At 44.2% G+C, this 57,671-nt stretch carries 56 protein-coding genes and 1 pseudogene (1 of these 57 running past the window's edge); 22 read left to right on the top strand and 35 right to left on the bottom strand.

Annotated features, from left to right (window positions below; all coding sequences use genetic code 11):
• The 5 genes and pseudogenes from ACWQAU_RS12395 to ACWQAU_RS12375 form a co-directional block, all read right to left on the bottom strand.
• Positions 1-717, bottom strand: the 5' portion of a protein-coding gene (locus tag ACWQAU_RS12395) for an SDR family oxidoreductase (RefSeq protein ID WP_027821674.1). 147 nt of this gene lie to the left of the window's left edge; 717 of the gene's 864 nt are visible here — the first part of the coding sequence; its start codon is at positions 715-717; its stop codon lies off the left edge, out of view.
• A 216-nt stretch (positions 718-933) separates the two neighbouring features.
• Positions 934-2,935 (bottom strand): annotated as a pseudogene (locus ACWQAU_RS12390) (glucose PTS transporter subunit IIA).
• Positions 2,936-3,189: 254 nt separating this feature from the next.
• Positions 3,190-3,858 carry an endonuclease III domain-containing protein gene (locus ACWQAU_RS12385; RefSeq protein ID WP_003642467.1) on the bottom strand — a complete coding sequence of 223 codons (669 nt, stop codon included), beginning with the start codon at positions 3,856-3,858 and terminating at the stop codon, positions 3,190-3,192.
• A gap of 115 nt (positions 3,859-3,973) precedes the next feature.
• The gene (locus ACWQAU_RS12380; RefSeq protein WP_003642468.1) at positions 3,974-4,231 is read right to left on the bottom strand and encodes a hypothetical protein; all 258 of its coding nucleotides are present in this window, start codon (positions 4,229-4,231) and stop codon (positions 3,974-3,976) included.
• A 34-nt stretch (positions 4,232-4,265) separates the two neighbouring features.
• Complete coding sequence (locus ACWQAU_RS12375; protein WP_003642469.1) at positions 4,266-4,817, bottom strand: NADPH-dependent FMN reductase; 552 nt, start codon at positions 4,815-4,817, stop codon at positions 4,266-4,268.
• 383 nt (positions 4,818-5,200) lie between these two features.
• Here ACWQAU_RS12375 and ACWQAU_RS12370 point away from each other — a divergent pair, with 383 nt between their 5' ends.
• Entirely contained in the window at positions 5,201-6,475 is a 1,275-nt protein-coding gene (locus ACWQAU_RS12370; protein WP_003642470.1) for a hypothetical protein, read from the top strand.
• A 135-nt stretch (positions 6,476-6,610) separates the two neighbouring features.
• On the opposite strand, the gene ACWQAU_RS12365 is transcribed toward ACWQAU_RS12370, so the two are convergent.
• On the bottom strand, positions 6,611-7,210 hold the full coding sequence (locus ACWQAU_RS12365) for a hypothetical protein (RefSeq protein WP_027821673.1): 600 nt from the start codon (positions 7,208-7,210) through the stop codon (positions 6,611-6,613).
• 189 nt (positions 7,211-7,399) lie between these two features.
• On the opposite strand from ACWQAU_RS12365, the gene ACWQAU_RS12360 reads away from it, so the two are divergent.
• A complete protein-coding gene (locus ACWQAU_RS12360) occupies positions 7,400-7,882 on the top strand; it encodes a Fur family transcriptional regulator (protein ID WP_003643467.1) in 483 nt (160 codons plus the stop codon).
• Between the two features lie 243 nt (positions 7,883-8,125).
• On the opposite strand, the gene ACWQAU_RS12355 is transcribed toward ACWQAU_RS12360, so the two are convergent.
• The 3 genes from ACWQAU_RS12355 to ACWQAU_RS12345 all read right to left on the bottom strand — a co-directional run bounded on the left by ACWQAU_RS12355 (position 8,126) and on the right by ACWQAU_RS12345 (position 9,831).
• A complete protein-coding gene (locus tag ACWQAU_RS12355; protein ID WP_015826036.1) occupies positions 8,126-8,482 on the bottom strand; it encodes a bacteriocin immunity protein in 357 nt (118 codons plus the stop codon).
• Between the two features lie 194 nt (positions 8,483-8,676).
• The gene (locus ACWQAU_RS12350) at positions 8,677-8,904 is read right to left on the bottom strand and encodes a PLDc N-terminal domain-containing protein (protein ID WP_027821672.1); all 228 of its coding nucleotides are present in this window, start codon (positions 8,902-8,904) and stop codon (positions 8,677-8,679) included.
• A gap of 54 nt (positions 8,905-8,958) precedes the next feature.
• Complete coding sequence (locus ACWQAU_RS12345) at positions 8,959-9,831, bottom strand: metallophosphoesterase family protein (RefSeq protein WP_162551029.1); 873 nt, start codon at positions 9,829-9,831, stop codon at positions 8,959-8,961.
• Positions 9,832-10,263: 432 nt separating this feature from the next.
• Here ACWQAU_RS12345 and ACWQAU_RS12340 point away from each other — a divergent pair, with 432 nt between their 5' ends.
• Complete coding sequence (locus ACWQAU_RS12340; protein WP_003642476.1) at positions 10,264-10,806, top strand: GNAT family N-acetyltransferase; 543 nt, start codon at positions 10,264-10,266, stop codon at positions 10,804-10,806.
• Positions 10,807-11,217: 411 nt separating this feature from the next.
• Here ACWQAU_RS12340 and ACWQAU_RS12335 read toward each other — a convergent pair whose 3' ends face one another.
• From ACWQAU_RS12335 to ACWQAU_RS12320, 4 genes are all read right to left on the bottom strand, one after another.
• Positions 11,218-11,637, bottom strand: a complete 420-nt coding sequence (locus ACWQAU_RS12335) for a CidA/LrgA family protein (protein ID WP_003642477.1) — start codon at positions 11,635-11,637, stop codon at positions 11,218-11,220.
• Positions 11,638-11,656: 19 nt separating this feature from the next.
• Entirely contained in the window at positions 11,657-12,385 is a 729-nt protein-coding gene (locus ACWQAU_RS12330) for an LrgB family protein (RefSeq protein WP_003642478.1), read from the bottom strand.
• Positions 12,386-12,559: 174 nt separating this feature from the next.
• A complete protein-coding gene (locus tag ACWQAU_RS12325; protein WP_011102096.1) occupies positions 12,560-13,399 on the bottom strand; it encodes a DegV family protein in 840 nt (279 codons plus the stop codon).
• Positions 13,400-13,923: 524 nt separating this feature from the next.
• Entirely contained in the window at positions 13,924-14,091 is a 168-nt protein-coding gene (locus ACWQAU_RS12320) for a hypothetical protein (protein WP_003642481.1), read from the bottom strand.
• A 167-nt stretch (positions 14,092-14,258) separates the two neighbouring features.
• On the opposite strand from ACWQAU_RS12320, the gene ACWQAU_RS12315 reads away from it, so the two are divergent.
• The 4 genes from ACWQAU_RS12315 to ACWQAU_RS12300 all read left to right on the top strand — a co-directional run bounded on the left by ACWQAU_RS12315 (position 14,259) and on the right by ACWQAU_RS12300 (position 19,225).
• On the top strand, positions 14,259-14,957 hold the full coding sequence (locus ACWQAU_RS12315) for a zinc metallopeptidase (protein ID WP_003642482.1): 699 nt from the start codon (positions 14,259-14,261) through the stop codon (positions 14,955-14,957).
• Positions 14,958-15,563: 606 nt separating this feature from the next.
• Positions 15,564-17,060 carry a phytoene desaturase family protein gene (locus tag ACWQAU_RS12310; RefSeq protein WP_027821671.1) on the top strand — a complete coding sequence of 499 codons (1,497 nt, stop codon included), beginning with the start codon at positions 15,564-15,566 and terminating at the stop codon, positions 17,058-17,060.
• Entirely contained in the window at positions 17,041-17,922 is an 882-nt protein-coding gene (locus ACWQAU_RS12305) for a phytoene/squalene synthase family protein (protein WP_027821670.1), read from the top strand. The genes ACWQAU_RS12310 and ACWQAU_RS12305 overlap by 20 nt, the downstream gene beginning before the upstream one ends.
• Before the next feature lie 361 nt (positions 17,923-18,283).
• Entirely contained in the window at positions 18,284-19,225 is a 942-nt protein-coding gene (locus ACWQAU_RS12300; RefSeq protein ID WP_079111859.1) for an alpha/beta hydrolase, read from the top strand.
• A gap of 66 nt (positions 19,226-19,291) precedes the next feature.
• On the opposite strand, the gene ACWQAU_RS12295 is transcribed toward ACWQAU_RS12300, so the two are convergent.
• Positions 19,292-20,404 (bottom strand): glycerate kinase, encoded by a 1,113-nt coding sequence (locus ACWQAU_RS12295; RefSeq protein WP_027821669.1) that lies wholly within the window; start codon positions 20,402-20,404, stop codon positions 19,292-19,294.
• Positions 20,405-20,539: 135 nt separating this feature from the next.
• Here ACWQAU_RS12295 and ACWQAU_RS12290 point away from each other — a divergent pair, with 135 nt between their 5' ends.
• Positions 20,540-21,874, top strand: coding sequence for a dihydrolipoyl dehydrogenase family protein (locus ACWQAU_RS12290; RefSeq protein WP_027821668.1), 1,335 nt, complete (start codon positions 20,540-20,542; stop codon positions 21,872-21,874).
• Positions 21,875-22,068: 194 nt separating this feature from the next.
• Positions 22,069-22,398 (top strand): bacteriocin immunity protein, encoded by a 330-nt coding sequence (locus ACWQAU_RS12285; RefSeq protein ID WP_027821667.1) that lies wholly within the window; start codon positions 22,069-22,071, stop codon positions 22,396-22,398.
• Positions 22,399-22,619: 221 nt separating this feature from the next.
• Here ACWQAU_RS12285 and purB read toward each other — a convergent pair whose 3' ends face one another.
• On the bottom strand, positions 22,620-23,918 hold the full coding sequence (gene purB, locus ACWQAU_RS12280; protein ID WP_003642490.1) for an adenylosuccinate lyase: 1,299 nt from the start codon (positions 23,916-23,918) through the stop codon (positions 22,620-22,622).
• 316 nt (positions 23,919-24,234) lie between these two features.
• On the opposite strand from purB, the gene ACWQAU_RS12275 reads away from it, so the two are divergent.
• The 3 genes from ACWQAU_RS12275 to ACWQAU_RS12265 all read left to right on the top strand — a co-directional run bounded on the left by ACWQAU_RS12275 (position 24,235) and on the right by ACWQAU_RS12265 (position 27,484).
• Positions 24,235-25,524 carry an adenylosuccinate synthase gene (locus ACWQAU_RS12275; RefSeq protein ID WP_003643473.1) on the top strand — a complete coding sequence of 430 codons (1,290 nt, stop codon included), beginning with the start codon at positions 24,235-24,237 and terminating at the stop codon, positions 25,522-25,524.
• Positions 25,525-25,572: 48 nt separating this feature from the next.
• On the top strand, positions 25,573-26,544 hold the full coding sequence (locus ACWQAU_RS12270; protein ID WP_003645478.1) for a GMP reductase: 972 nt from the start codon (positions 25,573-25,575) through the stop codon (positions 26,542-26,544).
• Positions 26,545-26,698: 154 nt separating this feature from the next.
• Positions 26,699-27,484 carry a tyrosine-protein phosphatase gene (locus ACWQAU_RS12265; protein ID WP_011102101.1) on the top strand — a complete coding sequence of 262 codons (786 nt, stop codon included), beginning with the start codon at positions 26,699-26,701 and terminating at the stop codon, positions 27,482-27,484.
• An 80-nt stretch (positions 27,485-27,564) separates the two neighbouring features.
• Here the strand turns inward: ACWQAU_RS12265 and cls are convergent, their stop codons facing one another.
• Positions 27,565-29,013 carry a cardiolipin synthase gene (gene cls / locus ACWQAU_RS12260; protein ID WP_015381020.1) on the bottom strand — a complete coding sequence of 483 codons (1,449 nt, stop codon included), beginning with the start codon at positions 29,011-29,013 and terminating at the stop codon, positions 27,565-27,567.
• A gap of 136 nt (positions 29,014-29,149) precedes the next feature.
• Here cls and ACWQAU_RS12255 point away from each other — a divergent pair, with 136 nt between their 5' ends.
• The 4 genes from ACWQAU_RS12255 (at position 29,150) to ACWQAU_RS12240 (ending at position 33,065) form a co-directional block, all read left to right on the top strand.
• Entirely contained in the window at positions 29,150-29,299 is a 150-nt protein-coding gene (locus tag ACWQAU_RS12255) for a hypothetical protein (RefSeq protein WP_162920432.1), read from the top strand.
• A gap of 465 nt (positions 29,300-29,764) precedes the next feature.
• Positions 29,765-30,439, top strand: coding sequence for a TetR/AcrR family transcriptional regulator (locus ACWQAU_RS12250; protein ID WP_015826045.1), 675 nt, complete (start codon positions 29,765-29,767; stop codon positions 30,437-30,439).
• A 109-nt stretch (positions 30,440-30,548) separates the two neighbouring features.
• Positions 30,549-32,423 (top strand): YhgE/Pip family protein, encoded by a 1,875-nt coding sequence (locus ACWQAU_RS12245; protein WP_027821666.1) that lies wholly within the window; start codon positions 30,549-30,551, stop codon positions 32,421-32,423.
• Positions 32,424-32,480: 57 nt separating this feature from the next.
• A complete protein-coding gene (locus tag ACWQAU_RS12240) occupies positions 32,481-33,065 on the top strand; it encodes a TMEM175 family protein (protein ID WP_049821970.1) in 585 nt (194 codons plus the stop codon).
• 202 nt (positions 33,066-33,267) lie between these two features.
• On the opposite strand, the gene ACWQAU_RS12235 is transcribed toward ACWQAU_RS12240, so the two are convergent.
• Entirely contained in the window at positions 33,268-33,750 is a 483-nt protein-coding gene (locus tag ACWQAU_RS12235) for a hypothetical protein (protein WP_015826047.1), read from the bottom strand.
• A 909-nt stretch (positions 33,751-34,659) separates the two neighbouring features.
• On the opposite strand from ACWQAU_RS12235, the gene ACWQAU_RS12230 reads away from it, so the two are divergent.
• Both ACWQAU_RS12230 and ACWQAU_RS12225 read left to right on the top strand, forming a co-directional pair.
• On the top strand, positions 34,660-36,084 hold the full coding sequence (locus tag ACWQAU_RS12230; protein ID WP_016511808.1) for an amino acid permease: 1,425 nt from the start codon (positions 34,660-34,662) through the stop codon (positions 36,082-36,084).
• Positions 36,085-36,345: 261 nt separating this feature from the next.
• Positions 36,346-38,388: a KUP/HAK/KT family potassium transporter gene (locus tag ACWQAU_RS12225; RefSeq protein ID WP_027821665.1), complete on the top strand. Its 2,043-nt coding sequence runs from the start codon at positions 36,346-36,348 to the stop codon at positions 38,386-38,388.
• A gap of 72 nt (positions 38,389-38,460) precedes the next feature.
• Here the strand turns inward: ACWQAU_RS12225 and ACWQAU_RS12220 are convergent, their stop codons facing one another.
• Entirely contained in the window at positions 38,461-39,405 is a 945-nt protein-coding gene (locus tag ACWQAU_RS12220; protein ID WP_003642499.1) for a cation diffusion facilitator family transporter, read from the bottom strand.
• A 328-nt stretch (positions 39,406-39,733) separates the two neighbouring features.
• Positions 39,734-40,780 carry an AI-2E family transporter gene (locus tag ACWQAU_RS12215; RefSeq protein WP_027821664.1) on the bottom strand — a complete coding sequence of 349 codons (1,047 nt, stop codon included), beginning with the start codon at positions 40,778-40,780 and terminating at the stop codon, positions 39,734-39,736.
• Between the two features lie 461 nt (positions 40,781-41,241).
• Between ACWQAU_RS12215 and ACWQAU_RS12210 the strand changes: the two genes are divergently transcribed.
• Entirely contained in the window at positions 41,242-42,360 is a 1,119-nt protein-coding gene (locus ACWQAU_RS12210; RefSeq protein WP_027821663.1) for a vitamin B12 independent methionine synthase, read from the top strand.
• Between the two features lie 87 nt (positions 42,361-42,447).
• On the opposite strand, the gene ACWQAU_RS12205 is transcribed toward ACWQAU_RS12210, so the two are convergent.
• The 4 genes from ACWQAU_RS12205 to ACWQAU_RS12190 all read right to left on the bottom strand — a co-directional run bounded on the left by ACWQAU_RS12205 (position 42,448) and on the right by ACWQAU_RS12190 (position 44,754).
• Positions 42,448-42,831, bottom strand: a complete 384-nt coding sequence (locus ACWQAU_RS12205) for a DMT family transporter (protein WP_003643479.1) — start codon at positions 42,829-42,831, stop codon at positions 42,448-42,450.
• 14 nt (positions 42,832-42,845) lie between these two features.
• Complete coding sequence (locus ACWQAU_RS12200) at positions 42,846-43,154, bottom strand: DMT family transporter (protein WP_027821662.1); 309 nt, start codon at positions 43,152-43,154, stop codon at positions 42,846-42,848.
• A gap of 350 nt (positions 43,155-43,504) precedes the next feature.
• Positions 43,505-44,143, bottom strand: coding sequence for a PAQR family membrane homeostasis protein TrhA (trhA, locus tag ACWQAU_RS12195; protein ID WP_003642505.1), 639 nt, complete (start codon positions 44,141-44,143; stop codon positions 43,505-43,507).
• A 266-nt stretch (positions 44,144-44,409) separates the two neighbouring features.
• The gene (locus ACWQAU_RS12190) at positions 44,410-44,754 is read right to left on the bottom strand and encodes an ArsR/SmtB family transcription factor (protein ID WP_003643481.1); all 345 of its coding nucleotides are present in this window, start codon (positions 44,752-44,754) and stop codon (positions 44,410-44,412) included.
• 138 nt (positions 44,755-44,892) lie between these two features.
• Here ACWQAU_RS12190 and ACWQAU_RS12185 point away from each other — a divergent pair, with 138 nt between their 5' ends.
• The gene (locus tag ACWQAU_RS12185; RefSeq protein WP_003642507.1) at positions 44,893-45,780 is read left to right on the top strand and encodes a cation diffusion facilitator family transporter; all 888 of its coding nucleotides are present in this window, start codon (positions 44,893-44,895) and stop codon (positions 45,778-45,780) included.
• A 185-nt stretch (positions 45,781-45,965) separates the two neighbouring features.
• On the opposite strand, the gene ACWQAU_RS12180 is transcribed toward ACWQAU_RS12185, so the two are convergent.
• Complete coding sequence (locus tag ACWQAU_RS12180; RefSeq protein ID WP_015381026.1) at positions 45,966-46,559, bottom strand: helix-turn-helix domain-containing protein; 594 nt, start codon at positions 46,557-46,559, stop codon at positions 45,966-45,968.
• Between the two features lie 122 nt (positions 46,560-46,681).
• Complete coding sequence (locus ACWQAU_RS12175) at positions 46,682-46,915, bottom strand: hypothetical protein (RefSeq protein WP_027821661.1); 234 nt, start codon at positions 46,913-46,915, stop codon at positions 46,682-46,684.
• A gap of 509 nt (positions 46,916-47,424) precedes the next feature.
• On the opposite strand from ACWQAU_RS12175, the gene ACWQAU_RS12170 reads away from it, so the two are divergent.
• A complete protein-coding gene (locus ACWQAU_RS12170) occupies positions 47,425-47,595 on the top strand; it encodes a hypothetical protein (protein ID WP_003645469.1) in 171 nt (56 codons plus the stop codon).
• Positions 47,596-47,928: 333 nt separating this feature from the next.
• On the opposite strand, the gene ACWQAU_RS12165 is transcribed toward ACWQAU_RS12170, so the two are convergent.
• From ACWQAU_RS12165 to ACWQAU_RS12130, 8 genes are all read right to left on the bottom strand, one after another.
• Positions 47,929-48,477, bottom strand: coding sequence for a DNA-3-methyladenine glycosylase I (locus ACWQAU_RS12165; protein ID WP_162551028.1), 549 nt, complete (start codon positions 48,475-48,477; stop codon positions 47,929-47,931).
• On the bottom strand, positions 48,449-49,597 hold the full coding sequence (folP, locus tag ACWQAU_RS12160) for a dihydropteroate synthase (protein ID WP_015381029.1): 1,149 nt from the start codon (positions 49,595-49,597) through the stop codon (positions 48,449-48,451). Before folP ends, ACWQAU_RS12165 begins: the two co-directional genes overlap by 29 nt.
• A 24-nt stretch (positions 49,598-49,621) precedes the next feature.
• Positions 49,622-50,209, bottom strand: a complete 588-nt coding sequence (locus ACWQAU_RS12155; protein ID WP_003642513.1) for a non-canonical purine NTP pyrophosphatase — start codon at positions 50,207-50,209, stop codon at positions 49,622-49,624.
• Positions 50,206-51,570 carry a bifunctional folylpolyglutamate synthase/dihydrofolate synthase gene (locus ACWQAU_RS12150; protein ID WP_016511741.1) on the bottom strand — a complete coding sequence of 455 codons (1,365 nt, stop codon included), beginning with the start codon at positions 51,568-51,570 and terminating at the stop codon, positions 50,206-50,208. The genes ACWQAU_RS12155 and ACWQAU_RS12150 overlap by 4 nt, the downstream gene beginning before the upstream one ends.
• An 8-nt stretch (positions 51,571-51,578) precedes the next feature.
• Positions 51,579-52,148 (bottom strand): GTP cyclohydrolase I FolE, encoded by a 570-nt coding sequence (folE, locus tag ACWQAU_RS12145; protein ID WP_003642515.1) that lies wholly within the window; start codon positions 52,146-52,148, stop codon positions 51,579-51,581.
• Complete coding sequence (gene folK / locus ACWQAU_RS12140; protein ID WP_027821659.1) at positions 52,141-52,653, bottom strand: 2-amino-4-hydroxy-6-hydroxymethyldihydropteridine diphosphokinase; 513 nt, start codon at positions 52,651-52,653, stop codon at positions 52,141-52,143. The genes folE and folK overlap by 8 nt, the downstream gene beginning before the upstream one ends.
• Positions 52,643-53,011, bottom strand: a complete 369-nt coding sequence (folB, locus tag ACWQAU_RS12135) for a dihydroneopterin aldolase (RefSeq protein ID WP_003643485.1) — start codon at positions 53,009-53,011, stop codon at positions 52,643-52,645. The genes folK and folB overlap by 11 nt, the downstream gene beginning before the upstream one ends.
• 224 nt (positions 53,012-53,235) lie before the next feature.
• A complete protein-coding gene (locus ACWQAU_RS12130; RefSeq protein WP_003642519.1) occupies positions 53,236-53,769 on the bottom strand; it encodes a CvpA family protein in 534 nt (177 codons plus the stop codon).
• A 170-nt stretch (positions 53,770-53,939) separates the two neighbouring features.
• Between ACWQAU_RS12130 and ACWQAU_RS12125 the strand changes: the two genes are divergently transcribed.
• Positions 53,940-54,848, top strand: coding sequence for a metal ABC transporter solute-binding protein, Zn/Mn family (locus ACWQAU_RS12125; RefSeq protein ID WP_003643486.1), 909 nt, complete (start codon positions 53,940-53,942; stop codon positions 54,846-54,848).
• Between the two features lie 219 nt (positions 54,849-55,067).
• Here ACWQAU_RS12125 and ACWQAU_RS12120 read toward each other — a convergent pair whose 3' ends face one another.
• On the bottom strand, positions 55,068-56,483 hold the full coding sequence (locus ACWQAU_RS12120; RefSeq protein WP_003643487.1) for an MFS transporter: 1,416 nt from the start codon (positions 56,481-56,483) through the stop codon (positions 55,068-55,070).
• A gap of 358 nt (positions 56,484-56,841) precedes the next feature.
• Complete coding sequence (locus ACWQAU_RS12115; protein WP_003645462.1) at positions 56,842-57,102, bottom strand: DUF2187 domain-containing protein; 261 nt, start codon at positions 57,100-57,102, stop codon at positions 56,842-56,844.
• Between the last annotated feature and the right edge of the window lie 569 nt (positions 57,103-57,671).

Below are 57,671 nucleotides of genomic sequence, written 5' to 3'. Positions count from 1 at the left end.
CTGATTGTACATATCGCTGAAGGCTTGCAAGGACACTGGTCGATACCCGATTGGTTGCCCGCTCACCTGACTAAGCACAGTAGCGAGTTCCGGCATCGTGTAAGCTCGGGACTGTGTTAACGTATAGATTCGACCACGTTGTAATAAATCAGGCGTTGTGGCGACTTTAGCAAAAGCGGCCGCACTATCTGCCTGACTGATGAAGCTGAGAGCCTGATCAGCCATTGGATAAACGACCTTGTGCCGTTCAATTAATTCTGGCAAATATGGCACTAACGGATCCGCGTAAAGCGCATTCCGGACAATCGTATAGTTAATATCACTTCCAGCTAATCGCCGGGGCACGTAACCATAAAATGCTGATAATTCAAATGGATTATTCACCTGATCGGCAATGAAACCCATGACTAGGAAATGATGCACATTCGCCTGTTGGACTGCTGCTAAGACGTTCTCAAATTCTTGGACCCGCGAATAACTATCATGACTCTTACTAGGAATATAGATCAGGACATCACTGTCTTGGAAAAATGCGCGTAACTGCTCTGGCTGCTGGTAATCAATAGCCGCAACATGCAAACCTTGTTGTTGGTATACCTGGGCCTTACTGAGTGTATGGACCCCTAAATATAATTCAGTGGTGGCGACTAACGGTCTCATCGCGGCAACAATCTGTTGTCCTAAATGACCAGTGGCACCTGTAATCGCATATTTCAATTTAACTCGCCCTTTCATGTAACTTTATTAGTTACATTTAACTAAATATCGATATATTTGTCAAATAAAGCGGCCGCTTATGATATTAACGTCACCCATTGCCGCCATTAATTCGGAAACATTTCGTCGCTACATCGTTAAAATTAAATACACAGAAAGGGCTACCCTCATTACAAGAGCAGCCCTAAGAAATGCTTTTCTAAAAATAGTTAAGCCCTAATTTGCAACCTGTTGACCAAGGTGCTTCTTTTCAGGCGCCTTCTTAACGTTTTTGACATCATTATCGGAAAAGCCAAACATCCACGTTAACGTAAAGGCGACAATCAAGTCGATAGCAGAGGCAATCAAGAAACCGTAGAAACTAAAATCAAGCCCCTTAGGATTGATGAAGGAGGTCACACCGATCAATGATCCGGCGAAGCCCCACATGTTAACGTTAAACAGTCCGGTCAAGAAACCGCCGACAGCACCACCGATACTTGCAGTAATAAATGCCCGGCCGTATTTCAGATTGATCCCTGATCCCGTACATTGCAGGTTCAGTGACCCCACAGAAGGCTGAGATCGTTGCTGGCCAAGCGAGCTCTTTAATATTAGCAAACTTAGACTTCAGCGCAATTGCTAAGACCGCGCCACCTTGGGCAACCATCGTTGCAGAAACAATGGCATTCAAGTAACTGTGCCCAGTTGTCGTAATATCGTTGACAACAATTGGAATAATCGCCCAGTGTAACCCGAAGATAACTAATACTTGGTAGAAGCCACCGATAATTAAGCCAGAGATGGCTGGACTGAGTTTGTAAATCGCCACAATTCCTGCAGCCAATGCGCCAGACAAAGCTGTAATGATTGGCCCGAGGATGATAATGATGGCTCCAGAAATAATCACAACTTCAAACAACGGTACGAAGATCATCCGTAAGACTGTTGGGATGACCCGCTTGAGCCATGGTTCCAACTTACTTGCTAACCACGCCCCCGCAATCATCGGGAAAATCGAGTAGGTATAGGAGGCAACGTGAACCGGAATGCCAAAGAAGTTCGCATTGATTGCCATTCCCAATAAGTGACCCGTAACCTTTCCGGTTGTTGCCATACTAACAATTGCTGGGTATGTTAAGACCCCACCAATAATTCCCATGATAACCGGATCAGCCCCTAACTTCTTGGCTGCGGTAAAACCAACAAATATCGGTAAGAAGTAGAAGACGGAATCACCCATCGCATTAATAATCACGTAGGTCGGCGTTGTCGCAGAGACGAGGTTGAAGTTCTTTAGTAACGACAAAATCCCCTTTAAGATCCCAGAAGCTGCCAACAACCCAATCACTGGAATCATGGATCCCGTAATAATACCAATCAAGCTGCTAAAACCGTGTTTGACCTTCTGCCACGGCGTCATTTTCTGCCACGCTACCCGGTTCGCTTCCTTCTCCATCGCAACAGCCGAAGCGTCAGCATCCCCAAAGCCTGCGCCTAGTTGACCCACGATTGCATCATACACGTCGGTCACCGCTGGCCCAATCACCACCTGGTACTGACCACCTGCCTTTGCAACATCGATAACGCCCTTTAGGTTTCGGATTACCTCGTCATTGGCCTGCCCTTCGTCCTTTAAGTAAAATCGAACCCGGGTAATGCAGTGAATCACGCTTTTCACATTTACCGGTCCACCAACTTGAGCAATGATTTGAGTCGCCAATTCATCGTACTTGCCGCCCTTACCCTTAACCACCGATGCTTCGGCAACGTGTTCTTTCAATTCAACAACAGCACCGACGACCCCGGCACGGACTTCACCCAGTTCGGGCGTTAGTTTGGTAACCATATCCGCCGTATTCGTTACGGCCATGATTACCGTGGTATCCTTGTTCGCACTAGTAATCGCCGCTAAATCCATCACGGCCACTTTTTCGCCGGCCTCGACCGTATCACCAACTTGCACGTTAACTTTAAACGGTGGCCGATCTGCTAGTTCGACCGTATCGATACCAAGATGAACCAACACTTCCAGACCATTGTTCCCCGTAAAGCCAATCGCGTGCAGACTCGCTGCAACCATCGTTACTTTACCACTGATTGGTGCAACGACCTGTCCATCTGTCGGTTCAATACCAAATCCTTGCCCCATCATCCCTTGTGAAAACACCGGATCGTGAACCGATTCGAGTGGCACTAACTGTCCTGCAACTGGCGTTAATAAATGCACTTGCTTCATAGCGATTCTCCCCCTTTGACTAATCAATAATCGCGTTGTTAACAAACTAATTTCGGACACTGGTTGTTATAAAATCACTAATAATTGCCAATCCATCCAGTGACCAACTGTCAGGCCCTCCTAACTAATCAAGTAACGCCCTTAACCATAAAAGCGCTTTCTTTTATAAACATAATAATAGCCGCCCCTATTAAGTCGGTCAATAAAACCCGATTAAATTAAGGCGGTTCACTTGAATTTAGGAACTTATTTAATTAGTTTGCCAAACTTTGTGAAGCAAGTGTTAATCTTTGCGTTGCAAGAAAGGACCGTTCGAAATCAGCCGTCGTTTTGACCTGTTTACCGAAATCAACAATCAGTGCGTGCCACTCCCAAGCCGTCGTTAAATCATAATGCCACGCCTGCATAATCAGTTGTTGGGCCTTTAAGTAGTTGCTCGGTAACGGTTGGTTAAGCCAGCCGAATAGGCGCCGCAAATACGTGTCAATAATGATCGTTGGCTGATGAAAAACGTACATGCTAAAGTAGTCAGCCGTTTCATCGCCAATACCGCGCAGGGCGATTAGTTCACGCCGCAATTGTTCTGCTGGCAAGGCTCGCATCACGGTCAAGTCAAAATCATACTGTCCACACCACGCTGCTAAGGCTTTTAAAGTTGGAACTTTGCGCGTATAGAAGCCCGCAGGTTTGACTAAAGTCGTCAGTTCAGTATCAGTCAATGCTAGTAACTGCCGAGGCTCAAAGTCAGTGGCTGCTTTTAAATTAGCCAGTGCGTAATCCACGTTGCGCCAGTTGGTATTCTGAACGAGAATACCGCCCCAGAGAATCTCCCAAGGCGTCTCGGCAGGTGGGATTCCGGCTTGGAGCCAGTGCCGGGGCCCCATGGCAGCTAACATCTGCTGATACAGTGTCTCAATGGTCATTGTTAGCCCTCCTCACATGAATTGATTAATGTTGAGACCAATAATTTGATCTTACAAAAAAATAGTCGTAACGGCAAAACATCAATCCGCTACAACTATTGTTTACGCTTGTTTATTAGTCATCTACCACCGTACTGCGCTTAACAGCTAGCACAATGTCAGCCTTCCGATTTTCAGGCTTGATCTTTTCTTCAAAGTCCAATTCGGCATCCTTAAACAGGTTCTGAATCTCAGTATTAACTAACGACAAGTCGCGTGAATCCCCAGCTTGTTGGCGAATATAGACCACATATTGATCTGGTAATTCTTCAAGATCATATTCCACATCTTCGTCATTCAAAATAACATAAATCAACTTACGTTCTTTGTTCATTTGAAACTTCCCCTTATCAATTATTTTATCCGAATTAGTCGTTTGCGGCTAACTGGTGAGCAAACTTAAGGTAGTCAGCCACACAATGGTCTAACCACTCAACGACCTTATTGTCCGTAAGGTCCCCATCGGCATTCATCTTGTCCTGCACCGCGCTCAACAAGAATTCATTTCCAGGCAGAATCTGCATCCCAACTCCGGGTGAATCTAAAACTTGCCGTAAATGACTCTGCGCTCGCACTGTCCCCAAGGGTCCCATTGTGGCCCCTAAAATCATAGCTGGTTTCCCAATTAACGGTCGTTCAACACGCGATAGCCAATCAATCGCATTTTCCAAGACACCTGGAACACTATGGTTATATTCCGGTGTCACAAAAATGACGCCATCCGCGTCCATGACCGTCTGCTTAAAGGCTTGCACCTCCGCGGGGGCTTCTAGCTCGATATCCTGATCATAAAAAGGCAACGCGCCCAAGTTAGGAATCGTGACATCCAGTTGATCGGCATACCGTTTCTGAACAAACGTTGCTAACTTACGATTATATGAGGAACGTCGAATGCTACCGACGAGTGCGATAATCTTCATCGTGTGAAAAACTCCTTTAAGTTGTAATTACTTTTAGTATACCCCTTTTTTGGCAAATAGTCGGAACCGGTTACAAAAAACCAGCTGCTTTCATCAAAATTTTAATCTTAACTGCTGAATATTCAGTCAGTTTAGCAATTCCAGTCCCCCATCCGCGTAACTGCCATTATCTTAAGTCTAATTTTAAACGAGGTGAGACATTCATTAGCGGGCCTGATTATTGCTTGCTCATCGAAATAACTACCAGACATAATAATCGAGGCAGTGCTTTATCGCCATCACAGGATTAATAAACTTTCACAAATGTTTCTTAACTTTTTTCAAAACCAAACGTCCATTGTTAGTGTGATGAATAGAGTCTGCTATACTATTGATTAGAGAAATTGATTGGGGGGTTAATCGTGTATTATCGTGGTGAAGCACTTGACTTTTTGAATATGCTACATACTACAGGTGCCGCGCCATTAATGCGTTCGCGAATCGTTTTTTCCAGTCAGATCGACGTGGAACGCTTAAAGGCTGCCGTGCTCGCTTCCGCACAAATCGTACCCGAGATTTTCGGTCATTATCAAGCTGACCGTAATCGTTTCGTTGTTACTGATCAACCAGTCAACCAAGTTATTCAGGAAGTTCAAAGCCCGTATAGTCCTGAAAACACTGATTTTGATTTTACGAATAGTCCGCAACTACGGTTATTTGTCATTCATCACGGTGACTACGATGTCTTACAAGCCTTTATGAGCCACCTACTAACGGACAATCGTGGGTTTAAAGAATATCTGTACCTGCTCGCACAAGCCTACAATTATGCCGATCTCACGAATTTGCATAATGAACGGCGACTACGCCCAGTTATCACTAAGTTGCAACGTCAATTTGCACGGCCACACGGTCATGCACCCATTGTTACCGGTATGGTTAAACTACCCCATTATCCGGGAATTAACTTGCGGCACGGTGGTCACGTAATGCTCAGTAGCACGCAATTCATGCGCGTCCGACGAATGGCTAAGGCCCAAGACGTCGGTATTAGCGAGGCCATTTTGGCGGCATACGCTAAAGCACTCCAAGTTTTAACTGGTCATACAACCGTGACATTGCCGTGCCCAATCGACCTGCGCCGCTTCACGACTGAAGATGCGAACGTCACCCAAATCGCTAATTTAACCGTCAATGTTTTTCTGACAATCAAGGTAGATATTGATGCACCTTTTAGTGAGCTCGTCAATCAAGTCCACGACTTGTTAACGGTCGAGCGTACGCGGGTCGCCTTCCTTTATCGACTTAGCAATTTACAGAAAATGAACCATACAATGCCAATCACGGTCATGCGTAAAATGACCAAACGCTGGTTACCACAGCCTGCGCTCCGGTATACCAACTTTGGTGTCGTCGACCAGGAACGGCTTAAATTTCATGACTTGACGGTCGTCAATTGCGTCTTCTCGGGTGCCTTCCAGTGCTCACCCGTTATGGAAATTGCCGCCAGCACGTTTGCCGGAACCTGTACATTGAGCTTCAATAGCACCGGGTCCGAACGTGACTACCAGTTATCCATGAAAATCCTGGAAAACATTCAAGCTCAACTGCTAGTGTGGGCACAAGCAGATGCTCAAGTAGCCACAACTGATAATGTGACGTTGCGCCACCAAGCATAATTAAGTCAATTGATAGGCCTTAAATACCGGCCACAAAAAATCCCAAGCTAAATGAGCTTGGGATTTTTTATGGCCGCCGTTAATCTGGCTATCAGTGTGATTATGGATTATTTAGAATCATCCAGCTAATGACGACTAGTCATCCGGCCGAATCGTTTCCGAGTAATGACTTAACTGGTATATCGGTGCCCGTCGTGCCAATATTGCTGGTGCTTTGTGAATTTTCACTAGGCAACCAGTTTGCCCACTTGGGGTCAGTCGAACATCATAATTTTGAAAACTAGGGCGTATTGGCGTAGTCACTGTCAGTGGTCCAATAACGCGCTGTAAGCCAATCTGAATATTTGCTAGGTGTTGGAAAGGGCTCCCAACTAAATTACTTAAAAAGCCATCATATAGGCGCCATAGTGCCCCGGCGGACGGCACCCAGACTGGTTGTCCAGCGGCTGCTTGTAATTGGAATCGTAACGTCACGCACTGCCGGGTCACGGTCAACTGAATCGGTCGAACCTTCAACCGAGTAGTAGCGGCTTTTAGGACTGCAACTTGTGCCAACGCTTGGGGAACATCATAGCTCGCCGCAAATACTGGGAACTGATTAGTGGGTACCTGCCGTCCTTTTTCCGTAGTCGTAAGTTGCCGGATAACTTTCATCATTGCTTCAAGGCCAAGTACATATGCGCGTTCGTATTGGACCCGCTCAACCGGTAATGCTGGTACAATTAATTGCGTCATTTTACCACCTCTATCCACATTCACTTAATTATCGTTAGTTTACTCACGTCCTCAGCCCCAGTAAAGCCTTTTCAGCTATTTCGTTAATTAATTTTGTCAAAAGTTTCATCTAGTAATGTTTCTAAATTGGAATCCTTCTAAAAAGTGTGGTTTAATAAGGGTGAATATGATAAAAGGAGGAACCGCGTCGTGGCAGAAGATATGTTGACCCAAGCCTTGCAGCAATTAAAGGACCATAAAATCCGTGTAACGCCGCAACGGCAAATCATTCTTAATTATTTGATTACTCACCATAATCATCCATCCGTCGAAACCATCTATCAGGAATTAGCAACTCAATTACCTAACCTGAGCTTGGCAACGGTTTACAATACGTTAAAACTTTTTGTCGACTTAGGAATCGTAATTGAATTACAAAATGGCGATGCTGGCACCCACTATGACTTTTTCGGTCGACCACATTATCACGTCGTTTGTGAGAATTGTGGTAAAATTACTGACGTTTTCGAACCCGACCTCCGCAGTGTCGAAGCCAAGGCGGCGGAACTCTCTGGGTACTTGGTTACGGGTCACAATATGGAAGTCTATGGATTATGCCCAGACTGCCAGAAACTACTCAATGTAACTAAAACAGCTGATTTAAAGCGATTGAAATTGACGCACAGTGAATAGAACCAGTTCAATGGCAACCGGCTATTTAGCGCGCTGGTTATCCTAAAACAAAAGGAACACTTTCAGTTTTCCTGTATTAGTCCCTGTCAACCTTAAGCGGACTATCACAGCCTGAAGTGTTCCTTTTAATTTATACGATAAGCTGATTTTACTTACGCTTTAATCAGCATCACAATCGGAGGACGCTTTCGGAATACCAATCAGCAATTACACGACCGGTAGCCCTCAACCCCCTGGCCGGTATTAATGTTGTGGGACTTCTTCCAGCATGCCATAGAACTGTGACTTGTCAGAGAAATCAGCCATATAGGCCCCGTTCAATCCGGCCTTTTGCCCGATTATTCCTAAGTCGATCATTAGCTTTTCTTCTTCATCTGGAAAGTGTAACCGTCCCTTAATGGCTACACTACGAATATAGTTTACTAGGCGATTGACTAAGGCTTCTGGGTTCTTAGCCGTAGTGATTTTTTTATCAACCTGCATTAATACATCAATAATATCCAATAAGTCCCCCGACTGATCAGACCACCCACTTAACCGGACGATTAGTCCCTTAATAGCCTCTTGAGCTTGTTGTCGTAATTCTGATTCTCGCTGCATTAATAAAGTCCCCCTCTATATGATTCGGATTACCATAATAATTTCAAATTATAGGTATCTTTATATACACTTTTATTATACACGCTTATGATTGCATTCAAAAAAACATTCATAAACGTGCAAAAAACGCCCATCAACGTAAAAAAGTCCGAGCTTTCACCCGAACTTAACCCCACTTTAATTTACTAATTACCCTAACGTTCCTGTCCAAACGCAAAATAGAGCCACAGTCCAAATGGTTGTACAAAGGCTAATAACAACCAGCCAAGTCGATGTCCTCGGCGAAATGACTTCGCCGTCAAGACATCCGCAACCACAATTGTGGTTGCGGTAATCTCCATGGCGGCAACGGGTAACAACCGTTGCTTTAATTTACGTTTGATCCGTGGTGGCATTTGATTGTGATGACGAAATAGTCCCATATTGACGCCTCCCTTAATTATTACCAACATTATACCTTGTTAATTAAGAAAGCGCTATCTTGATTCATACCCTTGTGGGGCTCGCCCGACAAACTTAGTGTCTGGGATCGTCAATTCATCAATAACCGCTTTCCCATGCAGTAACTGGCGCGTTGTCACACCGACCTGTCCTCGATCGATTGCAATGATTTGGTAACTACTGCCCTCATGAACATAATGATGATGTGGATCATGGCAATCGATCGCATAGGCCGCAGAACCGGCCACCACATTCAGAATATTATCTCCAATCAAATAACTTGAAACAAAGTGAACGTGACCAGAGAATACGCCGCCTAAATTATGTCCCCGAAGCACCGATAACAGCGCCGGCGTATTTTGTAAAATCGCATAGTGCATATTCGTCATCGTCGGCCCATCTAGGGGGTGATGCAAAAATAGAAAAGCCCGCTTTGTCGGTGCCTGTCGTAGATGTTTTCCCAACCATTGTAGCTGTTGTGGTGCCAACCAGCCTGCCTCATAACCGCTAACCTTTGAATCCAAAAAATAAAAGTCGTTGTTGCCAATCCGCATGCGACTCGCGTAGTATGGTCCCGGGTCAGCCGGCAAATACCCTTCGTAAAACGCCGCTCGCCGATCATGGTTTCCAAGGATAACTCGAACATGACAATCAAATTCAGCTTCCATCGTATGGATGATTGCGTGCAGCCGCTGATAATCGTCAGCGCTACCGTCATGAATCAAGTCCCCGGTAAAAACAATCAAATCTGGCATGGTTGGTAATCGCCGAATATCATCAATAATATTGGCAAGCTTGCCCCAGGGATCGTACTGCTGACCATGTGCCGGTACTTGGCCGCGGGGGGTTAAATGTAGATCAGAAATCTGAATAACTTGTAAAGGACGCAATTCGATCCTCCCTCTCATACTTTAATCACCAGATGGTTATCTCTAATATAGCGAGCTAACGTAAAGTTTTACCAATCTTCATATAAAGTAACTGTAAAGTTTGTGCTAACCTCTCTTTACGCACCATTGAAAAGTGCCCCCACAGCAACACCTTTCACCAATAGTTCAGCCATCACCCGTATTGCCCTCATTATACTGAAACCACATTATCGGCAGCACGTGCCCAACGGCTTTACTGTAAGTCTTCAGTATATCCGCATCTTATTTCGCCGTCCCCCAGAGCTAGTTGTTCTTGACATCAGCACTTGGCACATGCCACCCGTGTTTCATACTGAGCTAGCTAGTCTGACGCGTAATCTCATAATTTTTGGTTGACAAGCCCACCTTTTGCCGCCACCATGAAGATAAGCTTTAATAACATCATACGAGTGAGGGATTATTTTGAAAAATATGTTTGTCGGGCCCCATGTGGCCCTTGCTGTTCCCCAGCCAGAAGATTTTGATGAGATCAGTGACTGGTACACTGACGCCGATTTTGTTCGTAAAATGGATACGGCTGCCGCCCGACCACTGACCGGTGAAGAACTCGAACGAACTTACCGTAACCTTGATCGGAATACCGAATACTACTTTCACGTTCATAGTTTAGAAGACGACCACTTATTAGGCTTTGTCACCCTATTCAATATCGAATGGCATAACCAGGTTGCCCAATTAGCCATCGCAATCGGTGATCCCGACGAACGCGGCCATGGTTATGGTACCGAGACACTCAGCTTGATTTTGAACTACGCTTTTAACGAATTGAATCTTTACAAAGTCTGTTTGGACGTCATCGCAACAAACCCCGCCGCTATCGCTGTTTACCAGAATAGTGGTTTTGAATTTGAGGGCACCAATAAGCGTGCTATCAAGCGTGATGGGCAACGAATCGACCTCTATCACATGGGCTTATTTGCGGCTGATTTTCAGCCCCGCGTTACTTTAAACTAATTAATCAGCTCAATTAGTTGCAGCCAATAACTTTTGCAATTATAATAGTCGCAGATTGATAGAAAGTGACCAACTGACTGTCAATCCTTAATATTCTTTAGTTTTTTCGATTATTAGTGCGTTGCTGCCATAATGCAGCTAATAATCACTTTCATTCATAGACTCCCCCAAGTCTGATGAATGGGGTTCATCAAAGCCCCCACTTTGATGTTTCCTACTCCTTGACCACTACATCCGCTGATGTGGTGGCTTTTTTATTGCCGTCTAAAAAAGCCGTCATGGGTATGCAATCCCCACAACGGCCTGCTATTATCTTGTAATAGCCAAAACAAGCGGTTCAACAACTGCCTGTTTCGATTAGATCCAACTGGTACCCAATCTACTCACGAGTAAATTATGTGCCACCAAGATTTAATCTTCTTCCAACTCAACATTGCTGTTCGTTCGACGAGCAATGAACCATTCCTTGACTTGAATTAAAACCCACGCGATTCCCGCTGTAAAAAGCAACAACATTAGTGTCGAAACAATAATGACGATCACAATCTGAACGCCTTCTGCCTTTAACACGTCTAACTTAGTTACTAACGCGATCCCTGATGGAATGAAAATCAAGCTGATAAATTGGACGAAAAAGTTGCTAACACCCGCCACCTGCTCAAGTTTGACCACTTTAAACGTTAACAGCAAGTATAGTAGAATCATCCCAATCAACGGTGTCGGCATTGGGAATGCGGGCCAAATCTTATTGACTAAATTAGCAATTAAACTACTAGCCAATAAAATCAAACCATAAATCACAATTTGTGTAATAAACGCGCCTTTTTTCATCGAATCCCTCCCGGACCATCTAACCTAAACCAATCAACTGCGCAAACCCTGGAACCATAAAATTAACAAGAATACCGGCAATCACAAAGGCGATTGCACCAGTTGCGCCCGCAGCCTCGCTCACTTCAATCGCTTTAGTGGCACCAACCGCATTACCGGCAATTCCGAATCCTAACCCGGCACCGAGCGGATTCTTGTGCAATTTGAACCAGCGAATAAAATGGTCGCCTAACGCGTAAATCAAAACTGAATTCAGAATGACTGCGAACGCCGCAATGGCTTGATCGCCACCCACCGACTCAGCCACCGGTAAAGCAATTGCTGTCGTTGCTGCTTGTACTAACATGGCACCTAACGCTGCATCCGTCAGACCGAGCAACCGTGAAATCCCATAGATACCAAATAATGACAGCCCTAACCCAATCGCTAACGCAATCACAATGACATCCCAATGTTTCTTAAAGATATCATTACGCTTATATAGTGGCACCGCAAACGAGACGGTGGCGGGCGCCACAAACCAGAATAACCAGTCGCCACCAACCTGGTACGCTTCATAAACTTTTTGCACGGGTGCCTTTAGAATCGACGCAATCAATACCAATAAACCAATCCCGAGCAGCATTCCAAAAAATAACGGTTGGAATAACACAAAGCGATTTGTTTTGTGATATAAATACTCGCCAATCCCATACACCAAGATCGACAGTCCGATCCCGAAAAACGGATTATTGAGAAGATAGCTCACATAAGTTCCTACTTTCTTTTAGTGAAAAGAGTGACAAAAAAGGTGCCCCATCCGGGTCTAGTCATCATTAAATGGTGGTTAGGCTCAGAACAGTGCACCAACACGGTTCTCATTTATCATTAATTAATTATAACACATCAAAGTAATTTTTAATAGTAGGTTAGTTCGTCAAATTTAATCAACTGTATAAAACATCAATGCGTAAGCGCCAACACCGGTGTGCGTCGCAATAATTGGACTAGTACGCGCAACCAGTGGCGTTACTTGTGGAACGACTTGTTGGAGAAGCTTTTCTGGCGCTTCCGCAACGCTCGGTTCGCCGACGTAAGAAATTCCAGCCGCTTCGACTCGAGTCGCATCCGCTAATTGGTCTAGAATTTGTTCCTGCGCTTTGATTAGCGCCTTTTTCCCGCGCCCCCGCGTATAAAGTTTTAATTTTCCGGCTTCTAATTCAAAGACAAATTTTAATTTAATCAAATTCGTGACCATGCCAGCCAACTTAGGGACGCGCCCACCTTTGACCAAATTGTCGAGCGTATCCACGAACAAGTAGGTCTTAGTATGCTGCCGAATGACGGTTATCTTCGCCAAAATTGTGGCCATATCCGCACCGGCGTGAGCCATCCGTGCTGCTGTAAGCACTTGAAAGGCCATCCCACGGTCAGCCGCCTGGGTATCAATAACTGTCACATCGCCACTAGCAAGTTTGGCAGCTTGGCGAGCAGCATTGACCGTCCCACTCAATGTCTCCGTCAAATGTAGTGATAATACTTGGCTACCATCCGCTGTCAATTCATCGTAGCAACTGACGAAATCACCAATTGGCGGCTGGCTAGTCGTTGGCAAGACTGGGCTGACTGCCATCTGTTGGTCAAATTCCGCGGTACTAACTGCCGTATCTGCAATCAAGTCGCCACCGAACCCCACGAGTAACGGAACCACTTTAATATTATACTGTGCAATCTCGGCCGTCGTTAATTGGACCGACGAATCGGTGACGATTTTAATTGTCATATTTGGAAAACACCTTTCGATTAATTTGTGCTTCATTATAGCACCTCAGAGTCTAGGACCAATAAAAACTGCGTCACACCAGCATTTAGCCACTCATATTGATTTATGACGGTCATCATTTCGTTATAAACTTTGTAAAAATCGTCATATTTTTTCGTTCCATGACCTAACTTTTTCGTCTGAAAATCATGCTTTTAAACTTTTCGCGTCACACTTTCTTCACGCGTCGCCGCTATACTATGTTTATAGTCATTAAGGAAATCCCAATCCTTAACGACCCCCTAACTTTAATGATTACTTCCCCAAGTAATGATGTGTGTGTACTTAATTACATTTTACCGATTTACTTCCCTTTTCCTCCGTATTTCCCCGATACGGAGGTTTTTTATTGCCTTCAAGTAGTTGTGGCTCACGCGTGAACACCGTATTAACCATAATCATTGCCAATCCAATTTCCACCATAAAAAACGCGCCAAGGCGAGAAACAAACTTCTCAACCTTACCGCGTATCGTGGTCCTAATACTTATTTCATCTTATCGAGATCTTCTGGTGCAATAAAAAAACTGACCTGTCCCGTTTCTAAATCAACGTGCGCCTTCACTTCAACACCTTTAGGAAAAATCCAGCCTTTCCCAGTATCTAACTTTAACGGCATTTCCCCATACGTTTTGGTTCGATACGTCTTTTCCATCAGAAAACTCCTTCGCTCTTTGCCAATTACGATTAACTGGGCTAATTATATAATCTGACGTCGTTTCTCGATAGTAAAGACACTTTCCAATGGCTTTCTTCAGTAGGAATGTCACGCTAAATCTGATAGAATCGGATTAACATTAAACCACTTAGGAGGGGTCGACCTTGTTCTATTCGTTTTTTGATCCGACTTACCTATTAGTCATCATTGGACTGATTATCTCAATGGCCGCATCGGGTTACGTTAATCGGACATTCCGGCATTATGATGCCTATCGTAGTCAATCTGGCACAACCGGCACCGATGCAGCTCGCTTTATTTTAAGCCAATCTGGTATCAATGATGTTGGTGTCCAAAAGATAAGCGGGGATCTGACCGACAATTACAACGGTCAAACTAAGATTCTCAGCCTATCAGAAGCCACAGCAGATTCAACCTCTGTGGCCGCCATCGGAGTTGCGGCCCACGAATGCGGACACGCAGTTCAAGATCACGTTAACTATTGGCCAATGCGCTTGCGGACCGCCCTCGTGCCCATCACGAACATCGGTTCAAGCTTATCATTACCACTAATCATTATCGGCGTTTTATTGAGTTACAACCAAACACTGATTCACATTGGGATTTTACTCTTCTCACTGGCGTTATTGTTCCAACTTGTCACGCTTCCAGTTGAATTCAACGCCTCAAGACGCGCCCTCCAGATTTTATCTGATGGGCAAGTTTTGACTCGCGACGAAGTTCCCATGGTGCGTAAAGTGCTTGTCGCGGCGGCTTTAACCTATGTTGCTGCAGCCCTGTCAACATTCTTACAATTACTACGACTAATTATTCTATTTGGTGGTAATCGTGACGATAACTAATCGCGCCAAATGGCAGTGCCCACAGCCAGTCACCAAAATCTGCTTGGTCACTATCAACTTAGCGTCGCCGCAAACTTGTTATTACTAGCATTGATTGCGAATCAAAATAGTCACTTCAAAGGACAACTTTTGAAGTGACTATTTTCTTTGGCCCCAAACAGCCGATCATCGCACCTCGCCAAGGCATTCCGTAAGAACGTTGATGATTCTTCACACTTCTTAATAAAGCCTTTCCCTTTTTTTCATGACATTCGCCATGTTCAGTCACAAATTCTTCACACAACCTCGGTATGATTACATCATAGCAATTGAGGTTAACTCAATCAGCTATAACACAACCTAAAATTTTTCATTTACTCCTCCAAAGTAATGAAATTCATAGTAACATGTGATTCCCCGTCACATGTTTACCCTACTCCTTTTTCCACCGTATTCCCCGATACGGTGGTTTTTTTGTTTTTCTCGTCCGCTCTATTCGCACCTACCGACTACTTTAATACGTCATAGTAATCATATTTGTTGTACTTTTTACATTATTAAACCAAAATATAACTAATGATTAACCATGCTTTTTAGTTATTCATCTGTTAAGGGGGAGATTTACTGATGAAGCAAGTATCGATTATTGGCGCTGGTATTGGTGGCTTAACCGCTGCAGTACGGCTTCAAAAATTAGGTTATAATGTTACGATTTATGAGCAAAACGCGCAACCGGGTGGCAAAATGAACCAGATTGTTAGCCAAGGATTTACATTTGACGTGGGGCCGACGATCGTCATGATGAAAGACATCTACGAAGAAGTCTTTCGCTTTTGCGGGGTCGATCCGCACAACTATTTACCATTCGAAGAAGTTCAACCTTTGATGCACCTTGTCTTTGGTGATCAATCTAGTCTAGATTTGTCACGCGATCTCCCAACATTAATTGCCGAGATTAACCGCATTGCGCCTGATGACGTCAATGGTATGTTAAATTTTTTAGCGGATATTTATCACCGGTATACCATCGCGAAGCCTAATTTTTTAGAACGATCATTTCGTAACTGGCGTGACTTTTATAACCTACCCTCTCTGTATGCAGGACTACAGTTACGCACCTTTAACAATGCCTACAAAAACATTGCAAAATTTATCAAGAATGAAAATCTACGTAATTCATTAGCCTTTCAGACACTGTATATTGGGATTTCTCCCTACCAGGGCCCGTCGCTATACAACATTATTCCGATGATTGAGCTCTTCTACGGGGTCTATTTTTTAAAGGGTGGTATGTACACAGTTGTCAATAGTCTCGTTAAGTTATTCAAAGAACAGGGTGGTACGTTAAAGCTTGCCACACCAGTTCAAGAAATTATCATCAAAGATAAAGTTGCTGTTGGCATTCGTGTCAATAATCATCCGATCCACAGTGACTATGTCCTATGTAATGCTGATTTTCCAACCGCCATGACGACACTGATTCCAAATGAGCAAAATCGTGGTCAGTACACAGATCAAAAAATTGCCAAAATGGATTATTCATGCTCATGTCTCGTCTTGTATTTAGGACTAGACAAAAAATACCCAACCGAAGCATTACACACGATCCACTTTGCACAAGATTTCAGCAAAAACGTCGCCGATCTATTTGACAACGGCAAGTTACCAGAAGATCCCTCGTATTATGTCTATGTTCCATCAAAGATGGATCCAAGTTTAGCTCCCGAAAACAGTGAGGCACTCTATGTTTTAGTACCAGTTCCTGAGCTCTCAAAGTTTAATGACTGGTCACCAACAACACTGAAGAACTATCGTCAACTAATCATTAACAAACTAAGACAAACGGCTACCTTCAGCGATATTGAACAGCATATCGTTGTCGAAAAGCAGTTTACACCGGTTGACTTCAAAGAACAGTTTGGCGCCTATAACGGAGCCACTTTCGGCTTACGACCGACGTTAAAACAAAGTAATTATTATCGTCCCCATAACAAGTTCGACTATGCCGACCATCTTTATTTTTGTGGTAGTAGCACCCACCCTGGGGCCGGTGTTCCCATTGTTATGCAAAGTGCTAAATTAGCCGTTGAGGAGTTGATTAAAGATGACCAAATTAATGCCTAAATTCGAACAACATCGTACTGACTTTGCGTACTGTCAAGCAATTACTAAAAGGTCCTCTAGCGCATTCTACACCGCCTTCTCGCAATTACCACTAGAACGCGCTTGGAGTATTTACGCCGTTTATGCTTTTTGTCGAACAGCCGACGACCTCGTTGATGTTGACCATGATATTGATGGTCTAATGGCATTACGCCAATCATTGACCGCCTTTGCCAATGGTCATGTCCCAGACCACCCAATGTGGCGCGCACTGGCCGTCGTTTTTGAGACTTATGATATGAATCTTGACGTCTTTTTCGATATGCTCACTGGTCAAGAACAAGACGCGACTTTTAAACAACCTCAAACTCAGCAAGCACTTGAAGACTATTGCTATTACGTCGCAGGATCAGTTGGTCTGATGATTTTGCCAATGCTAGCAACTAACCCGCAATCACTTGTCAAACCAGCCGTAGAATTAGGCATTGCCATGCAACTCACCAATATTTTAAGAGATGTTGGTGAAGACTACCAACGTGGCCGAATCTACCTGCCATCAAAACTATTGGCACACTATCAGCTCAATCCAACTGACTTGCATGGCCCCATCCCATCTGCCAATTTTATTCGGCTTTGGGAACATGAAGCACAGATTGCCATGAACAAGTACGAGGCTGCATTAACCATGATGCCACAAATTGATCCCGTCGCCCGGCCGTCGCTATTAGCCGCCACTTTGCTTTATCGTGAATTATTGCTAATCGCACGTGAACAACACTACCCAATTTTAAGTCAGCGCGTCTTTTTGACAGATGAACGTAAAACACAGGTCCTTAATCAAGTTAGCACTAAAGTGCATGAACTAGCCCTTAAGGAGGCTTAATGCGACTTGAATCGGTATCATACTTGGCACGACGAAATCTGTCCATACCGGAATATTGACCACCCACAAATAATTTTTAGTTTTTTCACCAGTCAAGTAAGCGATTTAGTTACCTTTTAACAATCAAACTACTATACTAAACATATAGTGACTGGACATCTCCTTCAGCCACTTGAACCTTTTTCATTTACTCCTCCAAAGTTAATGAAAAACAGGCTCGCTGGGGATGCCACCTAGCGACCAATGCAATTTATAGGTCATCGCCCGCCGCGATGGCCTTTTATATTACTAGAATAATATAGTTACATCTCACTTCTAATCGGCGTATCATATTATTGAGAGATTAGAGGAGTGATATTTAATGAAAAAAACACGCGCCGTAGCCGGAATTAGTGCTCCTGTGGCAATTTTTTCGGCCGCCCTATTCGCGAGTGAGAAGCTCTACGATTTTGCTTTCAAGCGTGTTGATTACGTGCCCGAAACTTCGGCAGATAAACAAAAATACGCCGATGCCTACTACGCTTATGTCGATTGGCTACACCGACAGCCCGTTCAACAGTGGCAACTGAACGCTAATGACGAGGCCAATCACCTTGTCGCACAGTACGTTCCTGCTAAAACAACCAGCAACCGAACCGTTATTGTTTCCCATGGCTACAAAGGTGATGGTGAAACGATGGCAAATTACGCTTATATGTTCCATCAAATGGGCTATAACGTCCTCTTGCCCGACGATCGCGGCCATGGGCAAAGTGCCGGCAAGTACATTAGCTTTGGGTGGCAGGATCGCCGCGACTATTTAGGCTGGATCGATAAAGTCGTCCGTATCAATGGTCGTCACACGGATATCATCCTTTTTGGTGTCAGCATGGGTGGTGCGACCGTTGAAATGATGAGCGGCGAAGACCTTCCATCACAAGTTAAGGCCATCATTGCCGATTGTGGTTATTCGAGTATCGAGGAAGAACTCGCTTACTTATTAAAGCGACAGTTTCACTTACCAAAGTATCCGTTTGTGCCCATCGTTAGTTTTATTAACCGCCACCGTATGGGCTATTATTTAAGCGACGTCAGTTCTGTCGAACAGCTCAAACATAACCATCTACCGATTTTCTTTATTCACGGTGATAAGGATGTCTACGTTCCAAGTTGGATGCTCAAAGAAAATTATCAGGCCGCTAAGGGCCCCAAGCAGATGTGGCAGGTTCCCAACGCCACTCACGCCGAGAGTTTTTGGATCGATCCTGCCGAGTATCAACGACATGTTACAGCCGTTTTGAATCACTATGTTCCTGATAAATAAAATTCAGTCGAAAAACCGTATGCGCTATTCACTGCACATACGGTTTTTTTGACCGCTTAAGTTGTTTTATGACTGGCTAATGATTCGGGCTAAGCGGTCCGCCATCCGTTCCAGATTGGCTGGTCCCTGCGCCATGGCTTGATCTAAGGTCATGACTTGATCGACAATCGGTAAAACAGCCGTGACCCCCTGTTTGGCAAATGTTTCATTTGCACCTTTTTGCCGACCAACTAATAAATAGCAAGGCTTGCCGGCCGCTTGGGCTAACTGACTGAGCTGAATTGGTACCTTGCCCATAAAACTCTGATCGTCGACTTGGCCTTCACCAGAGATAACTAGATCCGCTTGGGCCACTTTCGTTTTAAGATTGCTCATTTCAGCTAACAATTGAAAACCAGAGCAAACGCGGGCGTGTAAAAAGTAACGTAATGCAAACCCAATACCACCGGCAGCCCCATCGCCTTCGTGGGCACTCACCGCACCAGCTGCGACCGTCATATAGTGAGCTAAAGCGGCATCGTGAACCTGAATTTGAGCAACCGGTAATCCTTTTTGTGGGCCAAAAATCTTAGCTGCGCCGTTCGGTCCCGTTAGCGGATTCGTCACATCCGCTGCACTAATGAACGAGACTTCAGCTAATTGTGGCAACACATGTCGATCGTCAATCTTAGTGACCCGACTTAAATCAGCGCCAGTCATGGCTAACTCTTGACCATCGGCAGCCCAAAAACGATAACCGAGCGCACGTAGGATTCCGGCACCACCGTCGACCGTTCCGCTACCGCCTAAGCCCAGAATAATCTGCCGGGCGCCACGCTCAATCGCATCTTTAATCAGTAGCCCGGTCCCACAGGTATTCGTTGCTAACGGCGTCAAGGTCGTCGTGACAAACTGGATTCCGGATGCAGCCGCAACCTCAATCACTGCCATTTTTTCAGTGGCAAAGTAGCCATACGTTGCAGTCACTGGCCGTTGCGCCAGATCCACCGTTGATGCCGTAATAGCTTGTCCACCAGCATGGTTAGCCAGCCACGCCGCCACCGTTCCTTCACCACCATCGGCAATCGCAACTTGAGTAGCGGTGATTCCGTGAGCCGCAAATCGTTTAGCCACTATTCGGTTGGCCTGAATGCTCGTGATGGAATTTTTAAATGAATCAATTGCGATCAAAGCGTGCATATTAACGTCTCCCTATTGACATAATTACTTTCAGTATAATCATTACAGCGGGCGCGAGCAATTCATATCAGTTGTCAGGTTTCTTAAAACTCGTTAAGCTTAAGTTACCAAAATTTTAATGGAGGCTGATAAATCATGACAAACAAATACGATTACGATGTGTTATACATTGGTGCGGGTCACGCCACGTTTGATGGCGCCGCACCACTCGCCAAGACTGGTGTTCGCGTCGGTGTGATTGAGAGTGGTCTGATTGGGGGCACCTGCCCTAATCGTGGTTGTAACGCCAAAATCACTCTTGATGAACCTGTCAAATTAACGCGGGAAGCAGCACGCCTCAATGATATTTTGAGCAGTGCACCAACCATTAATTGGACGGCCAACGTGGCCCATAAACAAGAGATTATTGATCCCTTACCAGCAGGCCTGACAGCTCGTTTGGAAGATGGTGGCGCAACGATCATTCATGGTCATGCCACGTTCAAGGACGCTCACACCGTTGTCGTTGATGATCAGCAAACCATTACCGCTGAAAAAATCGTTATTGCGACTGGTTTAAAGCCCCATCGTTTAGATATTCCGGGGACCAAGCTCGCCCACGATAGTAGTGATTTTATGAACCTTAAACGGTTACCACAAAGTATCGTCATCATTGGCGCAGGCTATATTGGTATGGAATTTGCCACCATCGCTAACGCGGCCGGTGCCCAAGTGACAGTCATGTTACATGGCGACCAGGCCCTCCGTGATTTTTACCAACCATTCGTTGCACAAGTGGTTGACGACTTAACCGAACGTGGGGTAACCTTCATCAAAAATGCCAACGTGCAAGCATTTACCAAACAGGATGACCAGTTCCAAGTTAGTTATGGCGACCACCAGCAATTAACGACCGACTGGATCCTAGATGCGACTGGTCGAATTCCAAACTTAGATGGCTTAGGCTTAGACCGGATTGGCGTCAAATATGACCACCACGGCGTTTATGTCAACGACCACTTGCAAACCAACGTTCCTAACATCTATGCAGCCGGTGATGTCCTTGCCAATGACTTGCCAAAGGTCACACCTGCAGCCTACTTTGAGTCCAAATACTTGATGCGTTTGTTCTCTGGTCAAACCAGTGCTCCCATTGACTATCCGGTAATTCCATCGGTCGTCTTTACTTCACCACGAATTGCGCAAGCTGGCATGAAAATACCGGCCGCTGAAAAAGCCGGCTTAACCGTTAGTGATAATGATTTAGCAGATTACTGGTATTATCAAGTCTCCAAGGAACCGATTGCCGCTAGTAAACAGGTCCATGACCAAGACGGCCATCTCGTTGGCGTGACTGAAATCAGTGATCAAGCTGAAGATGCCGTCAACGCACTACTGCCAGCTATCGAATATCAATTAGACCGTGAACAAATCGACCGTTTGATCGGTATTTTCCCAACCATCGGCTACGCAGCTTGGCACCGGGCTTAAAACAGAAAACACTGCTGCGACCGCCGCTTGATTAATCCCTTATTAATAACCAGAGCCGCCAATGACCCCCGCTCATTGGCGGCTCTGGTTATGTTCGTTCCATTACTTTAGAAACCAACTCGGGCCTGCACATCAAGCATACTGACCATGCTATAATTGCGCCTATCTCAACGATTGAAAGGTTGGTCCTAACAATGGATGCGGATGCTCCAAAATTATTTACCTTAGTAGATGCTGCTTATAATCAGCCGATTACCAATCAACCATCCGATTCCTACCGCCAAGCGCTACTGGCAGCTGCAATCGACCTGAATAACAACGTTTCGCCACAGCAAGTAACCATCCAGCTATATCAAGCCTATTATCGTAACTATATGGTCCCAATGACTCTACCACGCCAGCATCGTGACCTCTACCAATACGTTCACACCCAATTACAGCGCCTCACGCGCAAAGAACAGCGTCATATGGCACTTGGGTATGGTCTGATTGCGACGCACCTAACATTTGGTCCCTTGAACTGAAATCAAGGTACTTACACGCATTGCGCTAGTTATCGTTTAGTATGAAGCATGATTAAACCGTGCCATTATCAAGCTCAAAAATAGCCAGTAATCGTCCCCAGCCCCGGAGGTCGAAATAGGACGCGCATCGGCTGACGAATAAACAGCCCATCTTTTTAACACGTTTTAATCATAATAAAAGCCTCAGCGATTACCATCGCTGGGGCTTCATCGTTTTTAAATTAATCGTCTAATCCCAATCGTTTGAAAATATCATCAACGTGGCGAAGATGGTAATGATAGTCAAACGCATCATCAATCGCAGCCTGGTCCAAATGTTCACGAATCTCGGCGTTACCTTCAACAAGTGGCTTGAATTGTAACTGTTCATCCCATGACTTAGCCGTCAGTGGTTGAACGAGGTCATAAGCACTTTCACGAGACATCCCCGTATCAATCAACTTGAGCAAGACACGTTGACTGTAGATCAACCCGTAAGTCGCATCCATGTTTTGCTTCATCCGTTCTGGGAACACCGTCAGCGTCTTAATAATCTTATTGATTCGAGTTAAGATATAATCCACTAAAATCGTGGTATCTGGTAAGATGATCCGCTCCGCAGAAGAGTGGGAAATATCCCGTTCATGCCACAATGGCACATCTTCATAGGCGGTCATCATGTGGCCGCGAATAACCCGTGCCAACCCCGTCACGTTCTCAGAACCGATGGGATTACGCTTGTGAGGCATTGCTGATGAGCCTTTCTGACCTTTATTAAAGAATTCTTCAACTTCATGAGTTTCAGATTTTTGCAAACCACGAATTTCGGTTGCAAACACTTCAACGCTTGTTGCAATCAAGGCCAAACTAGCAATGTATTCGGCATGTAAGTCCCGTGGTAAAACTTGCGTCGAAATTTCTTGTGCGCGCAATCCAAGTTGTTTGCAGACAAATTCTTCAACAAATGGTGGAATGTTCGCAAAAGTCCCAACGGCTCCACTGATTTTACCCGCTTCAACGCCCGCGGCCGCGTGTTCAAAACGCTCGATATCCCGATTAATTTCAGAATACCACCGGGCAATTTTCAATCCAAACGTGGTTGGTTCAGCGTGGACGCCGTGTGTCCGCCCCATTTCAACCGTATATTTATATTTTTTCGCTTGTTGTGCTAGTGTCGCCCGTAAATCTTGTAAGTCTTGGCGAATAATCGCGTTAGCCTGCTTCAACCGGTAACCTTGCGCCGTGTCGACAACGTCAGTACTGGTCAGCCCATAGTGAACCCACTTACGTTCTGCACCCAACGACTCGGAAACATCGCGCGTAAAAGCAACCACATCATGATGCGTTACGGCTTCAATCTCCGCGATCCGGTCAACATCAAACTTGGCATTCTCTCGAATTTTAGCAACATCACTTGCTGGAATCTTCCCTAATTCAGCCCAGGCCTCGTCAGCAGCAATCTCTACCTCCAACCATGCTTGGTACTGATTTTCTAACGACCATACTTTGCCCATCGCGGGACGCGTATAACGATCAATCATTGCTAATCCTCATTTCTTTTTAGGTATTCACTAACAAAACACGAACATTATTATAGCATACCCCTCGAGTAATTAATAGAGACGAACAATGAAAAAATACTGTTATTTTTCACTTCGTTTCCATATTAAGGACTTGTTTTCGAACTAATTCGCCTTAATTATGAACGATTATTTGTGCTCAAAACAAGAACATTCGGTTTTTGGGTTGCGTTTTGACGTTAAAGTTGCTATACTCTTTCCTGTTGGAGTGGTGAACGTTTAACTACTCTTTAGGATTAATTATTCATAATTAAACTATTTAATGAGGTGGAAGAATATGGCATCAGTCGTAGTAGTAGGTAGCCAGTGGGGCGATGAAGGTAAAGGAAAGATCACGGACTTTTTGAGTCAGGAAGCAGATGTGGTATCACGTTACCAAGGCGGCGATAACGCCGGCCACACCATCGTATTTAATGGGCAAACTTTCAAATTACGGCTGATTCCATCAGGGATTTTCTTCCATGATAAGTTAGCTGTCATTGGGAACGGCGTGGTCTTAAATCCCAAGTCATTAGTTGAAGAATTACAATACTTGCGGGACAAGGGCGTTAATCCTGACAACCTTAGAATCTCTAACCGTGCACACGTCATCTTGCCTTACCACATCACATTAGATGGCGCTCAAGAAAAAGCTAAAGCCGGTGGCAAGATTGGGACGACTAATAAGGGAATCGGCCCAGCCTACATGGATAAGGCTGAACGAATTGGGATTCGCGTAGCCGACCTGCTTGATAAGGACACCTTTGCGGCGTTACTCAAGCGCAACTTAGCTGAAAAGAACCAAATTATTACCAAGCTTTATGACTTAGAACCACTGAAATTTGAAGATATTTTTGATGACTATTACGCTTATGGTCAAACTTTGAAACCATTCGTCACCGATACTTCCGTTGTCATTAATGATGCGTTAGATAACGGTCAACGCGTCCTATTTGAAGGTGCTCAGGGAGTCATGCTGGATATTGACCAAGGGACTTACCCTTACGTTACTTCATCTAACCCAGTTGCCGGTGGTGTTACTATTGGGAGCGGTGTTGGCCCATCTAAAATCGATAACTGTGTTGGGGTCTTAAAAGCCTACACTTCCCGCGTCGGTGACGGCCCATTCCCAACTGAACTCTTTGACGAAGTCGGTGATTTCATTCGTGAAACGGCCCATGAATATGGGACCGTTACTAAACGTCCTCGGCGGATTGGTTGGTTCGATAGCGTTGTATTACGGCATGCTAAACGAGTTTCTGGGTTTACTCATCTCAGTTTGAACTGCTTAGACGTTTTGACGGGCTTAAAGACCATCAAGGTATGTACCGCTTACGACTTAAACGGCGAAACCATCTATCACTACCCTGCTAGTCTGAAGGAATTAGAAGCTTGCAAACCTATCTATGAAGAACTTCCTGGCTGGGACGAAGACATTACTGGCGTTAAAACCTTTGAGGAACTGCCAACTAATGCACAGAACTACTTGCGTAAATTAGAAGAACTCGTCGGCGTTAAAATTGCCACCTTCTCTGTTGGTCCCGATCGCGAACAAACTAACGTTATCGATCACAACATTTGGGGCTAATTGAACGCGACACCGTGAATTAACTTAAAGGAGTTTTGCATCATGGGCATGGAGATTTTTGATTACGAAGATATTCAACTAATTCCGAACAAGTGTGTCATTAATAGTCGTTCGGAAGCCGATACGACCGTAGAATTGGGTGGCCGTCGTTTTAAGATTCCAGTGGTGCCTGCCAATATGGCAACCGTCATCAACGACGAGATTGCCAAGTGGCTCGCCACTAACGACTACTTCTACATTATGCACCGCTTCGCCCCCGAGACCCGCCGTGCTTTTATTGAAACGATGCATGCCGCGCAGCTGTACGCATCTATTTCGGTCGGTGTTAAGTCCAGCGAGTATGACTTTATCGACGACCTGGCTGCTAATCAAATCGTGCCAGAATATATCACGATTGATATCGCACATGGTCATGCTGACAGTGTCATTGCGATGATCAAGCACATCAAAGACGTCCTTCCGGATAGTTTTGTAATTGCCGGAAATGTAGCCACACCAGCTGCCGTTCGCGACCTTGAAAATGCTGGTGCTGATGCAACTAAGGTTGGTGTTGGCCCGGGTAAGGCCTGCATTACTAAAGTCAAAACGGGCTTTGGTACTGGCGGCTGGCAATTAGCTGCTGTCCGGTGGTGTGCTAAGGCCGCTCGCAAACCAATCATCGCAGACGGTGGTGTCCGGACAAATGGTGACATCGCCAAGTCGATTCGGTTCGGCGCTACGATGGTCATGATTGGCTCAATGTTGGCCGGGCACCAAGAATCACCCGGCAACATTTTAAAAATCGATGGTAAGACTTATAAGCAATACTACGGTTCCGCCAGTGAAACCCAAAAAGGCGAACATAAAAACGTTGAGGGTAAACAAATGCTGGTTCCTTACCGGGGCCGCTTAGTCGACACCTTAAATGAGATGCAAGAAGACTTACAATCATCCATCTCATATGCCGGTGGCCGGGATTTAAAGGCCATTACTAAGTGCGACTATGTGGTAGTTAAAAATTCGATTTACAACGGGGACTAATTAAGTCTCACTAATACCTAAAAAAACTTGTCAGCCAATTCTGGTCTGACAGTTTTTTTAGTATCCAATTCTAATTTTTGCACCCACCTTACCCTGACACCGGCAATGAAAGCGGTTATAATAAAGCTAAATCACTAATCGAGGTAATCAGACTATGGAACACAATCGGGTCTTACGACTAGAACACGGCATCAACTTCCGAGAACTGGGGGGTTATGAGAACACCGCTGGTCAGACAATCAAGTGGCAAAAACTGCTGCGTTGCGGTGGCATGTCACTACTCACTAACCGCGATCTCACCTACTTGGATAACTACGGACTCCGTTATGATATCGATCTGCGCCAAGCCAATGAAGCTGAGATGTCTCCAGACCGTTATCCCAAGAATACTAAGTATATTAATACGTCCGTCTATCCGTTCACTGACAATCGTCGCTTTGATCGCCGTTTAAAACGGCTCATCAAGCGAATGGTCGTCGATGATTCCTTCAACGCACAAACATACGCGCAAATGATTACAGATAGTCATGCCGTGAAAGTCTGGCAAAATTTATTTGCGACCCTCCTCGCCAACGACCAGCCCGACCAATCGGTACTCTTCCACTGTGCTGCTGGTAAAGACCGAACGGGGGTCGCGGGTGCGCTCATTATGACGGCCCTAGACGTCCCCCGTGAAACGATTATGCAGGACTACCTGCTCACTAACGCCGTCTTCATGGCCGCAGACAGTATGGATACCGCTACGATCATTACTAAGGCCAATGCTGGTGACCTAGCTAGCCAATTCAACGTTGCCATGGCTGTTGAAGCCGACAATATGAAGATGGTCTTTCGGGTTTTCGACGACCTCTACGGCAATGGTATTGGTTATTTACGAGAAGTGCTTGGGTTATCCGTAGCGGATATTAATAATTTGCGCCAATTGTACTTGAACGACTAAGGAACACTAAAAAAACTGGTTTTGAAAGTCAATAACTTTCCAAAATCAGTTTTTTTTGCATCATCTATTCAATTGTTTAATTATAAAATTGGTGATAACAACCGTGAAAATGTCTGCTTGAACTTCAACCAGAATGATTGATTTTTAAAGTCTTGAACGGTAATCAAACTACTGATTTTTTGATCTTCTAAGAAAATCCGTTCCAATTCTTGTGCTAAATCAGCATCATATAAAAAGGCGTTCACTTCAAAGTTGAGCTTAAAGCTCCGGAAGTCCATATTAGCTGAGCCCACTGACGCCACCTGACCATCAATCACGATGGTCTTGGCATGAATAAAACCATTATTATAATAATAGATTTTTACACCAGCATCTGCCAGCTCCCGGGCATAGTACTGAGTTGCCCGGTAAACAAAGGCATGATCAGGTTTGTCCGGCACCATAATGCGGACGTCAACCCCTGACATCGCAGCGATTTTAATCGCATCTAATACGGAATCGTCCGGAATTAGGTATGGCGACTGAATCCATAAACGGTGTTGAGCTGTCATAATCATTTTAATATAACCCAATTTAATCTGTTGCGCATCACTGTCCGGACCACTGGAGACGATCTGTAACGAAGTATTCCCTTTAACGCGAATGACTGGGAACATATTAACGTCTGGCACGATTCGATGTTCCGCATCGGTGGCGTTCCAATCACGAATGAAACGTTCCTGCAATTCAAAAACTCCTGAACCGACGATCCGCAAATGGGTATCACGCCAGTAACCAAACTTCTTACTACGACCAAGGTACTGGTCACCAACGTTAAAACCACCGACGTAGCCGACCCGGCCATCCGTTACCACGATCTTACGGTGATCACGGAAGTTGAGACGGAAGTCCAAAATCGCTGAATGAGCACCCAAGAACGGTCGGGCATGCCCACCAAGTTCTTCTAAATGCTTAAAGAAGCTGCGGAACGTGCCCATCGACCCCCACGGATCATACAAGACACGAACGTCGACGCCTTGGGCTGCTTTCCGCTCTAAAAGGTGTAATAATTCATTTCCAATCTGGTCATTATAAAATGTGTAATATTCAATATGAATATGATTCTTAGCTGCTTCAATATCTTGGAACATCGCATGGAACTTCTCATGTCCATCCGTATAAATCTTGACCCGGTTTTTACGGCTTAGTAACGCGCCATCGGAATTCAAGAATAAACTGACCATCCCACGAACCGAGCTAGTGACCGCATCTGCGGGCATCAATTCCGTTCCCAGGGCTTCACGTTGCCGCTGAATCATCTGTTCGAGTCTAATTTGCGTCTCTTTACGTAACCGGAATAACCGGTTTTTCGGTAACTTACGACCGACAAAGGCGTACGCGATAAACCCAATAATCGGCAACCAAATCAACACGAGTAGCCAAGCCCAAGTGGCCGCGATGTCCCGATTACGATCCCGGAACACGGTAACGAACGCCGCGGCCGCGTTTAAAACGATAATTGTATAGAAAATTGGCTGAATATATTGCAATGGAGGCACCCACCTAATTTATTAATGATGGTTTTATTTTACCGCAGATAGTAGTGAGATAATAATCTTTTGCGAATATAATTTTTGCATTTAATCATTAAATAGCTAATAATTATGCTTAAGGAGGGCGCGTTCAATGCTTGCAATGCTTGGAATTCACGGCCTCGGCCCCATTCGCATGTTTCACTTAACCGAACACATTGCGGGTCCGCAAGCGGCCGTTGGTATTTTACTAATTATTATTTTATTAGCGGTCGTCTACCGTTACTATCGACGACATCGTTAATAAATCAAATCTTTGAAGCAGCTGGTGAAGTCTCCCAGCTGTTTTTTTGTGGATCGTTATCTTACGGATTGGTTTATTCAATCATGCTGTGACACTGACTTTTTGATTTGTATCGAAATAGCTTTTATTCGCCCGACGCTTTATTTTTTCCTGGTAGTCGGATAATTGCGCGATAAATGATAAGCAACTTTAGTTGTGAACATAGCGGACTATATATTTCCAAATCGCCAAAATTCAATTGGATTATGTTTCAATATGCACTTTTTCATTATCCTGCTAGTTCACTTACACTGTCATTGTTTTTCTATAAAGTGCCTTACCATGTCTACAACTGGTAATTCTTAGCTGGAGAGATACATACTAACTTTCTCGGGGTATGTTAACCCTTTTCCCTAACTAGAATGAATGATTCATTCTAAATCCAAATGGTGTTATACTCATGTCATAAAAATTGAGGTGATAAAAATGGATCTACAGCGTAAATTAAATCGTGTTCTAAACAGCGCCTCTTCACTATTTATTGTGCCGGGGTTCTCCGAGACAAAAATGCAGGATATCGCAAAAGGCGCAAATTTAGCAGTTGGCACACTTTATAGTATGTTTAAAAGTAAAGATGATCTTTTGAACTTTATCTTTGCCGCTACTTTAAATTCAGACTTCATTAATGGCATCAGAAGTCTTCCTTTAAAAATTGATCCAGAAAATCAATTACTAATTGATACTAAAGCCGTTTATAAAGCCGAAACTAAAAACATGGCACTAATTTTGAACCAAACCGACAACGATGCTGCTTTTGAAGAGATGATAAATTACTTGTTCAAAACTTTTAATAGGTATGGTGCTTATTTTCTAATACTGGAGCGGAATCCACAAATGAACCCACAATTATTAACTCTATATCGAAAGTATAGAAAAGAATTGTACCAAAATATTGCAACCTTTTTAGCAGACTTACAGGTCCATAACAAAATCAGACGACTGAAAAACCCAGAATACGATTCAATTATCATAATTGATCAAATATTCTGGTGGTCTGCACATAAAAGATTTGATTCATTCGATCGTAAAAATTCAGATTTGGACTTATTGCAATTTCAAACCATTGTTACTGACCATCTTGTCAAAGGCTTTGAACCATAAAAAGCTTTCCTCTACTACGCCTAAAAACACCACGCGAGTTCCCATGTACTAACAATCATCTTTTGTGTCAGTTTTATCATCATAACATTGAACTTTGGGGGGTCTTGTTATGTTTAGTACTGAATGGAAATATGTTTTTAAAACAAAAGGAATGCTCAAAATAATTCTGGGCATTTTACTGGTACCAACTTTTTATGCCGTAATCTTTCTAGCTTCAATGTGGGACCCTTATGGTAGTATCAAACATTTACCAGTTGGAATAGTCAACAGTGACATTCCTATAGTTAAGGGCCACAAAACATACAGCCTTGGCAAAAAGCTAACTCATCAATTAGTCAACAATCACGATGCTGATTTCAAACAAGTTAACAAATCAGTTGCAAAAAAATCACTTAAAGATGGCAAACTTTATATGGCAATTACCATACCCAAGAATTTCTCCAAGGAAGCATTGCGACTTGGATCCAAGGGCCAAAAGACCATTTACTTTAATTATCATACCAATGCTGGTTTTAGTTTTATTGCGATGAAGATGAATACGACAACTGCTCAAAGCATTCAAACAAGCGTTAACAAACAGTTAACTACCGATTACCTTAAAACAATCAACTCAATTGTTAAGAAGACGGGTAAAGGTATTCAAGTTACCGGTAACGACTTATCTAGTACAAACGCTGGACTAAATAAAGTTTCAAATGGCAGTCAAACCGTCACGTTTTCCTTAAATCACATAAATGCCGGTATTGGCACTGCGAATGCCGGGATAACACAATTGTCAGGTGGCGTTCTTAGATCAGATCATGCATTAAAAATCATTCCAGAAAACGCGACTAAAGAACAACAACTTTTAACCAGTTTGGCGCAAACCTATCAAGTCGGTAATGCTGCAAAGGTTAAATCTCAAGAACTCACACAAGCACTACTAAGTCAAAGCGCACAGCTCACTAATGATATAAACAGTAACATCCAAAACAGTAGTAAAATCCGAGCTGACAATGCGCAATTAGAGCGCACTGCAAAGATGTTACGGGTTAGTCAAATGCAAGCAGCTGCGCCTAGTTTCCAAGTTTCTAATACGTTAAAGGATATTGGGGCCCTATCAGCCGCAGATTCAACTATTGCTAACGGTATTCTCAATGGTAGCACGCAAGAACTGGGCGCCTTATCGCAAGTAAATACCGGACTAGAATCACTTAAAAATGCAACAAGTAAAGTAACTGCAGGTAGCAGTAAAATTACGGATAATCTAAAAACAATCAGTACTGACAACGGGAAGCTCGCATCAGGTCTTGTCTCTGGTGGCAAACAAATCAGTATGCTTAGCAATAGCTCTAATCAACAATTGAACAGAATCGTTAGTCCAATTAAACTGCAACATACCGATGCAACACATGTTAAAAACAATGGTACTGGGATGGCACCATATCTAATGTCCGTTGCTTTATTTGTTGGTTGCATTACATTTAATATTATTTACGATATGTTCACACCTCATAAAAAACCTAAGAACGCATTCTACTGGTGGGGTGAAAAAGCGCCATTTCTGTTGGAATTTACTCTACTAGCCTCAACAATCATGTACATCCTGCTACTTTCTGTGGATCATTTAGAACCGCTGCAACCCATTAAGACCTATTTGTTCTGTGTCTTGACCATGTGGGCGTTCGGTAGTATCGTCACTTTCTTCAATCTAATTCTCGGGAAAACAGGCGCCTGGTTCATGCTAATATTTATGATTATTCAGCTAGGCGGTTCCGCTGGGACTTATCCAATTCAACTTTCAAATCATATCTTTCAGGTTATTCACCCTTACCTACCAATGAGTATTTCAATTGATGCTTTTAGAAGTACATTGTCTATTGGAAACAGCATTCTACCCGAAACAATTATCTTTGCCACAATTATTTTAAGTTTTAATCTGCTGATGCTTCTAACCTTCAAATTAAATATGCATAGAACAAATCGTTTACCATACAATGAATAAACATTTAAAAATAACGTTATTCTAACAGATAACGTTATTTTTTAAGAGGTGACTACAATGTTTAGAAACTCAAAGAGTCGTTTTATATCTTTCAGTGACAGTGTTTTCTCAGTTATTCTGACTGTTCTAGTATTAGAAATAAGATTACCCATTGGCAGGAATATTTTATCAAACAGTTGGATTAATTTTGGATATTCAATCATCATTTATATTGCCGGTTTTTCTCTAGTATCGACTTATTGGTTTTTCCATCAAAAATTATTTAGTAATGTAAAGCAAATAGATGGTAATCTAATCGTTTTAAACTTCTATTTTCTTTTTTTCATTTCGCTTATGCCTACTTTGACTCAATTGATAGCACTCGATCCCTTATCTAAAATTAAAAACTTTATTTACGCGGCGACATACTTAATATTTAACTTGTACCTTTGGTGGCTATTTGACATTGTATTTCGCCACCATGTCATCACAGACAATTGGGGAAAAGAAGATTCCATGGCCTTTCAACATGAATTGAAAGTCATTAAAGACACTGTTTTTGTCGGAGTACTTGCTTCTGTATTCTCTTTACTTTGGGGACCTACAACTCCGGTTATATTATCGTTAAGTCCCCTGGTTCGATCTCTAATTTCGTCAAAATAGAAATACTAAACTTAATATTTTTGACCAAGTTAAATCCTTAAATAAAAAAGTTGCGTTGATTAGACAATCAACACAACTCGATTCGACCACCCCTTCTGAACATCTGTTGTATGGCCTGATTGAGTTAACGCATTACCTACCCCATTTTTCAATGTAGGCCGATAGTAAGCTAAATCATTGGAGCCACCTGGTTAAGGGCCTTTTATGAAATCGTTAGTTCACGCAAAGACTTGTCGCTTAAAGCTTGGACGTAATTCGAACGTCCCGTTGCGCTGAGTTTTTGATTGGTATCGAGATAGATTTCACCCGTCCAATGCTTTATTCTTTTAGTCGGCGGTCTGACGATTACGCGATAGACGATGGGGCAATTTTTCAGGGTCATATTTTTTGATGACTGATGCAAAAACTTTTTGTATTTCTTACTTTCCGCTAATGTTTGGCTGGTTGCAAATGTGTATTCATACCAAATAATGCCGCTAAAAGGGCCGGATTCTTCCTTGATTATTGTGTTTCTCAAGACACGCACGTCATAAGGACTGCTTTTTAACATTGTTGTTAGTACAGTCCTCGCTTGATTTAACTCAATACGATTTTTAACGTACCCGTATAAACAGAAACTACTAATAAGGATAATTGCAAAAAGCACGTAATGTGTAACGGTCTTTGCTTTAAGAAATGACGACATGACTAATGCCTCCCAACTTTATTATCTGGAAATAGTCTGGCAATGCTTTATACATTATGAATGCAGACGTACTAGTATCAATACTTTTATTACCAACACCAAACCAATCAGCTTGCTATCCCCTTTTTTGATTCAAGATCTGCCAGTCATTGCAATCACTAGCTTCGATACCAGCAACAATCAGCAGACCCAGTAGTCCACTAATTTCAAGTGGCCTTTAATATTGGTCAGGCCTTGATTTGCGTTCTCCTTTTGAATATAGCAAACGCCAAACCCATTGTCACCAACTAATAAACATCATTCGTATTTGTTAATTTCAAAATTGCAATCAAGATTGTATTTGGAATAATAAAACTTATGCAAATGTGGTCAATAAATGTTGATATTGGAAGGCCGGGACGAATTACATCAGTCTCTCGTAGGCTGTTTTACCTGCAAGAAAATTAATTATCAAATTTGATTCATCAAAATACTTTAAGGATAATCATAATCCCATTTTATTCATATAATCGATATCAATAAAAAAGGGTTCCAATAAGCCGCTCACTCTCTCCAGTTCTTCAGGTTGCATCAATCAAGTGGCGATTTAGTGAGCCAAAACCATATTTTCTAAGGTCCTTCAATAATCCCCACTAACAATCGCAATCACAAGGTAAGTTAACCTTCAGAAAAACAATCCCCGCCATGTTCGCTATATCACCCTATTAATAGGCGTTGAATACCGTAGCTAATTAATCACGATTAGTCAGACAATCAATAAGAAGTCGCAGGATGTCGCGCGATTGCGTCCAATTATTTGGCTTTTAGTCACTATAGCCCATCAGAATATTTATTTTGGTCGGATTGACCATCGTAACTTTGTCAAAACCGATTAAACTAAAGCTATCACATCGAAATGGGGCGATGATTATGGATTTATCACACACGCGGTTACTCCGCAAAAAAGATATCAATGCCATGTTAGCCACTTATCACAGTCCGCTCAAAAAGGAACTTAAAACATTTGACCTAACGATGCTGGGAATTGGGGCCATCATCGGGACCGGGATCTTCGTTTTAACTGGTACGGGGGCCTTGACGGCGGGTCCCGGCCTAATGATCTCATTCGTCTTGGCTGCGATTGCTTGCCTGTTTGCTTCACTCTGCTATGCTGAATTCGCTGCGATGGTGCCTGAAAGTGGGTCAGCGTACACCTATGCCTACACAACCCTCGGCGAAATTGTTGCATTCATTATCGGCTGGGACTTGATGTTGGAATACCTTTTCGCTGTCTCAACCGTTTCAGCGGGCTGGTCAGGCTACTTTCAATCATTCTTGGCAGGCTTCGGCCTCAAACTGCCCGCTGCTTTGTCGGCAGCTGCAGGTTCCGTCCCTGGTGTGACCAGCTATTTTAATCTGCCGGCCTTCACCATTATTATCCTGATTACCACTTTATTGTCTCTCGGGGTCAAAGAAACTAAACGCGTCAATAACGTCATGGTAGTGATTAAATTAGCCGTTGTTCTTTTATTCATCTTTACCGCGGTGCGCTTCATCAAACCGGCAAACTGGAGTCCGTTATTACCATTTGGCTTCAAAGGGGTCTTCGGCGCAGCCTCTAGCGTTTTCTTCGCCTTCATCGGTTTTGACGCCATTTCATCCAGCGTTGAAGAAACATTGGAACCATCCAAAACACTCCCACGTTCCATGTTACTGTCTCTTGGTATCTGTACCATTCTCTACGTGGCTGTATCAGCCATCATGACTGGCGTGGTCCCATTTGAAACGTTTGCCAAGTACATTGATCATCCGATCTCGGCCGTTCTTATTTACTCCGGTCAAAATTGGATGGCCGGAATCATTGACCTTGGCGCGATTCTTGGTATGACCACTGTAATGTTAGTCTGTCTCTACGGTCAAACTCGGATTTCCTTCTCCATGTCGCGGGATGGATTACTCCCCCATGTCTTTAGCGATATTAGCGCCAAGACCGGTGCACCACTTAAATCAACCGTCTTGTTTGGGTCGATTGCCGCAATCATGGGTGGCTTTATTCCATTAGCTGACTTAGCTGAACTGGTGAATATCGGTACTTTGACTGCCTTTACCCTAGTTTCCTTCTCCATCTTACGGTTACGTAAAACACAACCAGATCTTCGGCGTCCCTTCAAAACGCCATGGGTCCCGTTTGTACCAATCATGTCAATCATCTGTTGTGTCTTCCTACTAATCAACCTGAAGCCTGTCACTTGGATTCGCTTCGTGGTATGGTTAGCCATCGGTATGGTCGTTTACTTTGGCTATTCCGTTAAACACTCCCAGTTGAAGACGAATACAGCCACTGATGAGAAATAATTGACTAGACTAATAAATTCAAAACTAATGGGCCGTTTCATTTCAGCGTTATCAACTGGAATGAAACGGCCCATTTTTTATCCTCTAAATACGAACAACCGGATTACTTATTGTACTCAACTTGAAGTAAAGTTCACCTAACGAAACGTAAGTTGAAACTTGTTAACATGAGCAAATTTTTAGTTTGTCTGGTTAACCCCTTTTGAAAAAAGCTAGTATAGTATGAGTCACAGTTCTAATTGAAGTGGGGGTCAATAATTCATGCGTAAGCAACGGATTCAGGAACGTTCATTGATTGGCATGTTAATCACATTAGGCGTCGTGTACGGGGACATCGGAACGTCACCGCTATACGTTATGAACGCCCTGATCAATGACGCGGGGCAACTTAAGAATGCAACACCTGATTATGTTATCGGCAGTGTTTCATTAATCTTTTGGACGTTGATGCTCATTACAACGGTAAAGTACGTCCTGATTGCTTTACGCGCTGATAATCATCATGAAGGTGGCATTTTCGCCCTGTATGCGCTGGTTCGTCACCGGGCCAAATGGTTAATTTTCGTCGCGTTGATTGGTGGCGCCGCTTTGTTAGCAGATGGCACCCTAACACCTGCTGTGACAGTCACATCAGCAGTTGAAGGCTTAAAGGGATTACCCAAACTGGGGGCTTTTTCCCAGTACCCGTGGCTCGTGCCTCTAACCGTTACGGTTATTTTACTGGTTCTCTTTATGATTCAAGGGTTTGGTACTGCCGTCGTTGGCCGGTCATTCGGTCCCATGATGTTGCTCTGGTTCACCGTCATCGGCATCTTCGGTCTGATCAACATCAGTCAGGCACCCGTCATTCTCAAAGCTTTCTCACCCGTTTACGCCGTACAAGTCTTATTCAATCCGGCTAATAAAATGGGAATTTTCATTCTTGGTAGTGTCTTCCTTGCAACGACCGGGGCTGAAGCGCTGTATTCTGATATGGGGCACGTTGGTAAAGCCAACATCGACGCCACTTGGCCGTTCGTATACACGACTTTGATTCTCAATTATCTTGGTCAGGGCGCGTGGATGTTAACCCATTATCAGGATGCGGCATGGCGCAATGCCACCAATGTCAATCCGTTCTATGCCATGGTTCCTGCGGGCGGTCAAATTGCAATGATTATCTTAGCCACGGCCGCAGCCATCATTGCGTCACAGGCCTTGATCACGGGCTCTTATACCTTAGTTGACGAAGCAGTCGGTTTAAAGTTCTTACCACGTATGATTATCAAGCACCCCAGTAACGTTCGGAGCCAGATTTATATTGGTGCGATCAACTGGCTGTTATGTCTGGTCACCTTAGGAATCGTTTGGCTATTTCAAACTTCAGCTCACATGGAAGCGGCGTATGGTTTAGCCATCACCTTAACAATGTTGATGACGACCATCCTGCTTAGCCAGTGGATTCACATGAAGGGCCACCGGGCGCTGGCGCTAGCTTTATTATTCGGCTTTGGCGCACTGGAGACCGTCTTTCTAACGGCTAGTCTGACCAAGTTTATTCACGGTGGCTATTTGACCTTGGGGCTGACCCTCGTCATTTTCTTGATTATGGTCGTTTGGTTCTTTGGTAATCGCCGGCGTTTGCGTTACAACCAGGCAAATGAACAGATTAGTCTGCTAGATTATCGTAATCAACTGATCCAGCTAAGCCACGATGATCACCTGCCAGTATTTGCAACGAATTTAGTCTACTTGGCTAAGGTCGACCATCAACACCGGGTTAAACGGTCAATTCTGTACTCGATTTTAGATAAGCGGCCTAAACGCGCTAAGGTTTACTGGTTTATTACCATTAATGAAACCAACCGACCTTATGATTGTAATTACAGCATTGACATGCTAGGCACTCGAAATATCGTGGAAGTTCAACTCAACTTAGGTTTCCGTAAATCACAGCACATTAATTTATATTTGCGCCAAATTGTCACGAACTTAATTGCAGATCACAGCATCGATCCCCAATATTCCCGTTACGGAATCACACAACCTCGTCAAGTTGGCGATTTTAAATTTGTCGTTCAGAATCAGCAGATCATGGACCTTGCTAGCAACCCAACTATGGGCCAGTTCGATCGACTACTAATTGGTGGTCGCGTTCTACTACAAAACATCACCCCATCTCCTGCTATCTGGTACGGCTTAGCGTTTAGCGATGTCTTGGAAGAGACGATTCCGTTGTTCACGAAACCAGCAACGGACGCCACACTAACGAATTTGACGGTCCACCATGCCCGTACGCCGCAACGGAATTCGCGCCAACCATAAATAAAAGACTAGTTTCAAGGAATTCAACCTTGAAACTAGTCTTTTATTATTAAAATCTATCAGTCAACACACTTATGTTTGCGGCATAAACATTACCTTAGTGTCAATAATGCCATACTGATTTCGCATCACTTGCTCGATTCTTTCACTGAGCTGAAAGCTGGCTGCCACTGTCATTCGTGGTGACACTGCTATAACCAGCGACAAGGCCACTAAGCTCCCAGAATACTGGACATCAATTGCATTGACCTGATTCACACCATCAATTTGTTGAATCGTATTAATATAATTTTTTTCAACTTGTGGATCACTGTAATTAATTAGCTGCAACCCACTGTCCCGAAAAATTTGTAACCCAGCGGCAAAAATAAAGAATCCAATCACGATACTCGCAACACTATCTAACCAAGCAAATTTGAATAGTAAGACCCCACTTAATGAGATTAAAGTGCCAATGCTCGTTAACGCATCACTAAGACTATCCTTTGCCGCAGCCAATAGCGTCGAATTATCTAATTGTTGCCCACCGCGACGATTAAAGTACCAGACGACTAACATAACGATGCTCGCGATTGCAGCTCCCCAAACAGTTACACCGCTCACTGCTTGAACGGTGTGTGATTTAAACAAATTACTAACACCACTCACAATAACTTGTACCGCCATAACTAACATAATGACCCCACTCATTAACGTGAATAAGTCTTGTAAACGAAATCGCATCAATCGATTGCGACGTTCGGCCTCCCAGCCGTCCAAAGCGGTCACTTTACTTTGATGTGATTGATGATTATGAATGCCACCCCAGATACCAAGCGATAACAACCCCGATGAAACAATACCCGCAAAATTATTAAACGCATCCGCGTGCAAAGATTGCGAATGACCAATCGTTGCAAGCACTAGTTCGATTACAAATAGACTTAAATATGCTATCGCATTGCCCAACAAATGCCACAACGCACCTTGCATTCGCTTAATTTGGTCAGCTTCAATTTCTTGCCAGCCATCTAACACGGGATGTTGATTATTTGATTGATTAATCGTAATCGCCCCCTCCTAAACAGATTCCAACCGCTCACTCTAACACTTAGTCGTAATAAGTCAACCTTATACCACCTAGAACGCTGATAGCTTAACACTAACAGTCTGACTTGTAATTGTCACTATCAGCATCTTTAAGCAGTAATTAATTAAAGCTGGCACCTTCGAAAGTAATCCACTTCGAAGATACCAGCTTACAATTGTCTTTGATAACCTTTACGCGCAGTCACAAGCTACTGTTCATATAAATCACCCGACCCCATACAAAGCCTGCTACCGGTAAAGTACAGTTACAATCACACTAAGGTTCACGTTTCGCTATTTGAGACGTCACGCGTCGCGGCTCAGAATTCTGCACACCCAAAATGTCTAGGAAGAATGAAACAATTGGAATCCCAATGATCAAGCCCCAGGCCCCTAATAGACTTTCCATAATAATCAACGTAATAAAAGTGACAAAGACTGGTAAATCAGTCCGGTCCGCCATTAGCCGTGGATGAAGGAAATAAGACTCGAAGGCGTGAATCAAAATAACCAACACGATGATCCAGACAACCCGAATCAAGCCACCCGACGCAAACCCCAGTAAGGTTAGCGGAATCATTGAAATCAACACGCCAGCCACCGGCACTAAGCCTAAGATAAAGACAATGATCGACAACACCATGATACTTGGCATCCCAATAATCATGAATCCAATCGTCATCAAAATCGTATTGATCGTACAAATCACCAGTTGCGTTTCAATAATCCGCCCCAGAATCATAACGAATTTATGCGTTAAATAGTAAACGTTCGTGAAGAACTTTTTAAACTTCGACTGCAAGAACTGGCGGCCAAAGACCATCATTCGTCCCCGCGAAACTGCAAAGATAAAACTCAAAAAGATTGCCATTAAGACGTGCGTAAAGCCAGTCCCAACCTCACTCAGTCCTTTAATACCGGTGACGAGTAACGCCTTCCCGTTTTGAATCAATTCACTACTATGAATGGCTTGGTTGACCCATTTATCAATATTCTTATTCAATACCGGGTGATTGGTGATTGCTTTAGCCAGCATATCTGGAATGACCTTCAACTGATCGACCAGGGTAGGCGCCGCGTACGATAGCGCACCGATAAACAACGCAATCACGCCGACGTAGACCACAATGACGGCAATCCAATAAGGTAAGTGCGTTCGGAGGTTTAACCACCGACTAAGCTTAATGCCCAAATACGCAAAAACCGTCGTTAATAGAACAACTGTCGCAAACCCGCGCATTAAATAAATAATGATGATTAATAACGCCAACGTTAAGTACAAGTCAACGTCATCCCGCTTAAAAAACCGAATGATTCTATCCATAATTTGCCCCCAATCGCATGTTACTTGCATTATAGCATGACTATGGATTAATCCCGCCCACCGATTCCGGCCTTAAATTAAATTTGACATTTAAAATAATTACCAGTATGATAGGTGTCAATAATTAAAGAACGATTAAAAGATGAGTAATTGGTGTCGCTGTTCAGCGAGTATCGGGTTGGTGAAACGGTACCGGCACAACCAATGAAGATGGTCTTCTTCCTAGTTCGTTTTGGTGAGTGTCTGGTGAGCAACAAAGTAACCAGCATTAACTAAAGCCGGTTTAACAACCGTTACCCGCGTTAGCAATTGCCAATCATTTGGCAGCTGTATCGAGTAGACTAGTTCACTAGCCTAGAACTCAGGTGGTACCACGGCCCAACGTCGTCCTGAATAATGATTAATATTATTCAGGACGACGTTTTTTCGTTCCCAATAAAATTTAAGGAGTTTGATATTTAATGACAACTACAACTTTAACCGCCCCATTCCGTTTTGACGTCGTCGGCAGCCTACTGCGCCCCGCTAGTTTGAAAAAGGCCCATGAACAATTAGCCGCCGGTACCATTACGCGTGATCAAGAACTTGAAATCCAACACACTGAAATCAAACGAGTGGTCGCTGAACAAGTTAAACTCGGGCTCAAAGCCGTGACCGATGGCGAATTTTCACGCAGCTGGTGGCACTTAGATTTCCTTTGGGGCTTAACTGGTGTTGGCAAGTACGACTACCATCAAAGCTATAAGTTCAAGGGGGACCATACTCGAACGGATAACGCTGAACTTATTGGCAAAGTCGCGTATAATCCCGACCATCCGTTCTTTGCTGCCTTTGAATACTTACAATCAATCGTTCCCGCTGGCGTACTCGCTAAACAAACGATTCCATCACCAACTATGTTATTCCGTGATAATCGGAGTGACAATTGGACCAAATTCTATGACAGCTGGGATGCCTATTTAAATGATCTCGCCCAAGCTTATCACGATACCATTCAACATTTTTATGACCTTGGGTGTCGCTATATTCAGTTAGACGATACGACGTGGGCTTTCTTAATTAGCAAACTCAATGATCCCGAAGCTGACCACGCGGCCTACACTAAGTGGGCGACCGATGCCGTTAAAGTGATTAACGCAGCATTAGCTGACCTGCCAAGCGACTTGACCGTCACGACCCACATCTGCCGGGGTAACTTTAAATCCACGTACCTCTTCTCGGGCAGTTACGACGTGGTTGCACCCTACCTTGGCCAGCTTAACTATGATGGGCTGTTCTTGGAATATGATAACGAACGGGCGGGTGGCTTCGAAGCGTTAGACCAGATTTGGAACCATGATGACCACAAACGCATCGTATTAGGTCTGGTTACCTCTAAGTTTCCAGAATTGGAAAAGACCACTGTGATCAAAGAACGAGTTCAAGCTGCGACCACTAAGGTGCCATTGCGTAATCTAGCACTATCGACCCAATGTGGCTTTGCTTCAACTGAAGAAGGTAACCAGTTAACTGAGGCTCAACAGTGGGCCAAGTTGGCGTTAGTCATTGGTACGGCTAAGGAAATCTGGCCAGAAGCCTAATTACAACAACTAAAAAAGATCGAGAATCAACCGGCGCATTTCAAGCGTAATCGCTTAAAAAATCAGTCAGATTCTCGATCTTTTTAGTTACCGGTTAAACCGGGTCCGCCACCGTGCCAAGCGCGGCGTCGCAGTAGCCGGTTTAGTCGCCTTAGCAGGCATGTTCAATAGAATCACACCCGTAATAATCGCCATGAATCCCAACGTTTTCAATCCCGTCAAGATTTCGCCAAACGCCCAAATTCCAATCAGGCCGGTCGCAGCTGTGCCGACTCCGGCCCAGATTGCATAACCAACACTCAGTGGGATTTTGCTCAATGCCCGTGAGAAACTAAAAATCGCTAGGCCGTATAGTAACATGCCCACAATTCCAACCAAGGGGTACTTAAATCCAGCCGATAACTTCAACAAGCTGGTCCCCGCAATTTCAACGCCAATCGCAATAACTAATTGAATCCATGCACGCATCATCATTCCCCCTTGATTTAAATGTTCAGTAAAATCGCCCCGACTACGATTGCAATTAAGCCACTCAGACGTGAGAGACTGAGCCGTTCACGGTAAACGACGACCGCTAAAATAACGGTTGCAAACGTGCCCAGTCCAGCCCACATGGCATACGTCACCCCTAACGGCAGGCGTTGCATTGCAAGCGTTACAAGGACTAACGAACTAAAATATCCAATCAACACCATTATCGTTGGTATTAAGTTCCGAAAACCGTTTGCGCGCTTTAAGAAAAAGCTCCCTAAAACTTCCATGAAAATGCCACCAAATAATAACCCGTATGCCATCTTAATCACCTCACTAAAAATTTCGTTGTCCTACTATTCTACGGAAGTTTATTTAAAAAGGCAATCAAAAGATACGCCTGGCTGATTACAGTTTGATGACAAAAATAAATCGTATTCTAGACTATGCTACAGCGATCTAGCCATTTAATTTCAAAATTATTGTTAGCTGAGTGGCGATAACTCATTCAGCTTAACGAGCGTACGCAATGGTTACGATTCGAATACCGTCCAGTTGAAAAACTTTTCGCAATAAAATGTCAATAATCAGCATTTAAGACGTCATCCGCGACTCAAATCTCCCGCATCTAAAAAAAAAAGACCAACTCAGCAGCTGGTCCCCACAGTCATCCTTAAATATAGAAATAAATTGAGAAAAACATCAACGTGGTTCCCACCATCACGAATAGGTGCCAAATAACGTGTAAATATTTAATCCGTGGGAAACTATATAGTAATGCACCTAAGGTAAACGCAACGCCCCCGGCAACTAATAACCAGAAGCCAGTGACACCTAAATGGTCCCATAACTGCCGACCACCGGCGAGGCACATCCACCCCATCAACACATAAATGACCGTTTCGACCTTTTTCAAACGTCCAGGCCAAACAGCATTAACCGTAATCCCAGCAATCGCTAAAATCCAAATCGTTAATAAGATCGTCCAGCCCAACCAACCCTTAATCGCCAGTAGACTGTACGGCGTGTATGTCCCAGCAATCAGCACGTACACGCCACTGTGATCGAAGATACGAAAAACTTCGCGGGCGCGCGTAAAGTATAATCCGTGAAATAACGTCGAACACGTATATAGTACAAACAACGAACAACCATATATAATAAACGCCGCCCATTCGAGGGGCTGACCATCCGCATATGCCTTGAGCATCAAAAAAACAAATGCAACGATACTTAAAATAATCCCAATCCCATGAGTCACTGAGTTGAGGACTTCATTTGTTATTTGATACTGTCGCGCCGACTGTGCCATGTTAATCACCTCATATTTATTATTGACACCAGCATACCATCACATGGTGTAAATATCAATACATCTAGTTTATAAAACTAGGTAATTAACAAAAACATAACTAGTTCAAAAAATGACACTGCGAAATTAACCATTTCGCAGTGTCATGCTAAGCACAATCTTATATTCAAGGTCATCATGCGGTCTTCTAATCAATATCAGTGCCCACTACGAACCCACAGCGCTTACCACTCATCATAACTGATCAGTGGTAACACCTATTCAACCTAATTATCGGCTTCTTCAGCGTGAGCTGCGACCTGCTGAAAAATACTAATGATATGTTTATCGGCCAGCTGGTAGTGCACGTTACGTCCATTGCGTGTTCCCACAACTAATTTTAATTGTTTGAGGACCGTTAACTGATGAGACACATTCGACTGTGTCAGGGCTAATCCCGTCGCCAGTTCACCCACACTCAGCTTAGATACGGCCAACGCGTAGATAATCCGGGCACGCGTCGGATCACCAAGTGCCTTAAAGATTGCGGTGATTCGACTCAACTCATCAGTCGGCGGCATCAGTTCAGCCAACCGTTTGACGATCATTTCATGGTCCATTTCATTTTCCATCATAAACTCCAATTTCTAATTGAGATTGTCATGTAAGCGTGTTACAATACACATGAACAGCCATTCATATGTCTGCTCGTTCATATTTAAATTATAGCCATAACAAGGATAAATTCAACTAAGAAGTAGGTGATTCATATGGCACACAGCCATCAAATACAACAACAGACCAGCGCCTTCAAGATTGGGGTCGCCCTAAATACTGCCTTCATTGTCTTGGAAGCTGGCTACGGTTTTGCGAGCGGCTCACTGGCCCTAGTTGCCGATGCAGGACACAATCTCAGCGACGTCCTGGGCTTACTGATCTCCTGGCTGGCAATCTGGCTTGGACAAAAAAGCGCCAACGATAAGTACACATATGGGTACAAAAGCTCATCAATCTTGGCCGCCCTCTTCAACGCCGTCTTTTTACTAGTCGCTATCGGGGCCATTTCAGTCGAGGCCATCCAGCGCCTTAGTAATCCGGGTCCCGTCGCCGAATGGGATGTCATTATCGTTGCTGCTGTTGGGGTCGTCATTAATGGCTTTACCGCATTACTCTTTATGAAGGGCCAAAAGCACGATCTCAATATTAAGGGCGCTTTTCTCCACATGGCCGCCGACGCCGGCGTCTCCATCGGCGTGGTCATTGCTGGCTTCATCATCTTGAAGACTGGCTGGTTCTGGCTAGACCCCGTTGTTTCCCTGCTAATTGCCGTCGTGATTTTGATTGGTACTTGGGGACTCTTACGAGATGCGATGAATTATTCACTAGAAGCTGTACCAAACAATGTTGACCGCCAAGCAATCGCTGATTATTTAACCAGCCAGCCCACCGTCAACCAGATTCACGATTTACACATTTGGGGCATGAGTACTACTGAAACAGCCATGACCGTCCATCTCTGTCGTTCAACATTAGCTGACAATAATGCCTTTTTGGAACAACTGAACAAGGACCTAAGCGCCCAGTTTCCACTAACCCACATCACGATTCAGATTGAACTTGGCAAGGTGGATTATGAAACAACGGATAGTTCGATTTAGTTCATCGTGAGTTAAGTTATGATACACAGCATCCAAATCGAATCTGTTTCTGTATAAACTATCTCTTCCGCCTTAAACGACCGCATGCTATTAAGCATGCGGTCGTTTTTTGTCTTACACATTTTCGTTAGTTTGAGACGCCACGGCTCACTTCCAAACTCATCAATATTGACTAGCTCGGTAAACTACGACCGTTCTCGTTGTTTTGGCTTCAAAAAGATAGCTAATACCAAACTTAATATCAGTATTGATGTGACCAGCAAGCGACCGGCCACTTCACCAATTATCGCAGCGGGGCCATCATCAACGGCATGTGCTAACTCGTTCAGATAACTCGGTACTATTGTATTGATCAGAATCTCAGCAATAAATGCAATAAACACCGTGATGACGATACCGACACGCAATTTACCTGACTTGAACCGCTGCCAATCTGAAAAATACGACAATAATACCATGGCGTTCACCAGTACTAAAAACGGTACCAAAAACGTTCGTATTCCAAACGGCCGCAAATAGTCAATGTAGCCAAGTACCAGTAACAAGAAATTGCATCGATACGAGACGACCACCCATTTTCGGCTCTTCTGATGAAGTCGTTCTGCTTCCTTATAATAAGCCAGTAAGTGATCATCCCGCATTAAATCGTCTAGCCGAACGTCATAAATATCACTCAATTGAACTAAACTGCCAACATCGGGAAAACTGTGGTCATTTTCCCAGCCTGAGATTGTTTTGCGCGATACATGTAATTGTTCGGCCACTTGCGATTGTGTCAATTGTGCGTGCTTCCTACACACTTTTAGTTTTTCAGAGAATTTCATATCAGACTTTCGACTACTCCCTCATACTTTGGTTGCCATAACGCGATTAAAAATCATGCTTTTTTACCATGACCTGATCAAAATGCACATTCATTCGCACGCGGCTCACCTTTCTTAAAAAACAACACTTGAATTAAAAAGCCAATAGCAACAATTACAAAAACAAGATTAATCAGATTTGTGCCATTTCGCCAAAATTCGCGACCTAAGACATTACCGTTAACAATTGCTGGATAAACGTTAGCGCTTAGCAATAGTAAAACGATTGCAGCCCAGAATCTGTAGTATTTGTAGAAAACAAGATTAATCATAACCAATCACTCCTAAATGTCTTACTTATATTTGCAATTTATAATAGGTGTCTTATCAGATAAATACAACCTTCTTAAGTAAAAAAACTAGTCTGTATTTTCCAGACATGCAATTAACCCGCTCATGCTGGGCATTTAGCACAGTATAACCATCAGTCTGATGCAGTGAGCATGATTTTTGTGGATAACGCTTATTCATTCAAAATCTATGCGCCAAACGCTATACCGTTTGCTGAAACGTTATGGTACTAGAAGTAGTTATCACTAACCAGTATCTGAGTCAGTCACAATACACTGCTAATTACCAGTCACAGGTTCAACGATACCGCAACCTCAGCGGTATCGTTTTTTCAAATATTCAGCATTTTTCGACGTTCGTACGTTAAATTAAGACATTAACGCACATTGCAGCACACATAACGTCATTCATTATATAATTTAAGTAATATTTATTAATTCAGATAATCTGGTTCACTTCATTCTTAGCTAACCACCTAGGAGGCACTTACATGAGCATCATCAATCGCGTTATCGGTATCATTATCACGCTTATCTTGTTATGCCAATGGTTGCTTGGCTATCAATTACCAGCTGCCATGGCGTTCTTCTTAGTGGCCTGGCTGATTGGCTTGGTAACGATGTGGCTGTTGCCAGACACGACGACGACCGCTAACCGCTAGTCGTGTCAGCGGGATACAAAATCAACTCATTCTAAAACACGTCATAAGACCATTACAACTTGCTCTTGCGACGTGTTTTTGCTAACTTCACTATTACCTAGAAAACGGTTAGACTGGTTCTACACGCCAGCATCACCGACCATTCAAATATGTTTTTGCCGCTTACCCTCATTGCGAACTTGCGCTTCATATTGCGATGGAACTAATAATCACACTTCCCATAACCACTCCGGATTAAAGCCCCCACCTTGCTTACATTCACACATTGATACTCACAAAAATACGCAGGCATAAGCAAATAAAAAAGGCCAGCATCCGCCAGCCTAATTCTACCTAATTCAATTTAATCAATCCCGCCGCCAGCAAAAACATGTGGGTGACGACTGGTCCAACGAAGGTCAAACCATGTCGGTGTAAATCCTTCGCAACGCGGGCGCCCAGGGGTGAGCGCGTCGGTAATTCATCATCGGGCGCCGGCATAATGATTGGTGTCGCATCGACAAACGCCCACAGGTAGTTGCTAAAGCTACCATACTCGGCCTGTAATTGTTGAATAGCACGCGCATCTTGAATGATTGCACGTAACTTACGACCATTGTGCATCACTTTGGGAGTCAACATCAGCCGTTCAAAATCCGGTTCGTCCAGGGCGGCTACGGCGTCTACCCGCAGCCCCGCCATATGTTGCCGCAATACTGGTAACTGACTAGCCGCGACCCGCCAGCCTAAACCCACTTGTAAGATTCCAACCACTAACAATTCAAATAAAACGTGATCATCGTACGTGGGAGTACCGAAATAAGCATCGTAGTCCTTAACCCCATTCGCTGTAATACCGTCAAAATCATCCGGACTAATCATTATTCGATAACCAATAGCCATTCTCAATTCGACCTAACAGCGTAATCAATTGCTTGGTTTCAGCAACATCGTGGACCCGGATGATCCGGCCACCCTTAAGCATCATCGCTGCTTCAGTGACCAACGTCATTGGTAGCCGGTCTTCCTTCTTCAGGCCAAGCAATAGACCTAAATAACCTTTCCGTGAAATGGCCACCATCATTGGGCGTCGCAAATAATTAAATTCATCAATGTTACGCATCATCACGTAATCCTGTTCCCCATGTGCGACTTGTGAATAGCCGATCCCCTGATCTAGAGCAATTCGTTCAATATCGATGCCATGACTCGTCAATGCTGCCAGATTTTGTTCAAAGAACCCACGCATACTGCTCGTCAGATCGGTATATTCTTGGTCACGACTACTGTGCATAGTCAGTAAGCCGACGCGACTGTCAGCCATCAATTTGAGCTTGCGAGGATCGTCCGTAAAGGCGTTCACATCGTTAATAATGCTGACACCTTCTTCCAGGACGGCTTGCATGACATCATACTTATAAGTATCGACCGCTAAGACTGCTTCCGGGAAACGAGCCTTGATGGCGCGAATGTACGGCAACGTCCGGTCTAATTCAACTTGCGGCGTGACTTCCGTGAAGCCCGGCCGTGTCGTTTGACCATTAACTTCGATTACGTCAGCTCCTGCTTGTAACATGGCATCCACGTGATTCAGTACGTCATCTTTAGTCTTGTACTGGCCACCGTCGAAAAAGGAATCCGGCGTAATATTCATGATGCCATAAATCATCGGCTTCTTGGTGAGATTAAACCGGTGCTCACCCGCTTGCCAAAAAACATCATATTGTTTCATAATTTGGGTCAATTGAATTTGAGTCGTTGCTTGATCCGTAAAGACTCGCGACCATTGGTGGGTTAACTGGCGACCAGCTGTCTGGTTCAACAAGACGGTCAACTGTTCAGGACTCGCCAGCACGACCCCATCTAATTGCTGACATAGTTGGGTTAATCGGAGCTGCTGTTCCCGATTATAATCACTAAAACGCAAAACTAATTGTTGTTGTCGTTGAACTTGGGCATTCAACGCCTGACTCGCAAAATCCGTTGCTTGTGCTAATGAACTGGTGATATCTTGTACTAACATCTACTCCACCGATCCTTCCAATTTTTAAAGTTTTGTGATTAATTTTAAGGCGGCCCGTCCCCGGTGTGTCAGCGGGATGCGCCACGTTGCTGGTAATTCGGCCAAAGTTCGACCATAGCGCGGTAGCCAGAAAATTCGGTCAAATCCCCCAGAATAGCGTCCAAATTGATAGGACGCAATGTAGCCGGTGATCGAAGCTTGTACGGCCAAGGTCCGCCCATCTGGCCAGGCAGCCGCTAACGTAGCACGCATCAACGCTTGCCGCTCGTTGTCAGGAATATCGCGTAGGGCCGTTAAAATTTCCTGATTGCGATCAAAGCCACTGACTGCAACCCCTAAGTCGCGCGCCGTGGTCACACCTAACAAGTCTGGTAACGCGGAAATCTCTAAGCCACTATCATCTGCGATAACCGGAACCCCTAGCTGTTGCGCCCCAAAACGAGCTTTAGCAACCGCGTTATCGACATAGCTCGTCGTCGTTTCCACGGGAAATTCGAGCCGCGGCGCCACTGTCAAGTACTGACGAGCAGTCAAGCCATAGTAAGCCAAACACGCGATCAAGTCGCGGCTTTTACCAGCGTTGTTGGATGCAATCAACCAAGTCGTCGTCATTGGCTTAACCCCGGCCAACCAGCCTGTTGGAGCTCACGAATGACATAAAATGACCCCGTTACAATAATCGCACTATTACTGGTTGCTTGCTGCTGAGCTTGCGTTAACGCATCCGTGATCGTCGTTGCAGTCAATAAGTCTGGCTGTCGTTGCATCGCAGCCGTGGTCATAAAGGTGGGCGTTAATAATGCGTTCGCCGTGTCGGCCAGCTTAGTCGCGGATAACGCTCGTTCTGGATTTGCGGGCGTATTCGTAATCAGGACGTCAGCTACCGGTAATAGTTCAGCCAGCATTTTAGGATAGGCCTTATCTTGTAAGACCCCGACGATCCAAATCAATTTACGACCAGCGAGTAATTGCTTCACACTTGCCACTAGTGCCGCCATACCATCCGGATTATGCGCCCCATCGGCAATAATGACAGGTTGCTCCTGTAATACGGTCAACCGGCCTGGCAAGGAAACTTGTTGCAAGCCTCGGCGAACCGCACTGTTCGTCAAGTTAACTTGTTGCTGTTGTAGTACTGCAACCACAGTTAAAACCAACCGCAGATTTTGTAGCTGATAGGTGCCACTCAGTCCGACCGTTAATTGCGTCCAATCAAAAAGCTGACTGTGCGCATCAACGACGGTTTGCGTGAGTGTTTGCCCAGTCACCGTCAGTTGCGCGTGCTTAGCGGTCACTAGCCGAACACCTTGATTGAGCGCTTCGGTCTGCAAAACAGCCAGGGCTTCTGGGTGTTGGTCGGCCAATGTCACTGCTGTTGTATGGGGCTTGATGATTTTTGACTTATTTTGCGCAATCGCGGTAATCGTGGGCCCAAGAATGGCGGTATGATCGAGGGCAATCTTAGTAAATACCGTGAGTTGGGGACTGGCTAAGGCGTTAGTCGCATCATACAAGCCGCCCAAACCGGCTTCAATGACCGCCCATTGCACGTTTTGATTCCGAAACCAAACGACACTAATGAGAAAGAACCATTCAAAGATGGAGACATCGCTAGCTGTCAGTCCCATATTTTGCAGAACCGGTAGAATCTCACGATACGTATCGATAAATTCCGCTGGACTGATCCACGTCCCATTGCATTGCAGTTGTTCACGCGCATCATTAATCGCGGGGCTGCTGAAGCGGCCAACTTGATACCCTTGCGCCCGCAGGATACTGGCTAACATAGCTCCCGTAGAGCCTTTGCCATTAGTCCCAGCGATATGGATCACATGGTAATAATGGTCAGGGTGGCCAAGATGTGCCATGATTCGCCGTAATAACGGAACACGCTGATGATTATTGGCTAACATGGCTTGATTTAGTTGGGCTAATAAGTCCTGATAATGTTGTTCAATCGTCCCTGTATCCACTCAATCACCTACTTTGCGATTCGCTGTAAGAATTCTCGTTTCAAGTCTAAATCCGTCTTGAATTGACCACTGTAATAGCTACTTTCCGTATGCACACCCGGTTTGCTAACACCCCGCATCTCCATGCACATGTGCCGCGCCGTGATTGAGACCGCGATCCCAGCCGGGTCAAGAATTCGTTGTAATTCTGTTGCAATGGAAACTGTCAACCGCTCCTGAACGTTCGGCTGTTGACTGCAATAGTCAATCAAGCGAGGAATCTTACTCAAGCCAATCACTTGTTCATGCTGCGGCACATAAGCAACTTGAACCGTGCCAAAAAACGGCAAAAGGTGATGCTCACACATCGAATAGAATGGAATATCCTTAAGTAATACCATTTCAGTCGGATGCTCAACCTTGAACAGTTTATAATTATCAAATGGTGCGGCAGTCTTAGTAGCGAAAACTTCCGCATACATTCGTGCAACCCGTGCTGGTGTTTCTACTAATCCCGGTCGGTCAGGATCTTCACCAACTGCACTTAAAATTTCTCGTACTGCATGCTCAATCTTTGCTTGGTTCTTCTCATCAATCATCTAACTCACTCACATTTCTTACTTTTTTAATCCAACTCTGATCCTGATTAGCCGCAATCAATTGGGCCACTTGTGGTCCAACTAACACATCAGTTTTGGCGATTTCAGCAGTTGGCAGTAGCACAAAGTTGCGCTTAGCTGCCTGCGCATGCGGAATCGTCAGCGTCGCTGTGTTGATTTGCCGGTCGCCCCAAAAAATAATATCCAAATCAATCGTACGTGGTCCCCAGTGAACCAAGCGTTGGCGGTGGCCCGCCTGCTCAATTGTATGTAATTCATCCAATAGTTCTTCTGGTGTCAAATTAGTCGTTAAGGATACCGAAACATTGTAAAAATCGGCCTGATCACGCTTTCCCCACGGTTGAGTCTCATACCAATGAGATTCGTCAATCACGTTTACCCCATTGACGGCTCGTAATCGGCTAAGGGCTTGCTGAATATTTTGGACGCGCGGATGAATATTGGAACCAACACTCAAATAAACCCGTTCTTCCCTACTTGCCATTCGGCGTCCCCTCCACCTCAATTTCCACATCATCAAAGATTCCAGGCATTGGTACGCTATATTTACGAATTTTAATATTGATTGCATCCGCCGCGGGAAAACTTGTCAATAACGTCTGCAATAAGTGGTTAGCTAGCGATTCAATCAACTTGTATGAATGGGTCGTTACAAATTCATCGACCACGTTACGGACCGCCGCGTAATTGATGGTCTCGTGAACGTCATCGTGTTGAACCTTGGTTTCGATAGGATATTTAATGGCAATATCTAGCCCTAGTTGTTGACCATTACGCCGTTCTTCCGGAAGTACCCCGTTAAACGTGTGAAAGCGTAAATTATTAATTCGAATCATGCCCATAAGTATCCCAGCCTCTTTCTTGCTCATTTTTACTTATAATCATAGCATGAAGGACGCTCAATATGATAGTAATCAGCCAAATAACCCCATAAAAACTAGCAATCGTTCGGGAACCGAAAAAAGTGCGTTGCTAACAAACCGGTTCATCAAAAAAGACGTTGCTGGTCAAAAAACCAGTAACGCCTTTGTCTTAGTTTAAAGCAGTCGTACCCCCACCATGAACTCTAGGAATCCGTAGTCGTCCCATCATTAAAATTAATCAAATTACTGAGGTAATGGCTAGTTAGACCAGGTGTCTGCTTCACAATATAGGTGGCGAGCGGTGACTGCGTCATTTGCGTCTGAATAAAGCTCGTATTGACGATGTTCGCCAACGACAACGCGACAAAAATAACCAGATACGTCACGACAAATGACACGATTCCACCCGCAACACTGTTCACTTGCTTAATAACTGGTAGCCACGTAATGCTACGTGAAACACGGCCTAACAACCGAATCACTGACCACCCTAACGAAATTAACACGAAGAAAGCGACCAGGTTAATGATCAACGTTGCCGCCACTGAAGCTTCAATTAAATGTAAATTCGTCAATAGATTACTAATCATTGTCCCTAACGGCTGATAGAGTAGTCGTGCAAACAATAGGACGACGACCGTCCCAATCAGATGCAACATTTCAATCACAAATCCGCGGTGAAACCCGCGAAAAATTGCGCTTGCTAGTAAAATTAAAATCACAATCGTAAATATCATCTGCGTGCCCCGCCTTCCGCTTTTCAGGTACGCCTATTTTACCAGCTTTCGTCAGTCAGTGCAGTGTTTTCACCTAGTCTAAACCTTATCTTAAAGACTTGACGACGACCGTTTCTTTCGGTAAAGTTAACAGTAATGGTTACGATTTAAAGAGAATGGGGTTACAATACATGGTCAACCGACGGATATGGCTTTATTTGGCAATAATACTGGGACTCAGCGGCCTATTAGCAGGCTGTCAAAGTTCGAGCACCCCCAGTAAAACGACTAACGACAAAATTAATATCATGGCTAGTCTCGACTTTTATGGTCAAACGGCTAAGGCGGTGGCAGGAAAGTATGGTCAAGTGACCTCGATTATTGATCGACCGAGCGTTGACCCCCACGACTACGAGCCGACCGTCAACACGGCTAAGCAGGCTAGTAGCGCCCAATTAATCATTTACAACGGCCTCGGCTACGATGACTGGATGGAAAAGCTTACTGTCAACAAAGCCAAGGGCGCCCGGGTAATCACAGTGGGAACCGACGTGGCTCATAAAACTGACGGGGCCAACGAACACGTCTGGTACGATCCCACAACGATGCCCAAATTAGCAACTAAAATCGCAACAGAACTCAGCAAAATTCAGCCGCAGCACAAGCATTATTTTGAACAGCAGGCCCAAAAGTATCAGACCAACGCTAAGACCATAACCACTATGATCAAACAATTGAAACAGCATGCAAATAATCAGCGTGTCGCTGTCAGTGAGCCGGTCTTTGACTACTCATTGAAGGCAATCGGCTACCGAATCAGCAATACGCATTTCGCACATGCAATTGAAGAGGGTTCCGACCCATCACCTAAGGATATCCAGCAAATGCAACAAGACATCAAGCACCACCGGATTGCCTTTTTCGTTGAAAACACTCAGACCGATAGTAACTTGGTCACGAACATGGTCAAACTCGCCAGGAAATACGATGTGCCGGTACTGAAGGTCACCGAAACGTTACCGGCCAACCAGACGTATCAAAGCTGGATGCTCAGTCAATATCGTCAATTGGCAAAGATTCAAAAAGCAACAGCCAAGTAGAAGCGCCCCGGTTAGTTGGGCCAAGTCCTGTGATTCAGTACGATCACAGTCGTGCCACGAAAAAAGGGCCGCCATTCTTGTAATCAAGAATGGCGGCCCTTTTGGCCTAATTACGACTAACCGACCGATTGTGCAGGCACTAATGTCTAATTAGTGGCGTTCAAAGCATATCCCACTTAACTTCAGTCATTCTCGCCTGGTAGTCAGTCACCGTGATTATTAATGCGACTGCTTGCGCCCATCACGCAAAAGTAACGCAAGCACGAGGCCAACCAATTCAATGCCGAGCATCATCCAGAAGACCGTATGGTACCCTTGCAAGTTCGCACGCAACGTTGAGACTCCCGCTTGTTTCTGAGCAAACGTCACGTTGGATAAGACCAAGGTCGCCACGGCCACACCAGCTGAACCGAGAATTTGACGAACCGTCGTAATCACAGCGGTACCGTGTGAAATCAGTTCATCGGGTAATGAATTAGCCCCCAATGTGACGGCGGGCATCATGACAAAGGCATTCCCGCCTTCAATTAAGGCAGCCAGCAAAATCATGGTGAGCAGGTTCAACTCTGAATTGATCAGTGCTAAGATCAGCCAACCAACAACGATCATACTCATACCAAGTAACATGATTTGTTTGTATCCAATCTTCTCTGCTAGTTTCCCAGTAAGTGGGTTCAAAATACTTAGAAGCACCGCACCAGGCACCAGTGACATGCCTGAAACGAATGGCGACACCTTCAAGACACCCTGGTAATAGAGTGGGAAGATGATTGTTACGACAATCAGCGCCACGTACGAGATTGCTGTTAGGAAAATGGCTAAGTCATAATTAAATGTTTTTAAGACCCGTAGTTCCAATAACGGCGTCTCCAAGTGAAATTGGCGATAAGTAAAGTAAGCCACCGCTAGTACTGAAACCGCTAATAACAGCCAACCGAACGTCCAGTTCACATTGGGTTTACCAATCTCATTCACGACGTATAAAATCCCAGCAAAGCCCAGTAACGTCACGATTGAGAGCAAATCTAGCTTTGAAGGCTTATTGACCATCACGTCCTTGATCGTTGTGAAACTAATTAGGATCAACAAAGTTGCCACCGTGATGAAGACGGCAAACAATCCGTGCCAATCGGTAAACTTCAAAACCACACCGGAAATAATCGGGCCAGATGCTAATGCTGATCCCATGACCAACCCGGCGACACCCATCGTACTACCCCGTTTTTCCTCGGGCGTAATCGTCAGTAAAATGGATTGATACGAGGGAAACAGCACGCCAACTGCCGCCGCTTTAATTAGGCGACCGACCATCATCACACCAAAACTGGGTGCGAAATAAATAATGATTGAACCAATATCGAAAAGCACCAAAACGGCTAAGAATAATTTCTTAAACCCAATATTATTCAACAACCACGGACTGATTGGCATCATGACGACCATTGTCAACATAAAGCCGGTCGTTAACCATTGCACGGTTGAGGCCGAGATGCCAAAGTCGCGCATAAATGTTGGGTAGACCGTCGACAAGGAAGACTGACTGATCGACATGGTCCAAGTCCCAAGCAACAGCGTAAAAATGAACCAGAAGCGTCGACGCCCCGTCAACGTTACATTTTGATTAGCTGTCTGCATTCAAAACTCCTCCTTACTTTAGAACAATTATCAACTACTAATATCCATTGTACCATTGAAACCAATGATGTACAGGCTAAAAGTCAGATTGCCAACAAAAAAGTTTGCTACACCGAATAAAGAGACGTGCACAATTAGCTTGTAACAACACCCGCGTGAATGATTGTTAAATATCCAATCTGTTAAAGCTCTAACGGACAGATTCATTAAGTCAGTTGGCCTCTAATCATCATAAAATCAGTCCCAACCAGGGCACTCCATCACACCGAAAAGCTTTGCAGCCAAACTAAAAATGGGTTGTTCAAGAATCAAATTCTTGAACAACCCATTACCTACATGTTGCATCGATATTCTTAATTTATTCAGCTAACATGGCCGCACTAACTGCCTGTAGCTGCTTCGCTTCACCAGCAGTCGGTTTAGCGGGTTTCATCTTCTTTAAGGCGATCACTGCCCGATATTGAAGTTCTGCCACATTAATATCATCCCGCAAATCATAATGAGTAATTGTGACGAAGGCGGAGTTCTCGTAAATTTTTTCAACTTTAGCATAAAAATCATAATCGGTATTGCCGTTCTTTTGACATTTAACCCGATCCCCCACAGAAATCTGAGCCATAACTATCACTCCACTTCATAAAATATGATAATAACATAGCACGTAACTGCTAGAATAACAATTATTGCTCCCGAATTTACATGATTTTTACATGGTTATGACGGATACTGTCCAAATTAAATGACATTAGGCCCAGCAGCCAGTATTTGCGGTTAGTAATGGCCAAGTTCGTAAACCAATACCTAGTACCTTAGACTGAGCTGAATCACCTTATCGATTGATAACTAGCATTCGATTTTTCTAACCAACCAAACGTACGCCATTTACGCCTGACTCTCAAAATCCGAGTGCTACTGTCTCTCGTTTTGACAACTCCCCCATCACTGCCAGCTACCCCAAATATGAGCATTGAGCGCAATCGCTAACGATTCAACTCAACGGAAACTTATTCAGTACAATGAGTGTGATTGCAACCAATAAGTAGATCGTGCCGGTGATTAATAGTATGGGTTGAATTCCAAATGCGCTGATGAGTACCGGGATTCCTAATAATCCGACCCGCCGTTTGAATTTCAAAATTTAGTCTTAGTTCGCCCAGTAGGCTAATTTTTGGCAACAAAAAAAGGAAT

Source organism: Lactiplantibacillus sp. 3062 (genome assembly GCF_055413545.1).
Note: the sequence above shows the minus strand (reverse complement) of the source record. Positions and strands in the feature narration are given on the sequence as shown.

Bases quoted from the DNA above. Each gene is read 5' to 3' on its own strand.
- ACWQAU_RS12385 (WP_003642467.1), bottom strand. From the start codon at position 3,858: ATGACCATTGAGACACTGTATCAGCAGATGTTAGCTGCCATGGGGCCC.
- ACWQAU_RS12380 (WP_003642468.1), bottom strand. From the start codon at position 4,231: ATGAACAAAGAACGTAAGTTGATTTATGTTATTTTGAATGACGAAGAT.
- ACWQAU_RS12375 (WP_003642469.1), bottom strand. From the start codon at position 4,817: ATGAAGATTATCGCACTCGTCGGTAGCATTCGACGTTCCTCATATAAT.
- ACWQAU_RS12365 (WP_027821673.1), bottom strand. From the start codon at position 7,210: ATGACGCAATTAATTGTACCAGCATTACCGGTTGAGCGGGTCCAATAC.
- ACWQAU_RS12355 (WP_015826036.1), bottom strand. From the start codon at position 8,482: ATGCAGCGAGAATCAGAATTACGACAACAAGCTCAAGAGGCTATTAAG.
- ACWQAU_RS12350 (WP_027821672.1), bottom strand. From the start codon at position 8,904: ATGGGACTATTTCGTCATCACAATCAAATGCCACCACGGATCAAACGT.
- ACWQAU_RS12345 (WP_162551029.1), bottom strand. From the start codon at position 9,831: ATGAGAGGGAGGATCGAATTGCGTCCTTTACAAGTTATTCAGATTTCT.
- ACWQAU_RS12340 (WP_003642476.1), top strand. From the start codon at position 10,264: ATGTTTGTCGGGCCCCATGTGGCCCTTGCTGTTCCCCAGCCAGAAGAT.
- ACWQAU_RS12335 (WP_003642477.1), bottom strand. From the start codon at position 11,637: ATGAAAAAAGGCGCGTTTATTACACAAATTGTGATTTATGGTTTGATT.
- ACWQAU_RS12325 (WP_011102096.1), bottom strand. From the start codon at position 13,399: ATGACAATTAAAATCGTCACCGATTCGTCGGTCCAATTAACGACGGCC.
- ACWQAU_RS12320 (WP_003642481.1), bottom strand. From the start codon at position 14,091: ATGGAAAAGACGTATCGAACCAAAACGTATGGGGAAATGCCGTTAAAG.
- ACWQAU_RS12310 (WP_027821671.1), top strand. From the start codon at position 15,564: ATGAAGCAAGTATCGATTATTGGCGCTGGTATTGGTGGCTTAACCGCT.
- ACWQAU_RS12305 (WP_027821670.1), top strand. From the start codon at position 17,041: ATGACCAAATTAATGCCTAAATTCGAACAACATCGTACTGACTTTGCG.
- ACWQAU_RS12300 (WP_079111859.1), top strand. From the start codon at position 18,284: ATGAAAAAAACACGCGCCGTAGCCGGAATTAGTGCTCCTGTGGCAATT.
- ACWQAU_RS12295 (WP_027821669.1), bottom strand. From the start codon at position 20,404: ATGCACGCTTTGATCGCAATTGATTCATTTAAAAATTCCATCACGAGC.
- ACWQAU_RS12290 (WP_027821668.1), top strand. From the start codon at position 20,540: ATGACAAACAAATACGATTACGATGTGTTATACATTGGTGCGGGTCAC.
- ACWQAU_RS12285 (WP_027821667.1), top strand. From the start codon at position 22,069: ATGGATGCGGATGCTCCAAAATTATTTACCTTAGTAGATGCTGCTTAT.
- purB (WP_003642490.1), bottom strand. From the start codon at position 23,918: ATGATTGATCGTTATACGCGTCCCGCGATGGGCAAAGTATGGTCGTTA.
- ACWQAU_RS12275 (WP_003643473.1), top strand. From the start codon at position 24,235: ATGGCATCAGTCGTAGTAGTAGGTAGCCAGTGGGGCGATGAAGGTAAA.
- ACWQAU_RS12270 (WP_003645478.1), top strand. From the start codon at position 25,573: ATGGAGATTTTTGATTACGAAGATATTCAACTAATTCCGAACAAGTGT.
- ACWQAU_RS12265 (WP_011102101.1), top strand. From the start codon at position 26,699: ATGGAACACAATCGGGTCTTACGACTAGAACACGGCATCAACTTCCGA.
- ACWQAU_RS12255 (WP_162920432.1), top strand. From the start codon at position 29,150: ATGCTTGCAATGCTTGGAATTCACGGCCTCGGCCCCATTCGCATGTTT.
- ACWQAU_RS12250 (WP_015826045.1), top strand. From the start codon at position 29,765: ATGGATCTACAGCGTAAATTAAATCGTGTTCTAAACAGCGCCTCTTCA.
- ACWQAU_RS12245 (WP_027821666.1), top strand. From the start codon at position 30,549: ATGTTTAGTACTGAATGGAAATATGTTTTTAAAACAAAAGGAATGCTC.
- ACWQAU_RS12240 (WP_049821970.1), top strand. From the start codon at position 32,481: ATGTTTAGAAACTCAAAGAGTCGTTTTATATCTTTCAGTGACAGTGTT.
- ACWQAU_RS12235 (WP_015826047.1), bottom strand. From the start codon at position 33,750: ATGTCGTCATTTCTTAAAGCAAAGACCGTTACACATTACGTGCTTTTT.
- ACWQAU_RS12230 (WP_016511808.1), top strand. From the start codon at position 34,660: ATGGATTTATCACACACGCGGTTACTCCGCAAAAAAGATATCAATGCC.
- ACWQAU_RS12225 (WP_027821665.1), top strand. From the start codon at position 36,346: ATGCGTAAGCAACGGATTCAGGAACGTTCATTGATTGGCATGTTAATC.
- ACWQAU_RS12215 (WP_027821664.1), bottom strand. From the start codon at position 40,780: ATGGATAGAATCATTCGGTTTTTTAAGCGGGATGACGTTGACTTGTAC.
- ACWQAU_RS12210 (WP_027821663.1), top strand. From the start codon at position 41,242: ATGACAACTACAACTTTAACCGCCCCATTCCGTTTTGACGTCGTCGGC.
- ACWQAU_RS12205 (WP_003643479.1), bottom strand. From the start codon at position 42,831: ATGATGCGTGCATGGATTCAATTAGTTATTGCGATTGGCGTTGAAATT.
- ACWQAU_RS12200 (WP_027821662.1), bottom strand. From the start codon at position 43,154: ATGGCATACGGGTTATTATTTGGTGGCATTTTCATGGAAGTTTTAGGG.
- trhA (WP_003642505.1), bottom strand. From the start codon at position 44,143: ATGGCACAGTCGGCGCGACAGTATCAAATAACAAATGAAGTCCTCAAC.
- ACWQAU_RS12190 (WP_003643481.1), bottom strand. From the start codon at position 44,754: ATGGAAAATGAAATGGACCATGAAATGATCGTCAAACGGTTGGCTGAA.
- ACWQAU_RS12185 (WP_003642507.1), top strand. From the start codon at position 44,893: ATGGCACACAGCCATCAAATACAACAACAGACCAGCGCCTTCAAGATT.
- ACWQAU_RS12175 (WP_027821661.1), bottom strand. From the start codon at position 46,915: ATGATTAATCTTGTTTTCTACAAATACTACAGATTCTGGGCTGCAATC.
- ACWQAU_RS12170 (WP_003645469.1), top strand. From the start codon at position 47,425: ATGAGCATCATCAATCGCGTTATCGGTATCATTATCACGCTTATCTTG.
- ACWQAU_RS12165 (WP_162551028.1), bottom strand. From the start codon at position 48,477: ATGGCTATTGGTTATCGAATAATGATTAGTCCGGATGATTTTGACGGT.
- folP (WP_015381029.1), bottom strand. From the start codon at position 49,597: ATGTTAGTACAAGATATCACCAGTTCATTAGCACAAGCAACGGATTTT.
- ACWQAU_RS12155 (WP_003642513.1), bottom strand. From the start codon at position 50,209: ATGACGACGACTTGGTTGATTGCATCCAACAACGCTGGTAAAAGCCGC.
- folE (WP_003642515.1), bottom strand. From the start codon at position 52,148: ATGATTGATGAGAAGAACCAAGCAAAGATTGAGCATGCAGTACGAGAA.
- folK (WP_027821659.1), bottom strand. From the start codon at position 52,653: ATGGCAAGTAGGGAAGAACGGGTTTATTTGAGTGTTGGTTCCAATATT.
- folB (WP_003643485.1), bottom strand. From the start codon at position 53,011: ATGGGCATGATTCGAATTAATAATTTACGCTTTCACACGTTTAACGGG.
- ACWQAU_RS12130 (WP_003642519.1), bottom strand. From the start codon at position 53,769: ATGATATTTACGATTGTGATTTTAATTTTACTAGCAAGCGCAATTTTT.
- ACWQAU_RS12125 (WP_003643486.1), top strand. From the start codon at position 53,940: ATGGTCAACCGACGGATATGGCTTTATTTGGCAATAATACTGGGACTC.
- ACWQAU_RS12120 (WP_003643487.1), bottom strand. From the start codon at position 56,483: ATGCAGACAGCTAATCAAAATGTAACGTTGACGGGGCGTCGACGCTTC.
- ACWQAU_RS12115 (WP_003645462.1), bottom strand. From the start codon at position 57,102: ATGGCTCAGATTTCTGTGGGGGATCGGGTTAAATGTCAAAAGAACGGC.